Below are 56,213 nucleotides of genomic sequence, written 5' to 3'. Positions count from 1 at the left end.
TGGCCGGCCCGGATCGGCAGGTCGGCCTCGCCCTTGCGGTTCATCGGCAGCCGCTGCCGTGCCGCGTAGGCCGTCAGATGTGCGGCGAGCGACGGCACCCGGCCCACGAACTCCATCAGCACGTCCCACGGCAGCGCCAGCAGCACGCCCGCCGTGTCCGCGCGCACCGAGCTCAGCCACAGCGGGTCGTCCTGCCCGACGGCCTCGTCGCCGAGCTGGTCGCCGCCGGAGACGACCCCGACGATCTCCTCCTCGCCGTACTTGCCGGCCGTGAAGCGGGTGAACCGGCCGTGCACGACGAGGTAGGTCTCGGTGACCGGCTGCCCGGCCTCGAAGACGACCTGCCCGGCCCGCACCTCGCGCACCTGGAATCGGGAGGAGAGCTCCGCGAGGGTCCCGTTGTCGGCGTAGCCGCGCAGTACGGGCAGCTCGGTGAGGGTCTCCGGGATGGCCCGTACGTCGTCCGCGCCGTTGTGCTCGAACTGCACCCGCCCCCGGCCGACCTTGAGCTGCAGGCGCCGGTTGACGCGGTAGGTGCCGCCCTTGACGTCCACCCAGGGCAGCATCCGCAGCAGCCAGCGCGAGCTGATGGCCTGCATCTGGGGTTCGGACTTGTGGGTCGTGGCGAGCTGGCGGGCCGCCCGGGTGCTGAGGCTGGTGAGCTGCCCCTCGGCGGACGGCTGCGGGGCGGGTTCGTCGAGGGCGGAACCGGTGGCGCTGTCCGGTGTGGACACATTCCCTCCAGGAAAGGTGCGCGGAGATGAGCGGAACGTCCCCGAAGATCGGTTCGGTGATCCGCAGGGACCAGCCAAACACCGTGAGTGACGGGTGGGGTACGGCGTGAAGGGGGCGACTTTCGTGACGCAGAGGTGTAAACCGGTCGCCTGAGGCAGAGCGCGGCTCGGGTGGCCCGGCCGCTCCCTGCACGTGCTTCCGCACGCCGGGGCGCTCAGGCGTCGCCGAGGGTTGGTTCCGTGTTCGGCGCGCGAGTCGACAGCCGGGTGACTAGCGTGAGAAACCGGACAACTCATCTCATCGGGAGGGCCGTCGTCATGGCCGTACGACCAGAGGGAACCCCTTGCTGGGCCGACGCGATGTTCAGCGACCTGGAGGGCGCCAAGAACTTCTACGGCGACGTCCTCGGCTGGACCTTCGGCGAGGCGTCGTCGGAGTACGGGAACTACACACAGGCCTACGCCGACGGCAAGGCGGTCGCCGCCGTCGTCCCGCCCATGCCCGGCCAGGAGGGCCAGTCGCAGTGGTGTCTGTACTTCGCCTCCCCGGACGCCGCCGCGACCGCCGGCAAGATCCGTGCCAACGGCGGCGAGGTGCTGATGGAGCCGATGCAGGTCGGCGACTTCGGCACGATGTGCCTGGGGCGCGAGCCCAGCGGCGCGGTGTTCGGCGTGTGGCAGGCGGGCGTCCACGAGGGCTTCGAGGCGCAGGCCGTCCCCGGCGCCTACGGCTGGGCCGAGGTCTTCACCCGCGAGCCCGAGAAGACGGACCGGTTCCTCGGCGCCGTGTTCCCGTACACCGCGCAGCAGATGGAGGACGACGCGATCGACTTCCGCATGTTCAACGTCGGCGACGAGACCGTGCTGGGCCGGATGAAGATGACGGAGGAGTTCCCGCCCGAGGTGCCGTCCTACGTCAACCTGTACTTCGTCGTCGCCGACTGCGACGACGCCGTCGCCAGGGCGACCAAGCTCGGCGCCGTGCTGCGCTTCGGGCCGATGAGCAGCCCGTTCGGCCGGTTCGCGGCCCTGACCGACCCGCAGGGCGCGAACTTCTCGGTGATCGACCTCACGACGACGGAGGGCGAGGTACCCGGCACCACGCCGGTCTGAGCGGTCCGCGCACGCGGCCATGGCATGATCGTGCGCATGCGTGAACGACTGGTGGCCGCGTGCGACGGGGCTTCGAAGGGAAACCCCGGGCCGGCGGCCTGGGCGTGGGTGGTCGCCGACGGCGCCGAGGCGCCGGCCCGCTGGGAGGCGGGCCCGCTCGGCAAGGCCACCAACAACGTCGCCGAACTCACCGCCCTGGAACGCCTGTTGGCGGCGACCGACCCGGCCGTGCCGCTGGAGGTCCGGATGGACTCCCAGTACGCCATGAAGGCCGTCACCACCTGGCTGCCCGGCTGGAAGCGCAACGGCTGGAAGACGTCCGCCGGGAAGCCGGTGGCCAACCAGGAGCTGGTCGTCCGCATCGACGAGTTGCTCGACGGCCGCTCGGTCGACTTCCGCTATGTGCCCGCCCATCAGGTCGACGGCGACCCGCTCAACGACTTCGCCGACCGCGCCGCCAGCCAGGCGGCGATCGTCCAGCAGCCGGCCGGCAGCGACCAGGGCTCCCCGGAGCCGCCGGCCTCGCCGGACACCCCGAAGGCGAAGTCCGGGGCGAAGTCCGCCCGCTCTGCCGGGAGCAAGTCGCCCCGGCGCAGCGGTGGTTCGTCGGCCCGCACGATCAAGGCCAAGTTCCCCGGCCGCTGTGTGTGCGGCCGTCCGTACGCGGCCGGCGAGGACATCGCCAAGAACGCGCAGGGGTGGGGACACCCGGAGTGCCGTACGGCGGACGCCGACGCGAGCTGACCGCCGGCGCGGCGATCAGTCCACGTCGAAGGTGTAGTGGACGGTGTGATCGAGCAGGTCCGCCGGGGTGGTGTCGTTCCACGGTTTCATCGTCTCGTGGAGGTCGACGACGTCCGGCGTCCCACCGCCCGGGAGGTACGCGGAGCCGGGGTGCCGGCGCTGCCACCGGGCCCACAGCTTGTCTATGAAGGCGTGGTGCAGCCAGAACACCGGATCGTTGGGGGAGACCCCGGTCGCCATCTGCCCGCCGACCCACACATGCACCCGGTTGTGCAGATTGACCCCGCGCCAGCCCTCCAGGTGGTTGCGGAAGCCGTCCGAGGCGCTGTTCCAGGGGGCCATGTCGTACGTCGGCATCGCCAGCACCGACTCGACCTCGGCCCGCGACGGCAGCTCGCGGACGCTCGCCCCGAGCGAGCGCCGCAGGTAGGCGCGGCCGTCGACCCGGACGTCGATCGGCCAGTTTCCCGTTGCCGCGGCGAACGGCCCGTCCATCACCTGGCCGTCCCGGCTGCGTCCGCTGCCGCCGAGGAAGTCCGGCGCCCACAACGGCGAACGCGTCGAGCGGTCGGCGGACCAGTCCCAGTACGGCAGCGCCACCGACGCGTCCACCGACTGCAGCGCCCGCTCGAACTCCAGCAGGAATCTGCGGTGCCACGGCAGGAACGACGGCGAGCGGTGGCCGGTGCGTTCGCCGTCGTCGGTGTCGCCGAGGATGAACGCGTTGTGCGCGGTGACGAAGGCGTCGTACCGGCCGGTGCGCTTGAGGTCGAGGACGGCGGCGACGAACCGCCGCTTCTCGTCGGCGGTCAGGGACGCCTGGTTCTTGCGGACGGTCATGTGCGGTTGCTCCAAGTGCGGGAGTGGGAAGGTCAGTTGGCCGGGAAGGGGACGAGTCGGGCACCCTGCAACTCGTCCACCGCGGCCCGGGCGGCGGCCCGTGCGGTGGTCACCGGGTCGTAGTGACTCACCACGCTGATCCAGGTGCCGTCGGCGTTGCGCATCACATGCAGTTCGACCCCGTCGATGTGCACGGCGTAGCCGCCGCCGTGGTGATGACCGCCCCCGGCGGTGGGCCGGCCCTGTATCCGGCGTCCCTTGTAGACCTCGTCGAAGGAGGCGGGGGAGGTGGGGGAGGCGGGGGAGTCGTGCCGGTGGGGCTCTTCGGCGCGGGCGGTGGGTGCGCCGAGCAGTTGGGTTCCGGCGGCCACGGCGGCGCCGAGTGCGGTGCGACGGCTGAGTTCCGGCATGCGGGTCCTCCTGGGGTGCGTTCGGTTGACGACTCCGCATGCCTATCGACCGGGAGGAGAAGGGGAGAAATCGCCCGCGACCGGTTGGCCGTGATCCGGACAATCAATTACATGTCGTGCAATCTTGAACGAAGATGATCTTGCTGTGGGCGGGGCCCGCGTGGGGCGGAAGGGGCAATTCCTTTCCGTCCGGCCGCCGCTTCCGGTGGTCTTTTGCGTGCCGTCATGGCGTCGGTGGTGTGGCTCACGTGCGGAAAGTGGCGCGAACGGGCAGGTGGGGCGTCCGTCGACGGGTGCCCGGCCCTGCTACCCTGCGTCGTCAATCGACCACGTCTGGTAACTCCTGGGAGTGCGCGTGAAGGTCGCCTGCGTCGGCGGCGGGCCCGCCGGCCTCTACCTCTCGATCCTGCTCAAGCGACAGGATCCGTCCCACGACATCACCGTCCACGAGCGCAACCCGGAGGGCTCGACCTACGGCTGGGGCGTGACCTACTGGCGGGCGCTCCTCGACCGACTCCATGTCTGCGACCCCGAGTCGGCGCGCGCGATCGAGGAGAGCTCCGTCCGCTGGAACGAAGGCGTCGCCCACGTACGGGACCTGGCGACCCGTCGGCCCGGCGACGAGGGTCACGGCATCGGCCGTCACCGGCTGCTGGAGATCCTCGCCGCCCGCGCCCGCGCACTCGGCGTACGGCTGGAGTTCGAGAGCGAGATCACGGGGGAGGACCTGCCGGAGGCCGACCTCGTGGTGGCCGGCGACGGGGTCCACAGCGCCCTGCGCACCCACCACGCCGACGACTTCGGGGCCGAACTCGAGCCGGGCCGCAACTCCTACGTCTGGCTCGGCACCAGCAAGGTCTTCGACTCCTTCACCTTCGCCTTCGTGGAGACCGGGCACGGCTGGATCTGGTGCTACGGCTACCCCTTCAGCGCCGAGCAGAGCACCTGCGTGATCGAGTGCGCCCCCGAGACCCTCGCCGGACTCGGCCTGGACCGGGCGAGCGAGGCCGACGGCCTGGCCGACCTGGAGAAGCTCTTCGCGCACATCCTCGACGGCCACCCCCTGACCGGCCGCGCCACGGCGGCCGACGGCGGCTCCCCGTGGCTGACCTTCCGCACGCTCACCAACCGCACCTGGCACCGCGACAACCTCGTCCTCCTCGGCGACGCCGCCCACACCACCCACTACTCGATCGGCGCCGGCACCACCCTCGCCCTGGAGGACGCCATCGCCCTCGCCGAGGCCCTGCGGGGGAGCGCCGACCTCCCGGGCGCCCTCGTCCGCTACGAACGCGAACGCAAGTCCGCCCTGCTGACCCCGCAGAGCGCCGCCCGCTACAGCGCCCGGTGGTACGAGAACCTCGCCCGCTACATCCACCTCCCCCCGGAGCAGATGTTCGCCCTGCTCGGCCAGCGGCACTCGCCCCTGCTGCCCTATGTCCCGCCCCAGCTCTACTACCGGCTCGACCGGGCCGCCGGACAGTCGGAAGCCCTGCGCCGGTTCAAGCGCTGGCTGGGTCCGAAGCTGGCGCGCGGCGCACACGCAAGGGCGCTGACCTCGCGCGACTAGCCGAGCGAACCTTGGGTGAATGGCAATTCACTGCTACGGTGAATTGCCATTCACCCATTTTCATGTCGTACAGGCCGCTGGAGTGCTCCATGGTGTCGCCCGCTCCGATATCCGCCCCGACCGGCAAAGGAGCCGGTCTGCGGACCCGGCTCACCATCCCGGTCCTGGCGTACTGCGGCATCCTCATGGCGGTCATGCAGACCGTCGTCGTCCCCCTGTTGCCCGACCTGCCCCGGCTGACCGGCGCCTCCGCGGGCGCGGTCTCCTGGATGGTGACCGCCTCGCTGCTGTCCGGCGCGGTCCTCACCCCGGTCCTCGGCCGGGCCGGCGACATGTACGGCAAGCGGCGCGTGCTGCTCCTGTCGTTCGGCCTGATGGCCGCCGGCTCGGTGATCTGCGCCCTCACCTCCGACATCCGGGTGCTGATCGCGGCCCGGGCGCTGCAGGGGGCGGCGTCCTGCGTCGTCCCGCTGTCCATCAGCATCCTGCGCGACGAACTGCCCCCGGAGCGCCGGGGCTCCGCGGTGGCGCTGATGAGCTCCACCGTCGGGATCGGCGCGGCGCTGGGGCTGCCCGCGGCGGCCGTGGTGGTGCAGTACGCGAACTGGCATGTGATGTTCTGGGTGACCGCCGCCCTGGGCGCGACCGGCGTGGCGCTGATCCGATGGGCGGTTCCGGAGTCACCGGTGCGCGAGCCCGGCCGGTTCGACGTGACCGGCGCGCTCGGGCTGGCCGCAGGGCTGATCTGCCTGCTCCTCGCCGTGTCCCAGGGCGGTCAGTGGGGCTGGGCGAGCGCCCGGATCGTCGGGCTGTTCGGCGCCGCCGTGGTGGTCCTGGGCCTGTGGTGGTGGCAGCAGCTGCGCTCCGAACGGCCCCTGGTGGACCTGCGGTTGGTGTCCCGGCCCAGGGTCGGACTGTCCCATGTGGCCGCGCTCCTGACCGGCTTCGCCTTCTACGCCAACTCGCTGGTCACCGCCCAGTTGGTGCAGGCCCCCGAGGCGAGCGGGTACGGGCTCGGGCTGTCCATCGTCCAGACGGGCCTGTGTCTGCTGCCCGGCGGCGTCACCATGCTGCTGTTCTCGCCGGTCTCCGCGCGTATCTCCGAGGCGCGCGGTCCGCGGATCACCCTCGCCCTCGGCGCCGCCGTCATCGCTCTCGGGTACGCCCTGCGCGTGGTCGACAGCCGTGAACTGTGGATGATCATGGTGGGTGCGACGGTCGTGGCGACCGGCACCACGCTCGCCTACTCGGCGCTGCCCGCGCTGATCCTGCGGGCCGTCCCGGCCGGGCAGACCGCCTCGGCCAACGGCGTCAACGTCCTGATGCGCACGATCGGACAGGCCGTCTCCAGCGCCGCCGTCGCCGCCGTCCTCGTGCACCACACCAGCCTCGTCGGCGGGGCCCCGGTGCCGACGCTGCACGGTTATCTGCTGGCCTTCGGCGTCGCGGGCGGGGTGGCCCTGGCCGCGTGCGCGGTGGCGCTCACCATCCCCGGCGACGCGGACCCGGACGACGGCCCGCCGGACACGCGGCGTGGCCAGGGCCGTGCCACCCGGGCTGTGAGCGACGGGGTGATGGAGGGAGCATGAGCGGTGTGAGCACTCCACCCGACGCTGCGGCCGTGAGCAACCCCGCGGCCCCCGCCCGGCGCGACGCCGAGGCGACCAAGGCGGCGATCCTGCGCGCCGCCCGGTACCTCCTCGCCCGTCAGGCGCATGCCGACATCACCCTCAAGGCCGTCGCGGAGCGCGCCGGGGTGAGCGCGCCGCTGGTCCTGAAGTACTTCGGCAACAAGGACGCCCTGTTCGCCCGCGTGATGTCCTTCCAGGAGGACGCCGACGCCCTGCTGGACGCACCGCTGGACCAGCTGGGCCGGCACATGGTCCGGCATGTGCTGGTCAGTCAGCGTGAGCGCGGCGCCGACCCCGTCCTGCGCATCGCGTTCGCGCCCCTGCACGGCGACCACGGCGACATCCTGCGCGCCAACTTCCGCGCCCAGGTCACCGATCGCCTCGCGGACCGGCTCACCGGACCCGACACGGGTGTCCGCGCCGAGCTCGCCATGGCCGCCCTGCTCGGCCTCGGCGTGATGTTCGGCATCGCCCGCGGGCCCGAACTGCGGGCGCTGCCGGTCGAACAGATCGTCGACCGCTACGCGCCGGCGGTGCAGGCCCACCTGGACGCCCCGGACCCGGCCTAGGGGAACAACCGCTCATGCAGGGGCGCGCGGAACACCCGGTGCGGGTCCAGCCGCTCCAGCGCCTCCGCCGCCTCGTCCCACGCGCTGCCGAAGGACTCCGGCACCACCGTCCCCAGCACCTCGTCGTCGCTCCACGCGGCCTCGTCCGTGTACCCCCACCCCTTCGACCACTCCACCCGGGTCAGGCCGAGGGCGCCGTCGTACGTCGTGAGCAGGAAGGCCTCCAGCTCGCGGTAGAACGCGTCGGCGTACGGAGTCCCCGGGAGCGTCAGGACGTCCAGCCAGACGGCCGTGTCCCACTCGGGGTGGTCCGGGTCGGGCCGCAGCGCGGAGAGCGACGGCGGGCGGGCGCCGGCGAGTTCGGCCTCCGCGGGATCGTCGAGACCGGTCACCCGGATCTCCACCGAACCGTTGACGGGGAAGCGCCCGAGAGCCGCGTACGCGGTCAGCCGCTCCCGGTAGAACTCGGTGAACCCGGCCACGACACGCTGCACCCGGTCCCGGCGGGTCAGCACCGCGTAGCCGTTGGCGTGCACCCGCAGCGTGGTCGGCCTGATGTACAGCAGCGTGTTCTTCGACGGCCCCCAGACGTCCGCCGAGAGCGTCGCCACAAGTCCGAGCGCGGCCACGTCGAGCTGCGCGTTGCCGAGCACCGGCGCCAGATACCAGGCGGCGTCCGAGACGATCCGCCCGGCCAGGTCGGCCACCGGGGTCGGGACGTTGTCGGAGAAGGGATAGGGGTAGGGCGACGTCACACGCCGCGAGGTGAGCGGCCTGGTCGGCTCGACGGACCACACCTTGAACCACGGGAACTCGGTGAACGCGAACCAGATGGCCTCGACCCGCCCCTCGGCCTCCAGGAAGCTCGCCAGCGTCCGCCCTCCCGAGCCGGGCGCCGCGAACAGCTCGCTCGCCGCGATGTCCGTCCGGCTCACGCACCGCAGATTGCTGTTCGCCCCCACCCGCAGCACTGCCTCGGTCACCAGCGACCGCCCGAGATGCGTGAGCAGCGCGGCGCAGTCCGCCTCGTCGCGCCGGAACGTCCGCAGCGCATAGGCCCCGCTGTCCGCGTCCCACACCACGGCCGTCAGCGAGAGCACACGGTTGCTGAGCGAGCCGTAGGTCTGCCCGGGCAGCCGCTCCTCGTCCCGCGCCGGTACGGCGGTGCCGTGCGCGTCGACGGCGAGGGCGCCGCCCAGCGTGAGGTCGCCGGGGGCCGGCGCCGCGGTGACGCCGAGGCCGCGTCCTTCGAGGAAGGTGAGCAGGGTCTCCAGGGTGACGCCGGCCCCGGCGCGCACCGCGTCGGACGACTCCAGAGCCAGGCCGGTCAGGTGCGGGGCGGTGTCGACGAGCAGGACGGGCGCGTCCGCCGGGGTGCCCGCCGGGACGGTGAGGGGCGACCAGCCGTGCGACGCGCCCCGGGGCCGGACCGTCCAGCCGTGCCGCCAGGCCCAGTTGACGACGTCGACCACCTGCTCCGGGCTCGCGGGCGCACACGCCCACAGGCCGGTCACGGTGATCTCGCCGTCCCAGTTCCGGTACCCCGTACGGGACAGGGACACCTCCACGGGGAAGTCCGGCAGTTGCTCCGCCGCGACGGCGGGATCGGCGGCGACCAGGACCGGTACGGCGGCCAGGGCGGCGGCGGCCGTGGTGCGCAGGAAGCCGCGACGGGTCCGGGAGCGGGTCCAGGAGGGATCCCCCGGCTGATGGTTGCTCAGTGAACTATCAGTCACCCGCTCACGCTAAAGGGCGGTTGACAGGTACGGCAGGCGTGTCGAACGGTGTCACCCTTGTGAGTGAACGATTCACAGGTGGCGGCCGCGGAGCGGCCCGTTCCGCACCACGCCACGGCGGATGACAGACTGACGCCATGGACGAGCGCGAATTCGGTAGGTCTGGTCAGCACGCATCCGTCGTCGGTCTCGGCACCTGGCAGTTGGGGGCCGACTGGGGAGACGTCGACGACAAGGAGGCCCTGGCGGTCCTGGAGGCGGCGGCCGAGTCGGGAGTGACCTTCTTCGACACCGCCGACGTCTACGGCGACGGACGCAGCGAGCAGACCATCGCCGCCTTCCTCGCCGGCCGGCCCGATCTGCATGTGCTGGTCGCCACCAAGATGGGCCGCCGCCTCGACCAGATCCCCGAGAACTACGTCCTGGACAACTTCCGCGCCTGGAACGACCGCTCCCGCCGCAACCTCGGCGTCGACCGCATCGACCTGGTCCAGCTGCACTGCCCGCCCACCCCCGTCTACTCCAGCGACGAGGTGTTCGACGCGCTCGACACGCTCGTCGAGGAGGAGCGCATCGCGCGCTACGGCGTCAGCGTGGAGACCTGCGCCGAGGCCCTCACCGCGATCGCCCGGCCGGGCGTGGCGAGCGTGCAGATCATCCTCAACCCGTTCCGGCTGAAGCCCCTGCACGAGGTGCTTCCGGCGGCCCGCGCGGCGGGCGTCGGCATCATCGCCCGGGTCCCGCTCGCCTCCGGCCTGCTCTCGGGCAAGTACACCAAGGACACCGTCTTCCCGGAGAACGACCACCGCACCTACAACCGGCACGGCGAGTCCTTCGACCAGGGCGAGACCTTCTCCGGCGTCGACTACGCCACCGGCGTCGAGGCCGCCGTCGAGTTCTCGGCCCTCGCCCCTGAGGGGTACACCCCGGCCCAGCTGGCGCTGCGCTGGATCATCCAGCAGCCCGGCGTGACCACGGTGATCCCGGGCGCCCGCTCGCCCGAGCAGGCCCGGGCCAACGCGGCCGCCGCCAGGCTCCCGGAGCTCTCCGACACGACGCTGGCGGCCGTCCGCGACCTCTACGACCGGCGCGTCAAGGAGCAGGTCGAGGGACGCTGGTAGGCCGCCCGGGGCGGTGATCGCGGGACGATCGCCGCCCACGGGGTACTCGGCCCGGCGAGAGGACCGATGGTCGCTCGCACCGGGCGGAGGAGGCCACGTGACGGACACGGCGGCGGGAGCCGAAGAACACAGGGGGCGCGACGAGACCGAGGAGGAGCGAGCGGACCGGATGTGGGGGGAGCTCACCCAGGAGATCCGCATCGCCCAGACAGGCGTCCAGATCCTCTTCGGCTTCCTGCTGACGGTCGTGTTCACCCCGCGCTACGCGGACCTGCGCCACACCGACCAGGTCATCTACATCGTGACCGTCGTCCTCGGCGCCTGCGCGACCGGCGCCCTCATCGGTCCCGTCTCCCTGCACCGCCTGGTCTCCGGACGCCGGGTGAAAGCGCAGGCGGTGCGGTGGGCGTCCCGGCTGACCTTCGTCGGTCTCCTGCTGCTGCTCGCCACCATGACGTCCTCGCTGCTGCTGGTCCTGCGCGTGGCCACCGAGGACGACTACGTGCCGTGGCTGGTCGGCGGCGTGGTCATGTGGTACGGGCTGTGCTGGTTCGCGCTGCCGCTGTGGACCCGGTGGCGCCATACGACCGAGTGACGCCGGCGTCGGAGTCGGCCTCGGCGCCGGTGCGGGCGGCGGGCACTGAGGCGGGCAGCGCCGCGAGCTGTCGGTCGTGCACCCGGCTCAGCAGCAGCACCGACACCGTGGCGCCGATGAGCGCGCAGAACATGTCCCACTGGGTGTCCCACACATCGCCCTGGGTGGCCAGGAACGCGTCCGCCGCCTGACCGCCGATGACGGCCGCCGCCCACTCGAACATCTCGAACACCGCGCTGAACGCCAGACACGCGCACACGGTCAGCGGGGCCAGCCAGCGGCTGCCGCGCAGCGGTGACGTACGGCTGAGCAACTCCCGCACCAGGATCGCCGGCACGAACCCCTGCATGAGATGGCCGAACCGGTCGTACGGATTGCGCTCCAGACCGAACGCGTCCCGCGCCCAGTCGCCGAGCGGCACCCGCGCGTACGTGTAGTGGCCGCCCAGCGCCAGCACCAGCGCATGGAACGCGAGCAGACAGCACAGCAGACCCGTGAGCGGGAAGCGCCGCCAGGTCAGCACGATCACCGGCAGGCCCACCAGCGCCCACACCGTCTCCAGGAGCCAGGTGGTCGGGTCGTACGCGTGCCAGGCCGACAGGGCCAGGCCCGCGGCCACCAGCCCGGCGCACACTACGGGCAGAGAACTGCGCGGTGCGGGACGAACAGCGGACATCGGGGCGCTCCTTGAAAGATGAACGTCTTGGGAGCCCCCATCGTCGGGCCGCGCGCCGGGCGGTGGCATGAGTACGGCTACTCAGCCCCGGATGCGTTGCCGCGCGCACCGCGCAGCGCGGAGATACAGCTGCCGATCGCCTGCTGGAGCTCCTCCAACTGCTGCACCATGTCGTCCTCGTAGAACTCCTGTGCGTCGTCGAAGGTCAGCTCCTCGAACACCTTCGTCGCCCTCGACAGGCTGCTGTAGAACTTCGTCCGCCGCTCCTGGACGCGCAGCTCGGGATCGGCCTCCACCGTCTCGACGACCAGGTTCTTCATCGTGTCGTAGGCCTCGGTCGCCCACTCGCCGGCATCCTCGCCGTCGTCGAGCTCGTCGAGCAGCGACAGATGCCGTTCGGCCTCCTGGCGCACCTCGACCGGCGCGTCCACGGTCTGCCCGGCAGGCGTCTTGATCTGACCGGACTCGGCGATCTGACGCACATACCCGATCCGGTCGGCCGAGCGGCTCTCACTGGCCACGGCCTTCTTCAGATCGTCGGTGCGCACGACGTCCCGGGCCAGCTCGGTCTGGAGGTCGGGGTCCTCCTTGATGCGGTCCAGCAGGGCGGCGCGGGCCGCGCGGGCGGTCGAGGGGTCGGCGAGGATCGCGGCGCGCAGGGCGGTGGGGTTCTCCGCGACCTCCAGCGCCTTCGTCGGACGGATGCCCTCCGCCTCGGCGGCCTCCGCGATCGCGGCGCCGCGCTCGGAGGTCGCGCTGGAGCGGGAGACGTAGAAGGTCAGCCACACGTCGGCGTCCGGCAGCTCGACCTCCTGGCCGGGCGCCAGCTCCTCGAAGTGCGGGACGAGACCGTCGTCGGCGGCCCGGTCCCAGGCCTTGTAGTAGCGCATCACGCGCTCGGGGGAGCAGCCGGCCAGTGCGGCGAACTCCTTCGCCGACACCTTCGGCGTCTCGTCCGCGCTCTGCCCGCCCGGCCGGACGCTGCGCGCCACCATCAGGCCGAAGGCCCACCCGCCGGTCCGCGCGTAGACGCCGAACTCGCGCGCGTCCCGCGCCACGAGGTCGGACAGGGGCACGACGACGAAGTCCTCGCCGGACGTCTCGGGCAGGTCGATCGCCAGGGTCACGGGATGACTCTCCTTCGCGGGCTGCTGGGTAGGGGATCCGCACTGCGACAGTGCAGACCGGCAGCCTACTGGGACAGCGGGCCACCGCACGGCGGCCCGCTGTGCGCGCCGCGCCGCGCACCTGGGTCAGTCGGCCGAGCCCGGCCGGAAGGTCGCCAGGAACGTGTCCAGGGCCTCCTCGCTGGCGGCGTCGTCCCAGTCCGCGACGGGCGTGGTCCAGCGCAGGGAGAAGCTGCGGTGCCCGCCGAGGAGGAAACCGCGCCCGAACGTACGCACCTGTGTGCCGTCGGCGTCCACGAGCCACTCCATGTCGGCGGCCTTGTACCCGAGATACGTCGTCGGCGCGATCGCGCCGATCCGCTGGAAACCGGCGTCCTTCTTCAGATTGGGCTCGACGTCGTCCCGCCAGACGGCGACCGGGTCCGGTCCGGCGCTCTCGCTGTAGGTCACCGCGAGGGTGCGCGGATCGCCGGCCGCACCGAAGGTGACGCGATACGAGTTGTCGGCCCCGTTCGCGGTCTCCAGCCGCTTCCAGCCCTTGGGCAGCGCGACCGAGAAGCCCTCGGACGCCCGGTACACGCGGTAACCGGCCGGGAGGCCGCCGGCGGAGGCGGAGGGCGACGGGGAGGCGCTCGCGGGCGCGCTCGGGGACGAACCGCTCGGCGCGGTCGGCGTCGGCGTCGGGAGCGCCGTCGCGGTGCCTCTTTCGGCGGAGTCCTCAGCGGGCGCCGTGGCGGGCGCGGACGGCGTGGACTGGGCGCCGCTCGCCGACGTCTCCTCGGTGCCGGGCAGCTGGTGGGTCACGGCGAGGGCGGCGACCGCCACGGTGACGACGGCCAGCGCCGTCCCGGCCGCCATCGCCCGGCCGCTCCACTGCGGGCCGACGTACTGGGCGGCCGCGCGGACCCGCTGTAAGCGGGGCGCGGGGGCCGCGGAGTGCGGATCCTCGTCCAGCACCCGGGTGAGGGACTGGCGTACGACCGTGCGGGTCAGCCGCTCCCGGGAGTCCTTGCGCAGCAGTCCCTGCACGGTCGGGCCGAGCGAACCGGCCCGCAGCGGGGTGCGCAGCGGCAGCCGGTCCACCCCCTTCAGCGTGGTCTCGGGCCGGTCCCGATCACGGTACGGCGGCCGCCCCTCGACCATCGCGTAGAGCATCGCGCCCAGCGCCCACATGTCGGCCGCCGGACCGATCCGCTCGTCACGGGCCTGCTCGGGAGAGGCGTACGACGGCGCCGCCACGCGCGGCGCGAGCGTCGCCCCCGCCAGTCCGAACCCGGTGAGGACGAGGGGTCCCCCGGTCCGCAGGAAGACCTGGCCGGGGCTCAGCTCGCCGTGGGTGATGCCCTGATCGTGTGCGGCCTCGAGCACTTCGAGCAGCTGCAGCCCGATCGACGCGGCCTTGGCGGTGCTGAACGTGCCCTTCTGCGACAGGAGTTGGCTCAGCGGCAGGCCGTCGATCCACTCGGTGACGGTCCACAGGGAGCCCTCCTCCTGCACGGCGTCGACGACCGCGGCGATCCGGCCCGGGCACAGACCGGCCATCGTCTCCGACACGCGCAGCACCCGGTCGGCGGCCTGCCGGGCCCTTTCCTCGGCCTGCTCGACGGGCAGCCCGATCCGGGTGACCAGGCACGGCCGGGCCGCCCCGGTTTCCTCGACGTACTCGCCGTACCAGCTGACGCGGTTCGTCTCCCGGTGAACGACGTCGAGCAGCCGGTACCTCCCGGCGACCAACTCGTGCGTGGAGACTTGCGTCTTGACCATGGTCATCCCTCGCTGAACCGCTGGTACCCACCTTTCCCAGTGGTACGACCGGCGCGAGGGGGTCCGTTCAATTGGTCGGCAACTCCGTCGTGATTTCTGTCTTTCATTCAAAGAGCCGTCGGTTTGGTGCGACGGTTTCGGCGAGTGTATGTACGAGAAAAGGGAATTGCCGGGGCTTGTCGGGTCTTCGTGACCGGGGTCCGTCCTGCGGTGTAACCAGCGGTAAGAAGGTCTGTCGAGGCTCATTGAGGATCTCGAAAACGACCTTCTCGGCCCGGCCGAGCAGCGGCGGCCCATTCCTGCTCGGAGGCCCTTCCGACGGATTTCCCTATCGCGGCCGAGCCGCTTCAGCGCAGCCCGAACCGATCCGTCCAAGCCATCATGTCCGCGATCGTCGCGTTGCCCCCGCAGACCACCAGCCCCAGCCGCGCGCCGTCGCCCACCCGCGCCACGACCTCCCGGGCCGCGGGCAGCAGACAGCCGGCCGCCGGTTCGGTCCACAGCTTGGCGTGCTCGGCGAGCTCCATGGAACCGCGCACGGCCTCCCGGTCGGGAACCACCAGCACCTCGGTGACCAGAGCCGAGACATGGTCGTACGTCAGCTGCGAGACGCTGGGCGCGCTGAGGGTGGAGACGATCGACGACAGCGCCACCTGGACCGGCCCGCCCGTCGCCAACGCCTCCGACATCGCCTGCGCGCCCTCGGTCTCCACGCCCCAGATCCGCAGGTCCGGGCGGCGGGCGCGCAGGGCCGCGGCGACCCCGGCGATCAGTCCGCCGCCCCCGACGCTGACCAGCACGTCCGTCAGCTCATCGGCGTCGGCGGCCAGCTCCAGGCCGACCGTGCCCTGCCCGGAGACGACCATCGGATCGTCGAACGGGTGCACCAGCGTGAAGCCCTCGTCCCGCAACCGCTCCGCCAGCGTGAACGCGCCGTCCATGGTGTCGGTGAGCCGCAGCGAGGCGCCGGCCGCCGCCGCGATCTCCACGGCCCGGGCGGGCGCCGAACGCGGCATCACGACCGTGGCCTTCACATCCAGCGCCGCCGCCATGACCGCGAGCGCGATCCCGTGGTTCCCGCCGCTCACCGCCACGACCCCGGCGGCCCGCTCGGCCTCGCTCAACGACAACAGCTTCGCCGTCGCCCCGCGGGCCTTGAACGAACCGGTGCGCTGCAGAAGTTCCAGCTTCGCGGTCACGGGGACACCGAGCAGGGCGGTCAGGCCCGGGCTGGACACGGTCGGGGTACGGACCACGTGTCCGGCGATCCGCTCGGCGGCGGCTTCGATGTCCGTGATGCCGATCAAGGCAGTCACCCTTCTGTCCGGTTGCGTCATCAGTATCGCGGCAGGTCGGGGCGGGGGCGGGTCAGGCGCCGAAGAGCTGGGTCCAGTAGGTGCCCGACGGGCCGCCGCCCGCGAAGCCGACGCCTATGTGGGTGAAGGCGGGCTTGAGGATGTTGGCCCGGTGTCCTGGGCTGTTCATCCAGCCGTCCACCACCTCGGCGGCGGAGCGCTGGCCGCAGGCGATGTTCTCGCCGATGGTCCGCAGGGTGCTGCCCGCGGCGGCGGCCCGGTCCCATGGCTGGCTTCCCTCGGGCGAGGTGTGGGAGTAGAAGGCGCGCGCCGCCATGTCCGCGCTGTACGCCTGGGCGGCGGTGGTGAGCAGCCGGTCGACGGCGAGCGGGCGCAGCCCCGCCCGGGCCCGCTCGCGGTTGGTGAGGTCGACGACCTCGGCGGCCGTCCGGGTCAGTCCCTCCGTAGTGAGCGGACTGGCCCACACGGCGGTCCAGTAGGCGGTGCCGCCGCGGTCGGTGACCCGCGCCAGTGCGGTATGGGTGAACGCCGGTTCGAGCAGGGTGCGGCGGGCCTGGTCGGTGCGCAGGCAGTAGTCGATGAACTCGGCGGGCGTCCGGGGACCGGAGACCAGGTGCTCGCCCACGGCGAGATACCGGTATCCGGCGGCCGTGATCCGCTGGTGGAGCGAGACGCCGTCCCGGCCCTCGACGCCCAGGCGTCCGGCGGCGGCCATGGCGGCGGCGTGCCCCGCGGCGGCCGAGGCGAGCCGTGCGTCCAGCGAGACGGCCGGCGAACCGGCGGCGGCACGGGCGGGGTTGACCAGGGCGAGGATGCCGTCGGGGTCGGATGCCGCCGGAGGCGAGGCGCGACGCGAGGGCAGGATGCCGGAACGGGAGCCACGGGGGCCGCGGGAGCCATGGGAGCCACGGGAGCCGGGGTCGGGCGGCGAGGCAGGGCGTGCGTGCGGGACGGACGGTGGCCGGCCACCGGCGGCGGGGCCGGGCGCTGCCATGCTCGCCGTGTCGTCCGCCAGGACGTCCACCCCGAAGTCCCTGGCCAGGCCCGCCAGTCCGTCCGCGTACCCCTGGCCGAGCGCCCGCAGCTTCCAGCCGCCGCCCCGCCGGTAGAGCTCCGCCAGCAGCAGGACCGTCTCCTGTTGCGAGGGCGGCGGGGTGAACCGGGCCAGCGCGCGGCCCTGCGGGTCGGTGACGTGGAGCGTGGGAACGGGCAGACGGGCGAGGGGCGTGCCCGGCTCGGCGGCGCTGACGACCACCGTGACACGGGTGGCGCCGGCCCGCAGCCTGCCGGGCTCCAGCGTCAGCGTGTCGCCCTGGAGCCGGGCCCCCGGCGCCGTCGGCTGGTTGTAGAAGACGAAGTCGGCGTCGCCCCGGACGCGGCCGCTGTCGTCGGTCACGAGTGCGCAGACGTCGAAGGGGCCGGGTACCCGGACGGCCAGGGCGCCGCCCGGAAGGGGCAGGTTGCCCCCGGGGACCAACTCGCTCATCCTGCCGTCCTGGTGTCGTGGTACGGGCCCTGCCGCGGGCCTGCCGCGGGCCTGCCCGGACAACGGGCCGCACGCCCCGAGGGTTCCCGGAGCAGGGGCCCGCCCGGCCGAGGGCCGGCGGCCGGCCGGTGCGGCCGCCCCCGGACCTGACCGGACCTGACCGGATCAGTCCGACGCGCCGGGCGCCGGTTCGAGGAGCCGTTCTCGATGGGCGATCGCCACGGCCTCCGTGCGGCTCGCCGCGCCGAGCTTGGCGAGGATGTTGGAGACATGGACGCTCGCCGTCTTGCCGCTTATGAACAGCTCCTCACCGATCTGCCGGTTGCTGCGGCCGAGCACGAGCAGCCGCAGCACGTCCTGCTCCCGGGCCGTCAGCGTGACCGAGCGGTCCCCGGCGGCGGACGACGGGTTCGGCGCGAGCCGCCCGCGCCGGATGAACGCGTCCGCCCGCTCCAGCAGCGGCGCGGCGCCCAGCCGTACGGCCGTCTCCCGGGCGGCGCGGGCCGCGGCGGCCGCCTCCTCGCGCCGGTCGGCCGCCAACAGGGCCTGCGCGTACCGCAGTCGGCACCGGGCGAGCTCGTACACGTCGCCGAAGTCGAACGCGGCCACCGTCGCCTCCCAGGCCGCCGGGTCCGGTCCCGTGGTGGCCCACGCCCACTCGGCCTCGGCGCGGGCCAGCCAGGCGCGTCCCTCCGGGCCCTGCGGCACGCCGGTCTGGCCGTGCCGGGCCACCGCCCGGGCCGGTTCCAGGAGTTCGCTCGCCACTGCCGCCCAGCGACGGGCCGCCGGCTCGTCTCCGGTGAGCCGTGCCCCCGCGGCCGCGTCGGCCACCGCGGTGAGGGTGAGCGCGGTGAGCCTGACCGTGACGTCCGGACGCGATCCCGCGTCGTCTATGAGGGACTCGATCGAGGCCCGCAACTGGGCCACCGCCGCCTCGGCGTCGCCGCTCAGCGCGGCAGCGTCGGTCAGGACCCCGCCCGCGACGAGCGCCGCCATCCAGTCGAAGGGCCCCTCCAACAGGGCCCTGGCCCGCTCGACGACGTCCTTCTCGCCACGTGCGAGAGCCACGTACAGGGCGGGACCCATCGCGAACCCGGCCGACGACGGCAGCACCGCCAGATCGGTCGTCGCCGTCCGCAGGCATTCGTCCCAGCGGCCCAGCGTGTAGAGCACCAGCAGCTGGAGATAGCGCATCTCCAGCGGATACGGCGAGGACAGCAGCCCCGCGCGGCGGGCGCGCTCCAGGCCCTCGGAGAGCCAGGGCAGACACTCCGCCAGGTCCCCGGCCTCGTAGGCGCCGATGGCGAGGGTGAACAGGGCCCGCATCTCCACCGGGGCGTTGCCCGCGCGACGGGCCAGCTCACGAGCCTCCTGAAGGCGCGCCCTGGCCTCGGGGGAGCGGCGGCCCTCGCCCTCCAGGTTGGCCAGCGAGACCAGGAGGTCGGCGCGCGCGTCCGTCAGATCGAGCTGCTCGGCGACGGCCAGCGCCCGGTGGGCGACGCGCAGCGCGGTCTCGTTGTCGCCGACGTGACGCGCCGCCAGGACGTGGGTGGCGGCGGCCCACACCCAGGTCGGCGACGGCGGTTCGGCCGGGATCATCGCCAGCGCCTCGCTGCTGTAGGCGAAGGCGGCCGTCAGGCTGTCCACGTTCATGAGGGTGCCGGCGAGCGTGTACCGCACGCGTGCGGCGAGTTCGGAGTCGGTGTCCTGGCCGACGCCGGCGAGCGCGGCCCGGGTCAACGAGACCGCGCGGTGCGTCTCCCCGGCGTGCGCCGCCGCAGCCGAGGCGCGCAGCATCAGCGCGACCCGGTCGCTTCCCGCGCCCGAGGGCAGGGCGGAGGCGGGCACCGACTCCCAGAGGCCGAGGACGGCTTCCAGATGGTGCAGTTCCTCGGCGGGCGCCCCGACGCGATGCGCGTGGTCGGCGGCCTCCAGCGAGGCGGCGAGGGCCTCGCCCAGGTCATGGCTCTCGCGGTAGTGGTGGGCGCGCTCCGCGGCGGTCTCGGCGCGGTGGCCCCGGTCGGCCAGCAGCCGGGCGAACGCGCCGTGCAGCCGCGACCTCTCGCCGGGGAGCAGATCGGCGTAGACCGCCTCGCGCGCGAGGGCGTGCCGGAAGGCGTAGGCGCCGTCGTCGCCCGCGACCAGCAGCTGCCGGCCCACGGCCTCCCGCAGAGCGGACTCCAGCTCGTCCTCGGGGAGCCCCACCGCGTCCCGCAGCAGGTCGTGCTCCACGCGCCGGCCGGCGACGGCGGCGGTGCGCAGCACCTGCTGGGCCGTGTCGGGGAGTTGCTCGACGCGGATCAGCAGGAGGTCGGCCAGCCCGCTGGGCATTCCGCCGGGCTCGGCGTCGCTGGCCGCGAGCAGTTCCTCCGCGTAGAAGGCGTTGCCCTCCGCGCGTTCCACGATCCGGCGCACCGTGGCCTCGGACAGCGGACGGTCCTCCAGGGCGCGCACCAGACGGGCCACCTCGGCGTCCGCCAGCGGACGCAACTCCAGCCGGTCCACGGCCGACAGCCGCACCAGCTCGGCCAGCAGGGGGCGCAGCGGATGCCGGCGGTGCAGGTCGTCCGCGCGGTACGAGGCCAGCACCGCCAGCCGGTGACCGGAGCCGTTGCCGGCCGGCCGCTGCAGGAAGCCCCGGCTGAGGAGGAAGCGCAGCAGGTCCCGGGAGGACTGGTCGGCCCAGTGCAGGTCCTCCAGGACGAGCAGCAGCGGTGTGACCTCCGACAGGTCGGCGAGCAGCGCGGCCAGCCCCTCGAACAGCCGGAGCCGCCCGCCCACGTCCCCTCGCGACGCGTCCGTTCCCGCGCCCAGCAGCCGGTCGACCACCGGGTGCGCGGCAAGGGCGTCGGCGAACCGCTCGTCGGCGGCGAGCACGCCCAGGATCTCCGTGAACGGCAGGTAGGGCAGGCCCACGTCGCCGAGGTCCACGCAGTGCCCGGTGACGACCGTCATGCCCGCGTGCGCGGCCCGTGCCGCGATCTCGTCGAGCATGCGGGTCTTGCCCACTCCGGCGTCCCCGGCGACCAGCACCGCGCGTGCCTCACCGCCCTGGGCGCGCTCCAGCACACGGGAGAGCCGGGCGAGCTCTTCTTCCCGGCCGATGAACGGGGTGGCGAACACGGTCTGCGACACGGCTCCATCCTGGCACGTGCCACCGACAACACGGCCCACGACCAGGAACGGAGCCCTGCCGACGACTCTCCCGCCCGACGGTTCGGCGATGCGGCGGCTCTGTGGTTCAGCGGCCGGCGGTCAGCGGTTCAGCGGTGCAGCGACTGGGTCCAGTCCTGCGGCACCCGCCCCGCCGGTCCCGGCACGGGCTGGTCCGCGGGGTGGCTCACCGGAGGGGCCAGCTCGGGTCCGGACTCGTACAGCTCGTCGCCGGAGTAGTCCCAGAACCACTCCTCGCCCGGCTCGAAGCTGCGCACCAGGGGATGCCCGGTCGCCTTGTAGTGCCCGGTGGCGTGCTGCGCGGGCGAGGAGTCGCAGCAGCCGACGTGCCCGCAGGTCGCGCAGCGCCGCAGATGGAACCACCAGCCGCCCACGGCGTCGCAGTCGGCGCAGCCGGCGCCGCTGGGCGGGACGTCCGGACGGATGGCGTCTGTGTCGGTCATACGGGCTCCTCGGCGGGCTCGGGGTCCTGGTCGTTCTCGGGGTCGGGGGCGGTCAGCGGCAGCAGGACCTGGAAGCGGGTGTCGCCCGGCGCGGACTCGACGTGCAGGCTGCCGTGATGCTTGTTGACGACGATCCGCCAGGAGATGTCCAGACCGAGACCGGTGCCCTCGCCCACCGGCTTGGTGGTGAAGAACGGGTCGAAGATACGGCTGCGGATGTCCGGCGGGATGCCCGGTCCGGTGTCCCGGAACTCCACCAGCAGCCGGTCGCCCTCGCGCGCCGTCCGCACGGTCAACGTGCCCTCCCCGCCCGTGCTGCCGACGGCGAAGACGGCGTTGTCGACGAGGTTCGTCCACACCTGGTTGAGCTCGGCCGGGTAGGCCGGGATCGGCGGGAGGCTCCGGTCGTAGTCCTTGACGACCTCGATGCGCTGCCCGATCTTGCCGGACAGCATCAGCAGGGTGCTGTCGAGGAGTTCGTGCACGTCGACGACCCGGTAGGGGGCCCGGTCGAGCTGCGAGTACTGCTTGGCGGCGTCGACGAGGTGCGAGATGCGGTTGGTGGAGTCGCCGATCTCGTCCATCAACAGCTCGGTCTCGACGGTGTAGTTGAGCCAGCCGATCGCGCCGGGGAGGATGTCCTCGGGCACGGCCGCCGCGACCTGCTCCAGCCAGTCGGCGTCGAGTCCGGCCTGCACGAAGGTCGGTGCGATCCGCCACCCCTCGGGGATGTCGTGGTCGTCCAGCCAGTCGGTGAGGGCGTCCTCCCGGTCGGAGGCCTCCAGCGGGCTCAGCGTCGGCGCCTTCGCGACGAGTTCGGCCGTGCGCTCCTGGATCTCGATCAGCCGGGTCAGGTCCTCCGGATCGTAGGCGCCGGAGGCGATCACGGCGAGCTTGTGCCGCATCTTCGCCACCCGTTCCCGCAGGGTGGCCGTGGCCCGCACCGCCGCCGCGGCCGGGTTGTTCAGCTCGTGTGTGAGACCCGCCGACAACGAGCCCAGGGCCAGCAGCCGTTCCCGCTGGCCGATGGCGCGCTGGGTGTTCTTCGAGCCGAAGAACAGCCCCTCCAGCAGGTGGGACGCCATCGGGAACCACTCCCGCATGATGTTCGAGAACGACTGCGCGGGCAGTACGAAGAACCGGGTCTGCTCGGTCACCCGCATCGAGTTGTTGTAGACCTGCGGCACCTGGTCGCCCAGGTACGCCTGCATGGCCCCGGCGTAGACCCCGCGCTGGGAGGTCCGGCTGACCTCGACGTCGTCCCCGCCGACCCGGCGGTAGAGCACGACCGTGCCCTCGATCATCACGTAGAAGCAGGTCGCCGGATCGCCCTCGGTGTACACGGGACCGGGTTCGAACCGCTCCACCCGCCCCTCGCCGCACAGCCGTCCGAGCTGCTCGGGGGAGAGCTTCTCGAACAGGAACAGCGAGCTGATCTCGCCCGGGCTGCACGGCATCAGCTGCCCGCTCATGACTGCTCCAGATACCGGTGGACGAGCATCACGGCCATGGCTCCCTCTCCGACGGCGGACGCGACGCGCTTGGCCGACTCGGCACGCGCGTCCCCGGCCACGAACACGCCGGGAATGTTGGTCTCCAGGTGGTAGGGCGGCCGGTCCAGCTCCCAGCTCGCCGGCGGCCGCCCGTCCGGGGTGAGGTCGGGACCGGCGAGGATGAACCCGCGCCCGTCGCGCAGCACCGTGTCGTCCAGCCAGTCGGTCAGCGGGGCCGCGCCGATGAACACGAACATCCACTGCGCGTCGACGAGTTCGGTCTCCCCGCTCGCCAGGTCCCGCAGCGTCAGCTGCTCCAGGTGCCCCTCCCCGTGCGCGGCCTCGACGACCGTGCCGGGGCGCACCGAGATGTTGGGCGCCTCTTCGATCTGCTGGATCAGGTAGTACGACATCGACGCCGACAGGGACTCGCCGCGCACCAGCAGCGTGACGGACTTGGCGCCCTTCGCCAGGTACATCGCCGCCTGTCCGGCCGAGTTGGCGCCGCCGACGATGTACACGTCGTGCCCCTGGCAGGCGGCGGCCTCGGTGAGTGCCGAGCCGTAGAACACCCCGCAGCCGGTGAGGTCGTCGCAGCCGGGCGCGGCCAACTGCCGGTAGGACACGCCGGTCGCGAGGATCACGCTGTGCGCGGCCACCGCCGAGCCGTCCGAGAAGCGGACGACCCGCGCGGACCCGTTGACCTCGAGCCCCGTCACCTCGCGCGCGGTGAGGATCTCCGCGCCGAACTTGGCGGCCTGCCGCCGCGCCCGCTCGGTGAGCTGGGCCCCGGACACGCCGTCGGGGAAGCCCAGGTAGTTCTCGATCCGCGAGCTCTGCCCGGCCTGTCCGCCGGTCGCGGACCGCTCCACGAGCACGGTCCGCAGCCCCTCGGAGGCCCCGTACACGGCCGCGCCCAGCCCGGCCGGGCCGCCGCCGATCACCACGAGGTCGTAGAACTCGGCCGTGGGCGTCGTCGCCAGCCCCACGTGCGCGGCCAGTTCGGGCGCGTCCGGCTCGACCAGGGGGGTGCCCTCCGCGGTGATCACCAGCGGCAGCCGCTGCCCGTCGACCCCGGCGGCGGCCAGCAGCCGCTGCCCCTCGGGCTCGTCGGCGGAGTACCAGCGGTAGGGCACCTGGTTGCGGGCCAGGAACTCCCGCACGTCCGAGGAGCGCGCCGACCAGCGGTGTCCGACCACCTTCGTGGCGGGCACCGGCCGGTGGTCGCTGCAGCGCCAGGCCTCCAGCAGGTCGTCCAGGACCGGGTAGAGCTTCTCCTCCGGCGGGTCCCACGGCTTCAGCAGATAGTGGTCGAGGTCGACGACGTTGATCGCGTCGATCGCCGCGCTCGTGTCCGCGTACGCGGTCAGCAGGACGCGCCGGGCGCCTGGATACACGTCCAGGGCCTGCTCGAGGAACTCGATGCCGTTCATCTGCGGCATTCGGTAGTCGGCCAGGATGACGGCCACCAGGTCGCCGCGCAGCTTCAGCTCGCGCAGCGCCTCCAGCGCGGACTCCCCGGACTCGGCGCGCACGATCCGGTACGAGGCGCCGTAGCGGCGCCGTAGATCGCGGGCGACGGCACGGGACACCCCCGGGTCGTCGTCCACGGTCAGGATGACGGTCCGCGCGGTATCGGCGGCCTGTGCCATACGTCTCCCACCCCGAGAGCGCTCGGTATTCGACTCACGGCGCGCGGCGAACCCCCGCGCCGACTTCGCCCATCGTATGTTCGATCGCCGCGGTTCGCCCGGGACAGCCGTGGACAGCCGAAGACCGTGCACTCCTGGCACAGTGCCGGGCGCGGCCGGTCGAGGGCCGCGGCCGGTCAGGGTCGCTGCTGCCGGGCCCGCAGCACGCAGAACTCGTTCCCCTCCGGATCGGCCAGCGTCACCCAGGACTGCTCGCCCTGGCCGACGTCCGTGTGGCGCGCGCCCAGCGACAGCAGCCGGGCCACCTCGGCATCCTGGTCGTCCGGGCGGAAGTCCAGGTGGAGCCGGTTCTTGACCGACTTGCCCTCCGGGACCGGTGCGAAGAGCAGACCGGGGAGATGGTCCTGCGCCGGCCTGATCTCGTACTCGTCGGCGGCGGCGTTGATCACGACCCACCCGAGGGCCGCGGCCCACCAGCGCCCCAGCGCCACCGGATCGGCCGAGTCGACGACCACCTGCTCCCACTCCAAGGCCATATAGGCAGCGTAGTGAAGACTGGGCCCGACGGTTGTGAGTTCGACACAAGGAGGCGGCGGGATGACGGGCCCGATCACGGCAGGGGTCGACGGGACGGACGAGAGCCTCGCGGCACTCTCCTGGGCGGCCCGCGAGGCCGTCCGACGCGACCTGGAACTGCGGGTGGTGCACGCCTGGCGGTTCCAGCCGAACGCGGCGGCCGAGGTGGCGGACCGGGACGCCCAGGAGCGCTGGGTGCGCGAGGCGGCCGGGCAGTCGGTCGCGACGGTCACCGAGCGGCACCCGGGACTGACCGTCACCACCGAGGTCCAAGAGGGCGGCCCGGTCGAGACGCTGGTCGCCGCCGCGGCCGACGCGGAGCTGCTGGTGCTCGGCTCACGCGGGCACGCGGCGGTCGTCGGGTTCCTGCTCGGCTCGGTCGGCCAGCAGGTGATCGCCGAGGCCGCCCGCCCGGTCGTGCTGGTCCGGGCCGGCGACCAGCCGTCCACCGAGGTGGCCGGGCACGAGATCGTCGTCGGCCAGCAGGGCGAGCCGGAGGACAGCGCCCCCGCCCTGCGCCTCGCCTTCGAGACGGCGGCCGCCCGCGGCGCGGGCGTGCGCGCCGTGCGGGCCTGGACGCTGCCGCCGGTGTTCGCCTACAGCCCCGGCTCGATGAAGCTCCTCGACGAGGCCGGCGGCCTGGAGCCGTACGAGAAGAAGGCGCTGGCCGAGGCGCTCGAACCGTGGCGGGAGCGGTTCCCGGACGTGCCGGTGGTGGAGCACGTGGAGATGGGCAGCGCGGGACAGGTGCTGCTGTCGGTCGCCGGGCGGGCGCAGCTGATGGTGGTCGGCCGACGCGCGCGGCGTACGGCCGTGGGCGCCCGGATCGGCTCCGTGGCGCACGGCGTCCTGCACCACGCGGACTGCCCCGTCGCCGTCGTGCCCCACGACTGACGCGCACCGCGGGCACCGCACGGCCCTGCCGACCGCTCTCACTCGGGAACGGTCGGCTCCAGGGTCTCCCGCGCCTTGGGCAGGATGTTCTTGATGTACGCCTCGACCGCGGTGTCGAGCCCGATGTCGTGCTGCGCGCGCTCCGACAGGTACCAGCGGTGCTCCAGGAGCTCGTGGTAGATCTCCGCGGCGTCCATGGAACCGCGCAGCTCCAGGGGAACCGCGCGCACGGTGGGCCGGAAGACGTCCCGCACCCAGCGGTGCGCCAGCACCTCCGGACGGGCCGCGAGGGGGTCGCCCGGGGCGTAGTCGTCCTGGGTGGCCATCCAGCTCTCCAGGTCGTTCAGCAGCCGCCGGGCCTGGTTCTCCTCGGTGTCCAGGCCGGTCAGGCGCAGCAGCTGGCGCTGGTGGTGGCCGGCGTCGACGACCTTCGGCACGAAGGTGACCGAGTCGCCGTTGGAGGAGTGCTGGATCTGCATCTCGGCGACGTCGAAGCCGAGCTCGTTGAGCCGGCGGATCCGGCGCTCGATGTAGTGGTACTTGCCCGCCGGGTAGACCGAGGTGTGGGTCAGCTCGTCCCACAGCGCCCCGTAGCGGGCGCAGATCTCGGTGCCGAACTCGATCGCGTCCACCGACGGGTGCAGCGCCCCGGACGCCTCCAGGTCGAGCAGCTCGCCGCTGATGTTGACGCGCGCGAGGTCGAGGTCGTACTCGCGCTGGCCGGGGCTCAGCCGGGAGTGCAGATCGCCGGTCTCGGCGTCGACGAGATAGGCGGCGTAGGCGCCCGCGTCCCGCCGGAACAGGGTGTTGGACAGCGAGCAGTCGCCCCACGCGAACCCGGCCAGGTGCAGCCGCACCAGCAGCACGGCGAGGGCGTCCATCAGCCGGTGCATGGTCGCCGGCCGCATCGTCGTCTCGAACATCGACCGGTACGGCATCGAGCCGCCCAGGTGCCGGGTGACCAGCACCGACTCCAGCGGTTCACCGGCCCCGTCGGCGCGGCCGGTGAGCACGGCCAGCGGGTCGACGGCGGGGATGCCGAGCCGGTCCAGATCGCGCAGCAACTCGTACTCGCGCAGCGCGGGCCGTTCGGCGAGCTCCTTGACGGCGATCACCTCGTCGCCGGCCTGCGCGTAGCGCACCACGTGGCGGGAGATGCCTCGCGGCAGCGGGACGAGGACCTCCTCGGGCCACTCCTCCAGGGGGAGGTGCCAGGGCAGCTCCAGCAGGAGTGCCGGGTGCTCCGGGTTGGTGGCGCTGATCTGCAAAGCCATGGCTAGACCTTAGACGGCGCGTTCGCGGGCCTGCCGCGCCGCCTCCTTCACGGAGCCCTGGTGCACCGGGCCGTGCCCGGGCAGCAGCAGGTCGGCCGCCAGCCCCTCGATCACGTCCAGCGACGCCACCGCGCGGGCGCGCTCGTGGTGGAACATGTCCGGCAGCAGCTGCGGCCCCTGCAGCCGCGAGGTCGGGTGCCCGCTCACCAGGGCGTCCCCGGAGACGACGATCCCCGCCTCCGGGAGGTGGAAGACCGCGTGGCCGTCGGTGTGGCCGGGGGTGTGCACCGGCACGGGCCGGCCGGGCAGGTCGAGCGGGCCGACGGCGGCGGGGAACGCCTCCGGGGCGGTGACCGGGTGCTGCTCGGTGCCGCCGGACCGCAGCGCGTGCACCGTCCAGGGCAGGACACCGGGCCGCCAGACGTTCCTCAGGATCTCGGCGATGGTCACCTGTTGGAGGAACTCCCGGCGGGCGTGCGGCACTTCGGCCTCGTGCAGGTAGACCGGCGTGCCGTACGTCGAGCGCAGGTACTCGGCGGAGCCCAGGTGGTCGTTGTGCGCGTGGGTGATCAGCACGGCGGTGACCGCCTCGGGCGAACTGCCCACGGCAGCGAGGGAGTCCAGAACCAGCTGACGGTCTCCCGGGTAGCCGGTGTCGATCAGCGTGACGGCGTCCCCCTCGGTGAGGATCACCCAGTTGGTGTTGCTGCCGTGCACCAGGTAGGTGCCGTCCGCCACTTGCCGTACGTCTGCCTGCATGGGGGACAGCAAAGCAGACCATGGGGAGGATGCGGAGGGCGGGGTTCAGCCGTTGAACGTCACGACCGCGATGACCACGGCGACGAGGATGTCGAGCACGAGGCAGAACTCGGCGTACGGGCGGACCACCACCCGGTCGATCCGGTGGTGCCGGGCGTCCCAGAACGCGTGGCCGAGCAGTCCGCCGGCCACCAGGTAGGCGGCCGCGTCGCCGCCCAGGCCCAGTGCGAGGGCGGCCGCGCCGCCGAAGACGACCATCGCGGCGACCTGCAGGGGCAGGCCGCCGGGCGCGTCCAGGGAGCCGGGCCGCAAGGAGTACGCCAGCAGCGGGACGGCGAGCGCGAGCAGGACCCACGTCGGGTCGACGTCGCCGCCGCCCAGCAGCTCCGTCGCGAAGATGACGACGCAGGCCGCGAGGAACAGCGGCCACGACGTGGACGCCCTGCGCAGCGCGGCGGCGCCGAAGTAGACGAAGGCGGAGGCCGCGAGCGCGGGCGCCAGGTCGACGCCGTCCTCCATGCCGAAGACGATCAGCGCGGCTGCTCCGCTCGCCGCGAAGGTGGGCCAGTGGCGCAGGACTTCGGGCCGGGTCGCGGCCGCGGGCACGGGTTCCGGTGGGTTCGTCATGGCACCAACGTACATACCCCGCAGGGGTATGAACACGGGTATCGACGGCTCCGTTTCGGCACCCCTTCGCCGCCGTCCTTCACCGCACTCCGCGAGGGCGGAACTGGACGCTGATCCGCGGGCCGGCGGCGCGGGACGACTTGGGGATGCAGTGTTCCCAGGTCCGCTGACAGGAGCCGCCCATCACGATCAGATCGCCGTGCCCCAGCGGGCGCCGTACCGTCTCGCCGCCGCCGGCCGGGCGCAGCAGCAGATCGCGCGGGGAGCCCACGGAGAGGATCGCGATCATCGTGTCCTCCCGGGCGCCGCGGCCGATCCGGTCGCCGTGCCACGCGACGCTGTCCCGGCCGTCGCGGTAGTGGCACAGACCGGCGGTGACGAAGGGCTCGCCCAACTCCTGCGCGTAGTGCGCGGAGAGCGCCTGCCGCGCCTCCTCCAGCACCGGGTGGGGGAGTTCGTCGTCCGTGTCGTAGAACGCCAGCAGGCGCGGTACGGCGACGACGTTGTCGTACATCTTGCGGCGCTCGGCGCGCCACGGGACCTCGCTCGCCAGGTGTTCGAACAGCGTGTCCGATCCGGTGAGCCAGCCGGGCAGCACGTCGATCCAGGCTCCCGCGTCGAGGCGGCTGCGGCCGATGCCGGTCAGGGAGCCGAGGCCCGGCTTTGTCGTCTGGTCGAAGAGAGAGCCCTGGAGGTGGTGCGCGGTCATATCGTCAGCGTACCCCTTAATCGAAAATGTGTTCGGTGATCATGCGGGGCAGCCCGGGTCGCCCTGCTCTTTCGATACATCGATGTATCCGATACATTCACGCATCGAACGGAGGTGCGTCATGGCGGATGCGCGGGTCACCCGGCGCCGGGGCCGTACGCGGGCCAGGCTGCTCGACGCCGCCTTCGCGGTGTTCGCCGCCAAGGGCTTCGGCCGGGTCTCCATCGAGGAGGTCTGCGACGCCGCCGGCTACAGCCGGGGAGCCTTCTACTCCAACTTCGCCACCCTGGACGAGCTGTTCTTCGCGCTCTACCGGGAACGCGCCGACCTCATCGCCCGGCAGGTCGCCGAGGCCCTCGCCGGCGACGGGCCCGACCTGGACGTGCCGGCCTCCGTGGACCGGGTCACCGAGGTGCTGCTCCTCGACCTCGACTGGCTCCAGGTGAAGACCGACTTCCTGGTGCACGCCGCCCGTGACCCGGTCGTCGCGCAGAGCCTGCTGGAGCACCGGGCCAGACTGCGCGGTGCGATCGCCGACCGGCTGGCCCGGACCCGCGGCCACACCGCCCTGCCCGCCGTCCTCGGCGACACCGACTCCGCCGCCCACGCGGTGGTCGCCGCCTACGACGGCGTCACCACCCAACTCCTGCTGGACAAGGACGTGGACAACGCCCGCGCCTGGCTCAAGCAACTGCTCACCGCGCTGCTGACCGACGGCAGTGCCCACCCCGAATGAGAAAGGCAACGGTCGCCATGGACGCGGACGTCATCGTCGTCGGAGCGGGCCTCGCCGGCCTGGTCGCGGCGCACGAACTCACCAGCAGGGGCAGGCGGGTCGCCCTGGTCGACCAGGAGAACGCCGCCAACCTCGGCGGCCAGGCGTTCTGGTCCTTCGGCGGGCTCTTCCTCGTCGACTCCCCGGAGCAGCGCCGCCTCGGCGTCAAGGACTCCTTCGACCTCGCCTGGAGCGACTGGCAGGGCAGCGCGCAGTTCGACCGGACCGAGGACGAGGACTCCTGGGCGGTGCGCTGGGCGCGGGCCTACGTCGAGTGGGCGGCGGGGGAGAAGCGGACCTGGCTCGCCGGGCACGGGATCTCCTTCGTGCCGACCGTCGGCTGGGCCGAGCGCGGCGATCTGCGCGCCGACGGACACGGCAACTCCGTGCCCCGCTTCCACGTCGCCTGGGGCACCGGCACGGGCGTCGTCGAGCCGTTCGTCCGCTACGCCAAGCAGGCGGCCAAGGACGGGCTGCTGACCTTCTACCACCGCCATCAGGTGGACGAGCTGGTCATCGAGGACGGTGCCGCCCGCGGCGTGCGCGGCACGGTCCTCGCCCCCGACGACTCCGCGCGCGGGGTCGCCTCCAACCGCGACCGGATCGGCGACTTCGAGCTCGCCGCCCAGGCCGTGGTCGTCACCAGCGGCGGCATCGGCGCCAACCACGAGATCGTGCGCCGCTACTGGCCCGAGCGGCTCGGCACCCCGCCCGCCGAGATGGTCACCGGCGTGCCCGCCTACGTCGACGGCCGCATGCTCGACATCAGCGCCGAGGCCGGCGTCCGGCTGGTCAACCGCGACCGGATGTGGCACTACACCGAGGGCCTGCAGAACTGGGACCCGATCTGGCCCGGCCACGGCATCCGCATCCTCGCCGGCCCGTCCTCGATGTGGTTCGACGCCCTCGGCCGCCGCCTGCCCGACCCGTGCCTGCCCTCCTACGACACCCTCGGCACGCTCAAGTACCTGCGGACCACCGAGGACATCGCCGGGCACGACCACTCCTGGTTCATCCTCACGCGGAAGATCGTCGAGAAGGAGTTCCTGCTGTCGGGCTCCGAGCAGAACCCCGAGATCACCGCCAAGGACCGCAAGGCCGTGCTGCGCGAGCGGCTGCTCGGCAAGGGCGCCCCGGGGCCGGTGCAGGCGTTCCTCGACCACGGTGCGGACTTCGTCGTCGCCGACACCCTCGACAGGCTTGTCGAGAAGATGAACGGGCTGACCGACAAGGCACTGCTCGACGTGGCCGACCTGCGCCGGCAGATCGAGGCCCGTGACCTCCAGATCGCCAACCCGTACAGCAAGGACTCCCAGGTCCAGGGCATCCGCAACGCCCGCCGCTACATCGGCGACCGGCTCGGCCGCGTGGCCTCCCCGCACCGCGTCCTCGACCCCGAGGCCGGCCCGCTGATCGCGGTCAAGCTGCACATCCTGACCCGCAAGACCCTCGGCGGCATCCAGACCGACCTCGACTCGCGTGCACTGGGCGCCGACGGGCAGCCGGTCGAGGGGCTGTACGCGGCGGGCGAGGTCGCCGGCTTCGGCGGCGGCGGCGTCCACGGCTACAACGCGCTCGAAGGCACCTTCCTCGGCGGCTGCCTCTTCTCCGGGCGGGCGGCGGGTCGGGCGGCGGCTCAGCAGACGGGCTGAGGTCTCACCCCAGCAGCCGGGCCAGGACGGCCGCGTGGCTCTCCTCGGGAGCCTTCGCGGCCGTCAGCAGCGTCACTGGTCCCTTGTGGACCAACGCGCGTACACGGCCGAGGAGTTCGGCTGCTTCCGGGGCGGCCAGCTCCGCCTCGTAGCGGCGGGCGAACTCCTCGTACGACGCCTCGCCCGCGTGGTACCGCTTGCGCAGCTCGGTCGACGGGGTCATCGCCTTGGGCCACTCGTCGATCCGGGCCACGTCCTTGGCGAGCCCGCGCGGCCACAGCCGGTCGACGAGGACCCGCACGCCGTCCTCGGGCTCGGGCGGTTCGTAGACGCGGCGCACGCGGACACTCATGCCGCCGAGCCTAGGACCTGCCGGGAGCTGCCTGGCGGCGCCGCGCGGCTTGACCTGAATGAGGGGGAATCCGGTGTGCGCCTTGCCTAGTCTGAGGATCGTTTGATCATCTGCCACCCCCCCCAAGGAGTGCACGTGACTCACCCCCGCAGACGCCCCGCCCTACTGCGCCGCGAAGCCGTCGTCGCCACCGTGCCCGTCGCCGTGGCGGCCCTGCTCACGGCGGCCGGCCCCGCGACCGCGGCCGGATCGGTGGGCGCGCCAGGCGTCGGCGACCCCTACTTCCCGCTCGCCGGCAACGGCGGATACCACGTCTCCCACTACGGCCTGACGCTCGGTTACGAGCCGAGCAGCCGTCACCTCACCGGCAAGGCCGTCCTCACCGCCCGCGCCACCCAGCGGCTGACCCGCTTCGACCTTGACTTCAAGGGCCTGAAGATCACCGGCCTGACGGTCGACCACGTCAAAGCCGGGTACAAGAGGGACGGCCAGGAACTCGCCGTCACCCCCGCGCGCCCCCTGCGCAAGGGCCAGACGTTCCGCGTCACCGTCGCCTACAACGGCACCCCCGGCCCGGTCACCGACCCCGACGGCTCCCTCGACGGCTGGATCCCCACCGACGACGGGGCGTTCGTCGCCGGCGAACCTCAGGGCGCGATGACCTGGTTCCCCGCCAACAACCATCCCCTCGACAAGTCCTCCTACGACTTCACGATCACCGTCCCCGAGGACCGCACCGCCGTGGCCAACGGCGTCCTGCTCGGACAGCGCACGAAGAACGGCCGGACCACCTTCCGCTGGCGGCAGACGGAACCCATGGCCGCCTACCTCGCCACCGCGACCGTGGGGAAGTTCCAGGTCAGGCAGTACACGACCCGCGACGGCCTCAAGGTCTACGACGCCGTCGACCCGCGCGAGGCCGCCGCCGCGACGCCCGTCCTCGAGCGACTGCCGTCCGTGCTGGAGTGGGAGAGCGCGCTCTTCGGGCCCTACCCGTTCCGCGCCGCCGGCTCCATCGTCGACCGGGCCCCGAACGTCGGCTACGCCCTGGAGACCCAGACGCGGCCCGTGTACGACCGCGCCCCCGACCTGAGCACCCTGGTCCACGAGAGCGCCCACCAGTGGTTCGGCGACTCCGTCTCCCTCACCTCCTGGAAGGACATCTGGCTCAACGAGGGCTTCGCCACCTACGCCGAGTGGCTCTACGCCGAACAGCACGGCGGCGACAGCGCCCAGCAGACCTTCGACGGCCTGTACGCCACGCCCGCGGACGACGGCCTGTGGGAGTTCCCGCCCGGCGACCCCGGCAGCGGCGCGAACATCTTCGGCACCCCCGTCTACGCCCGCGGCGCCATGACCCTGCACGTTCTGCGCACCGCCGTCGGAGACCGCGCCTTCTTCCGCATCCTGCGCGCCTGGGCGACCGCACACCGCCACGGCAACGGCACCACCGCCCAGTTCGAGCGCCTCGCGGAACGGGAGTCGGGGCACGATCTCGGCGCCCTGTTCCAGACCTGGCTGTACGGTCAGGGCAAGCCCGCCGCGCCGTAGGGCCCAGCCCCTGTCCAAGTGGGCCGGTGTCCGAACCGGCCCCGGAACCTGACAAGTTCCAAACAACCGTCGGTCATCGTCGCTCCATGATCACGCACCGACCGCCCCGTGCTGCGCCGAAGGAACCGTCGCGCGCCCTCGACCCCGCGCGGCACGCGGTGGTCGTCATGGGCGACCATGCCTGTCCGGCCCGCTGAGAAGACGGAGTTGTTCGCGTGTGCGCTCATGTACTGGTCGCCGAGGACGACGCGATGCAGGCCGAACTCATCCGCCGCTCGCTGCTCGCCGAGGGCCACACCGCCACCGTCGTGCACGACGGCTCGGCCGCCCTGGACGCGGTCCGGCGGGACCGCCCGGACCTCGTCGTCCTCGACCTCATGCTGCCGGTCATCGACGGGTTCGGTGTGTGCCGGGTGCTGCGCCGGGGCGACGACGTCCCGGTGCTGATGCTGACCGCCCGCGCCGCCGAGGACGATGTGCTGCTCGGCCTGGAACTGGGCGCCGACGACTACATGACCAAGCCGTACAGCCCGCGCGAGCTGATGGCCCGGATCCGTACCGTCCTGCGCCGCAGCGGAGGGGCCGGCGGTGAACGGCGCGACGATCCCGTCGTACGGGCGGCGGGGCTCGCCGTCGATCCGGAGCGGCACGAGGTGCGGTGCGACGGCGAGCCGGTGGAGTGCACCCCGGCCGAGTTCCAGATCCTGCTGGCGATGGCCTCCGAACCCGAACGGGTCTTCTCCCGGCGGCAGTTGCTGCAGTGCACCCGGGGCTTCGACCGCGCCTCCACCGAACGGGCGGTGGACGTGCACATCATGAACCTGCGCCGGAAGATCGAGGCCGACCCGCGCAGACCCGTGCGGCTGCTGACCGTGTTCGGCGTCGGCTACAAGCTCAGCGGGGGCCGCGCGTGAAGCGGGCCCGCATACCGCTGCGCAAGCGTCTGCTGGTCCGGCTGCTGAGCGCGTCCGTCCTGATCGCCGTGTGCTCGGTGGCCGCCACCGCATGGCTGGCGGTCGCCACCACCACCAGCGCGCTGCGCGAGGAACAGGGCCAGGCCCTCGCCGACGACATGGACATCCTCGCGCAGCTCAGCGGCTACGCGGCCACCCACCCGGAGTGGACCGGCGTCCAGGCCGTCGTCCGCGAGCTGTCCGCGGGGACCGGCCGGCGCATCGCCCTGAGCGCCGCCGACGGCACACTCGTCGCCGACTCCGCGCCACGCGGCACCTCCCTCCCGCCGCATGCCGCCGCCACCGTCGACCCGCTGCACACCGACACCTACAGCGAGTCCGGCGCCCAGCTCGGCGGCATCGACCCGCGGGCGGTGGGCCCCTACCGGCTCACCGCGGTCGAACGCACGACGCTGGACAAGGTCGCCCGAGTCCGGCAGGCCTGCTTCGCCCGGTACGGCGTCGACACGACCCTCATCAGGACCCCGAGCGGCCGTTCCGTCCTCACGGACACGGACGGCGGTGTGCTCTCCGGCTATGTGCCCGAGCAGTGCGCCGACGGACGACTCAGCACCCCTACGCCCACCGAGGAGAAGGCGGTGGCCGCGCTGCAGAAGCAGGCCGGCGGCTGTCTGGTCCGGGTAGGCGTGGATCCCGACACCCCGGTGGCCTTCGACGCCAGCCCCGGCCTCACCGGCCTGCCCGGCGAGGACGCGACCCCGGCGCCCATGTACGGAGACGTGGTCGGTGGCAAAACCGCCCTGCGCGCGGCCCAGACCTGCCTGGAGGAGGCCCGCCGCGCCCAGCTCGACCCCTATGTGGCCCCGGTCGCCGAACTGTTCCTCGGGGGCGGGGACAGCGGCGGAGGGCCCCGCTGGAACCTGTCCTCGGGCAACAAGGCGAAGGTCGTCGGCGCGGCAGGCCTGGTGCTGGCCGTGACCGTCGCCGTGAGCGCCCTCGTCGCCACCCGTCTGGTGCGGCCCCTGCGCGCCCTCACCGAAGCCGCCCAGCAGCCGCCGGACCGGCACGCGCGCGTACCCGTCACGACACGCGACGAGACCGGGATCCTCGCGGAGGCGTTCAACGACCTCGCCGAGCGCCGGGAGCGACTGGAAGCCCAGCGCAAGGCCCTGGTCAGCGATGTGGCCCACGAACTGCGCAGTCCGCTCACCAATATCCGCGGCTGGCTGGAGGTCACCCGCGACGGCCTCGTCGAACCCGACGCCGAACTGCTCGGCGCCCTGCACGACGAGGCCCTGGTCCTCCAGCGCGTCATCGACGACCTGCGCGACCTCGCCGCCGCCGACGCGGGCACCCTGCTCCTGCATCGCGAACCGGTGCCCGCCGACGACCTGCTCGCCCAGGTCGCCGCAGCCCACCGGGTCGCCGCCGACACGGCCGGAGTCGCCCTGCGCACCGAGACCGACGGCGACCCCTGGCTGGACGCCGATCCGCTGCGGCTGCGGCAGGTGCTCGGCAACCTGGTCGCCAACGCCGTACGCCACACCCCGGTGGACGGCACGGTCACCCTGACCGCCCGGGGCGACGGCGAGAAGGTCGTCCTGGAGGTCGTCGACACCGGCTCGGGCATCGCCCCGGAGGATCTGCCGCACGTCTTCGAGCGGTTCTGGCGAGCGGAGAAGTCACGCAGCCGACGCACCGGCGGCAGCGGCCTCGGCCTGCCGATCGTCCGTCAGCTGACGGCCGCCCACGGCGGTACGGCGGAAGCGGCCAGCACCCCGGGCGCGGGCAGCGTCTTCACCCTGAGACTGCCCGCCGCGCCGCCGCCCGGCGACGGCTGAGGCGGGAGGCCCGCGGCGGCGCTCACTGCTCCCGCAGGCCCCACGGGGAGCCGTACTCCGTCAGCAGGTCGAGGAACGGAAGGGCCGGGAACGCCTCGGGCCCGAGGACGCCCGCCCCGGACCACGCGCCCGTGGCGAGCAGTTCGAGCGCGACCACCGGGTTGACGGCCGTCTGCCACACCACGGCCTGGCTGCCGTACTCGGCCATCGACCACTGGTTGTCGACCACGTGGTACAGGTACACCTCGCGCGGCGCACCGTCCTTGACGCCTCGCACCCAGGTGCCGGCGCACGTCTTGCCGTGCATGAGCTCGCCCAGGGTCGCCGGGTCGGGCAGACAGGCGGCCACCACGTCCCGGGGCGAGACCTCGACCGGCCCCTGCGCGCTCGGCACGGTCACCGGCGCGGTGCGGTCCAGCCCCAGCCGGTGCAGCGTCTTCAGGGTCTCGACGAACTCGTTGCCCAGGCCGTACTTGAAGGTGACCCGGCGCGCCTTCACCCAGCGCGGCACGAGCAGCACCTCCTCGTGCTCGACGTTCACGCACTCCACCGGGCCGATGCCCTCGGGGAAGTCGAACACCTCGGGCTCGCTGAAGGGCGCGGTGGTGAACCAGCCGCGGTCGGCCTCGTAGACCACCGGAGGGTTCAGGCACTCCTCGATCGTGGTCCAGATGCTGAACGAGGGCGCGAAGTCATGGCCCTCGACGGTGAGGTCGGCGCCGTCGCGGATGCCGATCTCCTCGATCTCGTCGAAGAGTTCGTCGGCCGCGTACCGGGCGAAGACGTCCGACAGGCCCGGCTCGACCCCCATGCCGACCAGGGCCAGAGCGCCGGCCTCGGCCCAGTCGTCGGCCTCGGCGAACTGCGCGTCGCCGAGCCTGACCCCGCACTCCTCGTACGGCCGCTCCGGGTGCGGCCGCGACAACGACATCGCCATGTCGACATAGCCGGCGCCGGCGGCGCGTGCCGCGTGGAACAGGGGCATCACGAACCGCGGGTCGGTGGCGTTGAGGAGGATGTCGCAGCGGTGCCGGGCGAGCAGTTCGGCGACCGCCGCCTCGTCGCTCGCGTCGACCCGCTCGGCGAGGAACCGGTCGTCGCCGTCGAGCGCGGCGACGGCCGCCGCGGCGCGGGCGGGGTCGTAGTCGGCCACCACCATCGCCTCGAAGAACGGACGTCGGGCGGCGATCCTGGTGACGGCGGTGCCCACACCGCCGGCACCCACGAGCAGAACACGCATGACGGGAACTCCTTCGATCGAAAGTGCGTGAAAAGGGTTGAAAGTGTGCCAAAAGATGGGGCGCTCTGCCACAGATGCAACGCCCTCCGCTGTCGTAAGGTCAATGGTGTTGGCATAAGAACGCGAGGGCGAGAGAGGCGAGGAGGGGCCGTGGCGAAACCGGTCGTGCCCGAGGAGAAGCGGCGTCGGCGTCGGCCCACCAAGGGCGGTGTCGTGCTGTCCGAGCGGAGAATCGTCGAGACCGCGCTGCGCCTGCTGCGCGAACACGGCAGCACCGGCCTGAGCGCCCGCCGGCTCGGCCTGGCCCTGGACTGCGACCCCAGCACCCTGTACCGGTACTTCCGGGGGATGGACGAGCTGACCCTCGCCATCGGCGACGCGCTCATCGGCGAGGCGCTGCGCGGCTGGCGGCCGACGGGGGAGTGGCGGCTGGACCTGCACGCCATCGGGCTGCGCATCCACGCCGCCTACGTCGCCCATCCGCAGGCCGCCCAGCTCACCGCGAGCCGGGTGACCGGCCGGGCCAATGAACTCGCCGCCGACGAGGCCGTTCTGGAGGTGCTGCGCACCGCCGGGTTCCCGCTGCCGGAGACCGTGCGGATCTACCACGCCTTCATCGACCAGACCCTGGCCTTCGCCGCCCTGGACGCGGCCTCCCTGGCGCTGCCCCGCGCCGCACAGCGCGCCGACGACGCGATGTGGCGTTCGACGTACGCCCGGCTGCCGGCCCAGACGCACCCGCGCATCGCGGAGGCGGCCCCGCTGCTGGCGTCCCGCATGGTGACCAGCGCCTATCCGACGGCGCTGGAGATGCTGCTGGACAGCGCGGAGCGGACGCTGACCCGGGTCGGGGCCTGAGGGGCTGGGTCAGTGTCTGAGGGTCTGGGCCGCGGTCGCCGTGACCGCCTCCGCCACGGCCGCCAGTGCGGGCGAGTCGAGCTTCCACTGCTGCCAGTACAGCGGGATGTCCAGGGGCCGGTCGGGGGCGAGCGAGACCAGCCGGCCGGAGCGCAGCAGGGCTTCCGCCTGGGCCTCGGGCACCATGCCCCAGCCGAACCCGGCGGCGACCGCCGTCACAAAGCCCTCCGAGGTCGGCACGGCGTGTCGCGCCGGGCTCGCGCCGCCCGCACCGCGCCGCAGTCGGCGGACGAACGCGTCCTGAAGATCGTCGCTGCGGTCTAAAGTCATCACGGGCGCCCGGGCCAGCGTCTCGTGGAGCGGACCGTCGGTGAGATGGCGGTCCACGAAGTCCGGGCTCGCGGCGGCCTGGTAGCGCATGGTTCCCAGGGGGCGCACGGTACAGCCGGTCACCGGGTCGGGCGACGAGGTCACCGCGGCCATCACCCGCCCCTCCCGCAGGAGTTCCGCCGTGCGTGTCTCGTCCTCGCGGTGCAGTTCGAAACAGAGCCGCGGCTCCTGCGGCACCCGGGTGAGGGCCGGCAGGAACCAGGTGGCGAGCGAGTCCGCGTTCACCGCGACCGTCACCCGCGTCGGCTCGTCCTCGCCGCTCATGCCCAGCTCGGACCGCGTGTCGCGCTCCAGCCGGGCCAGCTGGCGGGCGAACCGCACGACGATCTCGCCGGACTCCGTCGCCCGGACCGGCTTGGTGCGCAGCAGCAGGACCCGGCCCGTTCGCTGCTCCAGCGCCTTGACGCGCTGGCTGACCGCCGACGGCGTCACATGCAGCGCGGCGGCGGCCGCGTCGAAGGTGCCCTCGTCCACCACGGCGAGCAGGGTCCGCACCTGGTCCAGCGGGAGGTCGGTCATCATCCGATCATCACGAGCGCTAATGATACGTAAAAATCTTTAGCTGTACTCCCTGTGATCGCTTCCCTAGCGTGGACGGCATGTCCAACGCTCTCGCCGCCGCTGCCGCCGGATTCGGCACCGGTCTGTCGCTCATCGTCGCCATCGGCGCCCAGAACGCCTTCGTCCTGCGGCAGGGGATCCGCCGGGACGCCGTCCTCGCCGTCGTCGGGATCTGCGCCCTGTCCGACGCCCTTCTCATCGCCCTCGGGGTGGGCGGGGTGGGGGCGCTGGTGGTCGCCTGGCCGGACGCGCTGACCGTCGTCGGCTGGATCGGGGGACTGTTCCTGCTCGGCTACGGGGCACTGGCGGCCCGGCGGGTGTTCCGGCCGGTGGGCGCCCTGGCGGCGGAGGGCGAGGGGACGGGATCGCTGCGCCGGGCCGTGCTCACCTGTCTGGCGCTGACCTGGCTCAACCCGCATGTCTACCTCGACACCGTCTTCCTGCTCGGCTCCGTCGCCGCCGACCGCGGCCCGCTGCGCTGGACCTTCGGCCTCGGCGCCGCGTTCGCCAGCGTCTGCTGGTTCGCCGCGCTGGGCTTCGGGGCCCGGCTGCTCGGCCGCTTCCTGACCCGCCCCGCCGCCTGGCGTGTCCTGGACGGTCTGGTCGCCGCCACGATGATCGCCCTCGGCGTGCTGCTCGTCGCCGGGGCCTGATGTCCGCAATCTGAGATTGCATGTCCAAAAGGGAAGCGAAATCTCAGGCGGTGCTGGGATAGTGGCCCCCGGAGTCGAAAGATGTAACAAGCAACCAGGAAGCGCGTGGACACCAGCGAGAGCAGCACCGCACCCGAGTCCAAGGCCGACGCCGAGGCCGACGACGACCCGGGTCCATCGGGCGGCCCCCGGCGCGGCTGGCGCCGCTGGGCGATGGACACCCGCCCCCTGCGCCGGCCGGCCTACCGGCGGCTGTGGTCCTCGACCATCGTCACGGCCGTGGGCAGCCAGCTCACCGCCGTCGCCGTGCCCAAGCAGATCTACGACATCACCGGCTCCTCCGCCTGGGTCGGCTACGCCAGCCTCGCCGGGCTGCTGCCGATGGTGCTGTTCGCGCTGTGGGGCGGCGCGGTCGCCGACACCGTCGACCGGCGCAAACTGCTGCTGGTCACCAACAGCGGCATCGCCGTCACCTCGGTGCTGTTCTGGCTCCAGGCGGTCTCCGGCGCCGACTCGGTGCTGGTGCTCATGGTGCTGCTCGCCACCCAGCAGGCGTTCTTCGGCCTCAACGCCCCCGCCCGCACCGCTTCCATCGCCCGGCTGGTCCCCGCGGACGAACTGGCCGCCGCCAACGCCCTCGGCTCGACCGTCATGCAGACCGGCCTGGTCGCGGGCCCGCTGCTCGCCGGCGCGTTGATCCCGGTCATCGGGCTGCCCGAGCTGTACCTCCTCGACGCCGTCGCCCTGTGTGTGACGCTGTGGGCGGTGGCCCGGCTGCCCGCGCTGCCCCCGCCCGCGACCACGACCGCCCGGCGCGCCGGGGTGCGGGAGATCGTCGAGGGGTTCCGTTACATCGCCCGGCACAAGGTCCTGCTGCTGTCCTTCCTCGCCGACGTCATCGCCATGGTCTTCGGCATGCCCCGCGCCCTGTTCCCGCAGCTCGCCGCCGAGACGTACGCCCCCTACGGCGAAGGGCTCGCCCTCGGCCTGCTGTTCGCGGCGATCCCCATCGGGGCCGTGCTGGGCGGACTGTTCTCGGGCACGTTCTCCCGCGCGCGCCGGCACGGCTGGATGGTCATCGGCGCGGTCGTCGCCTGGGGCGTGTCGATCGCCGGCTTCGGACTGAGCGGCAGTCTGTGGCTCGCCGTGGTGTTCCTGGCCTGCGCCGGGATCGCCGACATGGTCTCCATGGTCTTCCGCGGGGCGATCCTGCTGTCGGCGGCCACCGACGAGATGCGCGGCCGGATGCAGGGCGTGTTCACGGTCGTCGTGGCGGGCGGCCCCCGCCTGGCCGACGTCCTGCACGGCACGGCGGGCGCGGCCTTCGGACCCCGCGCCGCCGTCACGGGCGGCGGGCTGCTGGTCGTCGCCCTGATGCTGGGCCTGGCGGCCGCGGTGCCCGCACTGCGCCGGTACCGCATCTGACACGGACGCGACACCGGGTGCCGGGTCCGTGTGCCGGGCATTGGGCATAGTGCGCCGGGCATCGGGTGCCGGGCATCGGGTGTCCGGTGCTCTACATCACCCCGCGCCCATGGGTCCCGTACTGCTCCATCAGCCTGCCCCGGGTCATCTCCAGCCGGTGGGCAAGGATCTCGGCCACGATCCGCACCAGGGACATGCCGAGCGCCGGGTCCTCCTCGCACAGCTTGAGGACCGGCTGGGCCTGGAACTCGTAGGCGCGTACCGGGCTGAACGCCTCGGCGCCGAAGTCCCAGCGGTACGGCGGGAACAGCCAGGACCAGCCCAGCATGTCGCCGGAGCCGAGGCTGGCGACGGTCACCCGCCGCAGGGACGTCACCTCCTGGACGAGCGAGACCGCGCCGGATCGGATGACCCAGAAACGGTCGGCCGTGCCGCCCGCCTCGAAGATCCGGGCGTCCTCGGCGAAGGAGACCTCGCGGGCGAGCTCCATGAGGCGCTGACGTTGGGGCGGGGGGAGGGCGGTCAGGAGTTTGGTCGCTTTGGTCATGGCGCGGAGCTCCTCGCCGGCGATCGGTGGAGGGGGGCTTTCCCCTTCCATTTCAGCCGTTGCCGACGCCCAGGGCACCTCGACGGACCGTACTTTCCGTAAGGGGGCATGGAAAAGCCCTGGCTGGACGGGGGATTCCAGCCAGGGCGGTAAAGGGTGGCGAACGGAGGAGGAGTAGCGCGTCGACCCCGCTCACCACGTATGCGTGAACCGTAAACCATTCACGGAGATTTCGTGCATACCTAAAGCGGTCGCGTGACCGGTTTCACTCCCGTCCCCCTGTTTCGGCCGGGCGTCACGATCTCGTCCAGCACTCTCAGCACGGCCTCGTAGGCGAGAGTCCGCATCTGTGCGTCGCGCGCACCGTCCGCGTCGGACTGCGCCAAGTCCGCGCTGCGACCCCGCCAGACCTGCAGTTCCTCCCGGGCGCAGGCCCTGGCCCGCTGGATGCGCCGCAGCAGTTCGTCCGAGTCCACGACATCGGTCATGTACTTCGCCTACCCACACCGGCGACTTTCGCGCACCCGGAGTTTGCTCCTTCGGGGTCCGGGCAGACGGAGGTTCGTGCTTCGGACCGGAGGCGCGCCGAGGGGAGCGGCAGGTCCGCTCCGGGGGCCGCACGAGCCCCGGACGGCAGGAGCCCTCCCGTCGGCAGTCCCTGAAACCACCCCTCAGGAGCGATTCCGCATGCCCATCGACATGTCGACAAGCCGTCCCACCGCAACCAGCACACGCACGGCATCCACCGCACCCACCTCGCCCACCGCACCGATACGACGCACCGCACCGTCACGACGCACCCACGACGACGCGCCCGACACCGTGGGCCGGTTCGTCCGGCTGGTCGCCCTGGAGGCGGGGCCGGAGCGGGACGCCGTGCGCGAGGAGATCGTCACCGCCTGGTTACCCATGGCGCACCGGATCGCCGGCCGGTTCCGCGACCGCGGCGAGGCGGTCGAGGATCTGCGGCAGGTGGCGGCTCTCGGACTCGTCAAGGCCGTCGACCGCTTCGACCCCGACCGCGGCGCCTTCGAGAGCTATGCCGTGCCCACCATCACCGGGGAGATCAAACGGCACTTCCGCGACCGCATGTGGGCGCTGCGCGTGCCTCGACGCGTGCAGGAACTGCGCAACAAGGTGCGCGTCGCCCGCCGGGAACTCATCCAGCGCCCGGGTGCCCCGGAGCCCTCGGCCGCCGACCTCGCCGCCCACACCGGGCTCACTCAGGACGAGGTGACGGCCGGTCTGGAGGCCCTGGAGAGTTTCAGCACCCTCTCGCTGGACGCCGAGGTCCCGGCCGGCGACGACGGCTACAGCCTCGCCGACACCCTCGGCGCCGCCGACTCCTCCTACGACGTCGTGGTCGACCGCGAGTCCGCCAGGGAGAGCCTGCGCCGCCTGCCGGAACGCGAGCGCGCCATCCTCTACCTGCGCTTCTTCGAGGACATGACACAGAGCAGGATCGCCGACCGGCTGGGCATCTCCCAGATGCACGTCTCCCGCCTCATCAGCCGCAGCTGCGCCCGGGTCCGCCGGGAAGCACTGCGATGACGGCGCGAGGTCTGACACCCCGCTCCCTGGGAACACGGTCCAGATGGACGAATCAGAGTTCCCGAGCGACGAGCGGCCCGTGGACATGTACCTCGACCTGCTGCGCGTCCGCATGGACAGCGAGGACTACCGGCTTCTGCTGAGGGTCGTCGCCCCCGCTCTGCGCGCTCTCGACGAACAGCCACCCGAGAGTCTGGACTTCGCCCTCGACCCGGAGGACGCCGAACACCTGCCCCAGGAGATACGCGACGAGGCCGCCCTGGTCATCGCCACCGCGGTCACCGGCCGGCTGGACAACCGGCTGGTGGAGATCGAGGTCGACGGCACCGGCCCGGTCCGGGTGGTCACCGACGCGGTCACCGCGTCCGACCCCGGCCGACTCGCCGAGATCGCCGGCATCATCATGCAGCGCCACCGGGACACCGAGGAACTGCGGGGCATCGCGGAGGCGAGCGGTATGCCCACGGACTTCTGAGGCCGACCGGGACCGCAGGAAGCGCAGGAAGCGCAGGTACCGCAGGGGCCGGGGCCGCTCTCACGTCGGCGGCGGCGCTGCCGGAGCGATCCGCACCCCGAGCGGGCGGGCGAGGCCGACCACCGCCTCGTCCAGGCGCTGCAGGTGCCGCAGCACCCGGTCGGTCACCCGGCCGTAGCGCGGGGTCCCCTCCCCGCCCGGCTTCAGCAGGGCGGCGACGCTCGGCCCGGTCAGCACGCCGACGGTGCTCCGCTCGTCCGCGACGCGCGCGGCGATGGCCCCGATGTTGTGCAGGATGCGCTGCCCGGCCCGGCGCAGCCGCGGATCCGCCGCGATCGAGGGATGCGTCGGCAGCAGCTCCGCCGTGGCCGCCAGGGAGCGGGCGTGATAGGCGCAGGTCTCCAGCAGCGCGACGACGTACCGGGCCGTGTCCCGCCGCGTCCGCAGCGGGGTGACCGGATGCGTCAGGGGCTGCGTGGCGGCCCGCAGATCGGCCAGCGCCTGATCGAGATCGCGGGCCCGGTCCAGCAGCTCGGCCGGGGGACCGCCGCTCAGCTGCTCGACGGCCTGTTCCGTCACCTCGGTCAGCCGGTCCAGCACGGTCTCCAGCAGCTCGTTGGTCCGCCGGTCCGTGTGCACCGGCAGCACCAGCGCCGCCGCGACGATCCCGCAGGCCGCCCCCAGCGCCGTCTCCTCGATCCGCAGGACCAGCACCGACAGGCTGTAGGTGTGCAGCAGCGTGTACAGCACGCCCAGCGCGGCCGTCACGAAGAACGACATCAGCGTGTAGGACAGCGGGGCCGTGTAGAACATCGCGAACACACACAGCAGCACCACCGCGAACGCCGTCCAGGTGTGGTGTCCGACCAGCCCCGCCAGCACGATGCCCGCGACCACGCCGAGCACGGTGCCCAGCAGCCGTCGGTAGCCCTTGACCAGGATCTCCCCGGTGGAGGCGGTGTTCAGGAAGACGATCCAGCAGGTCAGCACCGCCCAGTACCAGCGGTGCGAGGAGAGCAGCTCGCCGCCGACGATGGCCAGCGACGACCCGACGGCGACCTGCACCGCGGCCCGGGTCGTCCGCCGCCGCAGCCCCGTGGCGTCCTCCGCCGTGCTCTCGTCCTCCTCGGCCCCGCCGATCGCGGCGTCCTCCGCGTCCAGTTCCTCGCGGGAGCGGGCCGTCTCGGGGCTGTCGTCGGATTCGTCCTGCGGCCCGTCGAGCGCGATCCGCAGCCCCAGCACCGCGCGCGCCGTCTCGCCGACGCCGCGGAAGACGTCCTGCACGGCGGGCGAGGCCCGCGGCAGGTTCTCCTCGTCCCGGTAGCCGAGCAGCCGGTTGCGCACCTGCGACAACGCCGTGCCCGACGTCTCCTCGACGGGATGCCGTACGAGCAGCGCCAGGGCCCCCAGGTCGCGGCGCAGGGCGTCGAGGGACTCGTCCCGGACGGGGAGATGACCGCCCTCCGGCAGGGGCGCGCCCGGCAGATGCAGGGTCAGGGTGTCGGCCTGCTCGGCGCTGCGGGCCGTCAGCAGGAGCAGACCCAGCCGCTCGGCGGCGATCTCGGCGTCGGCGATCCGGCGCTGCACCAGCCGGGCCGTCGCCTCGTCCGGGGTGCCCTCCTCCAGCCGGCCGTGGATCATCATGGCCGTCTCGTGCAGCCGGGCGGTGCCCTCGCGGACCTGGGCGAGGGCCTTGTCCACGTCGTCCGGGCCGGCGTCGAGCAGGTCGAGCTGGGCGTCCAGCAGTTGCGCCAGGCGCGCCCGGAACGCCAACCGCAGCCGCTGGAGAATCCCCGCCGGGGTCTGCGGCACCAGCACGAACCGGGCCACCGCGCTGCACGCGAAGGCGACGGCGAGCACCCCCAGGTATCCCGCCAGGTCGGACGTCCCGACGCCGACGAACAGCGCCATGAAATAGACCTGGAAGGCGATCAGCCCGAGCGCCGTGCCCCGGTCGCCGAACCGGCGGCCGTACACCGCGCAGAAGATCAGGGCGACGAAGAAGACGTCACCGGCCACCACCCGGGAGCTGAGCAGCGCCGCCAGCGACACCGAGGCCAGCGCCACCGGCAGGCCCAGCGCCAGCGTGACGGCCTGCCGGTCGCGTTGCTTCTCCCGGATGGCGAACGTGGCGACCATCGACGCGATCGCCCCCGCCACCAGATGCGAGATGTCCGCGCCGAGCAGGGAGAGCACGGCCAGCGTGCAGGTGATCGCGCCGACCGTCCGCAGCCCGGCCGCCAGCCGCAGCAGCCCGGGATCGGACGCCGCGACCCGATCCCGCCACCGTGCGGCGAACGACCGCGCCGCCGCCCTCACGCCGCCGCCTTCACGCCGCCGTACTCTCGCCCACCGTCTCTCCCGCCGTCCGTCTCGCTCCGCCCGGCCCTCAGGCGGTCTCCGGGCCGTCCCCCTCGACCTGCGCCCGCACCTGCTCGGGCGTCAGATACCGGTCCGAGTGATCGAAGTCCTTCAGGTTCGCCGCCCGGCGCGCCTGGAGGCCGGTGCGGACGAAATCGTCGCCCGCGACCGCGTTCAGCGTCCAGTTCGTCAGCACCCGCGCCTTGGCCACGCCCGTGCGCAGCGCCCCCCAGTGGTAGCCGCGGGCCACGGCCTGCGCGGGCACTCCCCGCAGCGGGATGCCGAGCGGCTTGGAGACGGCGTCGGTGCCGCCGAGGTCGACGACCAGACCGAGGTCCTTGTGCACGTACGGCCGCATCGACTGCCCCCGCAGCGTCGCGATGACGTTGTCGGCGACGACCTTGCCCTGCCGCATCGCGTGCTGCGCGGTCGGCGGGCAGACCGCGCCCGCCTCGCCCTTGGCGACATCGGGTACGGCGGCGGCGTCGCCGAGCGCGAACACCCCGTCGCTGCCGGGCAGGTTCAGCTCGGCCTCGACGGCGAGCCGCCCGCGGACCGTCTCCGCCCCCAGCGTCGCGATGAGCGGGCTCGCCACGACCCCCGCCGTCCAGATGAGCGTCCGGGTCGGGACCACCCGCCCGTCGGTGAAGGTGACCTCCTCCGGGCCCGCCTTGGCGATGGACACGCCGAGCGAGATCTCGATGCCTCGCCTCCGCAGCACCTCCTGGGCGCTGAGACCGAGCTTGTCGCCGAGTTCCGGCATCAGCTTCGGGGCGATGTCGATCAGATGCCACTTGATCAGACTCTGGTCCAGCCGCGGATAGCGCTTGACCGCGTTGTGGGTGAGCAACTGCAGACAGGCGGCGGTCTCGGTGCCCGCGTAGCCGCCGCCCACGACCACGAACTGCAGCCGCGAGGCCCGCTCGGCGGGGTCGTGGCTGGCGTCGGCGAGGTCCAGCTGGCTGATGACGTGGTCGCGGATGTACGCGGCCTCCGCGAGGGTCTTCATCCCGAAGGCGTTGTCGGTCAGCCCCGGGATGTCGAAGGTGCGGGTGACGCTGCCGGGAGCCAGCACGATGTAGTCGTACGGCTCGTTGACGATCTCGTCGGTGATGCTCCGGATGACGCAGACCTTCGACTTGAGGTCCACGCCGACGGCGTCGCCCGGAATGATCCGGGTGCGGTACTTCTTGCTGCGACGCAGTGACAGAGCGATCGACTGGGGCGTCAGCACCCCTGAGGCGACCTGCGGCAGCAGCGGCAGATAGAGCTGGTAGGAGTACGGCGTCACCAGAGTGACGTCGGCCTCCGCGGCGGCGAGCCTGCGTTCCAGACGCCGAACGCACCCCACTCCCGCGAAGCCCGCACCCACCACCAGGATCCTGGGTCGTGTCACGATGTCCATCCCTTTCTGCGGCTCCAGGCGGTCTGCCCCGACGTCTGCGCGAGCCCCGCCCCCCGGGCGCTTCGCCACTCGTCGATCCCACCGCGCCCGGGCCGGTTCCGCCAGCCGGGCGAGGCATGCAGACGAACGTTTCTCCTGAGGCCACCGTCGTACCCGCCGAAAGGCCTGTATACGCCCCCGGCCGATGGCCTTGAACAGCCCATGGTGTCCGAAACGGGTGGCACGGGGCCGAATGCGGCCGCCGCGGAAGGGTATTTGAGCTGTGAGCGGGAGAAGGGAGCAGCGTGACCATCGACGGAATCTGGTCGTACGCGCCGGGCAGCGGCTCTGCCGAAGGGCAGGACCTCACCGGCTACGCCGTCGTGACGGCCGACGGCACCCTCGGGCACGTGGAACGCGAAGCCGGTCCGCACGGCATGCGGCACCTGGTCGTCGACACGGGCGTCTGGCTCTTCGGCAGGAGCGCCGTCGTCCCGGTCGGCTTCGTGACGGGCATCGACCACGCGGGCCGCAAGGTCTCCCTGGCCTGCACGGGCGACGAGGTCAAGGAAGCACCGCGGTTCCGCACCGACAGCGAGACGCGAGACCCGGCGTACCTCACGGCCGTCGGCGACCACTACCGCCGGCTGACCCCGCGCGGCACGACCTCGGCGTGAGCGGGCAGCCCGCCCGCGCCCTCACCACGGCAGGAAGACGTGGACGTCCTTCCCCTGCCCCCGGCCCGCCTCGTTCGGCACCACGCTGACCTGACTGCACAGCGTGTGCACCAGGTACCAGCCGATGCCCCCGCCCCCGCTGTCGGGACGGAACGGCCGCGGGGTCGGCAGGGCGCTGCTCGAGTCGTGGAGCGTGATGTGCACCCCGTCGAAGGTGGGGCGCAGCCGCAGGTCGAAGGGGCCCGGCGCGTACTGGACCGCGTTGGCGGCCAACTCGGTGACGATCAGCACGATGTCGTGCCAGGACTCCGGCGTGGTGGGCGGCGAGGTCCGCGCCAGTTCGCGCAGGAACTCCTCGGTGGCCAGCCGCGCACCCGTCACGTCCCGGGGATCGCCCGCGAAACGGGCCGTACTGCCCGGGGTCGCCCAGGCGGACAGTGCGTCGTCACCACGCGGCTCGGTTGCCATGTCGTCTGTGCGGCCCCGTCGCTGCCGGGACCGTCGTCCTTTCTCGTACGGCTCTTCGGTGTCGCCCCTTTCAGGGTTCCCGAGGCCTCGCAGGCTAAGCGCGGGGCCGACTCAGCGGAACACGTCGTCCGCGTCGTCCCAGCTCAGCACCTCCTCCGGAGCGCTCTGCCGGGGCAGCCGGGCCCGCGCCTGGTACATCGCCTCGATCTCCGTCGCGTAGTGCGCCACGATCGAGTCGCGACGCAGCTTCATCGAGGGCGTCAGCAGCCCGTTCGCCTGGTCGAACGGCTGCGGCAGGATGCGGAAGGCACGGATCGACTCCGAGCGGGACACCGTGCTGTTGGCGGCGGCCACCGCCCGTCCGATCTCCTCCCGCAGCGCGTTCTCCTCGCGCGCCTCGCGGCTCTGGGGGTCGCCGTGCAGGGTCAGGTTGCCGCGCCAGTGCGTGAGGAAGTCGGGGTCGAGCGTGATCAGCGCGCCCACACAGGGCCGGTTGTCGCCCACGACCACGGCCTGGTGAACGAGCGGATGCATCCGCAGCCGCTGCTCCAGCGCGGCCGGCGCCACACTCTTGCCGCTGCTGGTGATGATGACGTCCTTCTTGCGGCCGGTGATCGTGAGATAGCCGTCGGAGTCCAGGAAGCCGAGGTCGCCGGTGGCCAGCCAGCCGCCCCACATCGCGGCCCGGGTCGCGGTCTCGTCGTTGACGTAGCCCTGGAACACCGACGGGCCGCGCACCAGGATCTCCCCGTCGTCCGCCACCCGGATGTCCGTGCCCGGCAGGGCCTGGCCGACGGTGCCCGACTTCTCGCGGCCCAGCGGCTGCATGGTGATCCCGCCGCTGGTCTCGGTCAGACCGTAGCCGTCGTGCACATAGACGCCGATGCCCTCGTAGAACAGGGACAGATCGCGGTGGAGCGGGGAGCCGCCCGAGGTGGCCCGCTGGACACGGCCGCCCAGCGCGGCCCGGAGCCTGCGGTACACCGTCCGTTCGAACAGGGAGTGCTGCAGCCGCAGGTCGAGCCCGGGCCCCGAGCCGCGGCCCAGCCGCTGGCGTTCGACGGCGGCCGCGAAGTCCCGGGCGGTCTCCGCCGCCCGCTCGAACAGCGCGCCGCGGCCCGCCTCCTGGGCGGCCCGCAGAAAGTTCTTGTAGATCTTCTCGAAGACCGACGGGACCGCGTACAGATACGTCGGACGGAACGTGCGCAGCGACTGGGAGAGCGCCTCCGCGCCGAGATCGGGCTCATGGCCCATCATGATGCCGCCGCGCAGACACAGGCCCTGGATCATCAGCCCGTAGACGTGGGAGAACGGCAGGAAGGCCAGGACCCGTCCTTGTTCTCCGGAGCGCGCCGCCGTGTGCCCCCAGCCGGCCAGGAGCGTGTCGCACGGGCTGGCCAGGCTGCGGTGGCTCAGCGCGCAGCCCAGCGGCCGGCCCGAGGTGCCGGAGGTGTAGGCGATCACCGCGGTGGAGTCGGGCAGCACGATCCGGCGCAGCGAGTGGATCGTGGTGATCGGCACCAACCGGCCGCGGTGCGTGAGCTCGTCGAGCGCGCCCGCGTCCAACTGCCAGACGTGCCGCAGCGCGGGCAGCGCCGCGCACACCGATCCCACGGTCATGACGCTCTGTTCGTCCTCGACGACCACGCCCACACAGCCCGAGTCCCGCAGGATCCACTCGACCTGCTCGCGCGAGGACGTCGGATACACGGGGACGACCTCGGCGCCCACCGCCCACAGCGCGTGGCAGAGCACCGTCCACTCGTACCGGGTGCGCGCCATGATCGCGACCCGATGGCCGGGTTTGATCCCGCACGCCACGAACCCCTTGGCCAGGTCGACCACTTCGTCCCGCAGCTCGCCGGCCGTCACCTCCGCCCAGTCGGCGGAGCCGGCGGGCCGACGGGAGAGCACCGGGAGGTCGGGGGTACGGGCGGCTGTCTCGAAGACGCTGTCGACGAGCCCCGCGGTGAGCGGCGAGGTGGTGGGGGGAGCGAGGGCGAAGTCGCGCATGCGCTGCTCCTGACGTGTACGGGCTGTGACCTCGCCGACGGGAACTGTTATCGACGGTGGTCGAATCTAGCCCAGGTCGGACCGGTTGTGGCCTGGAACGAATAAGTAATCCGCGTTGGTGATCTCGCCGTGACCGGACGGCTCGCGCGAGCCCCGAACCCGGAGGCCGGGCGGGGGATCGGCGGCCGTCTCAGGCCTGAGTGTGCCGCACGCAGGCGGTGACCACCTCGCGCAGATTACCGGTGCGTTCCCACACGTCGCGCTGGATCCGGGAGCCGTTGCCGTGCCGCAACAGCCGGGCGCAGGACGCGCGGGCCCGCTCCAGGTCCCCGCTGTCCGCCAGCGCGTCCTCGACATGCTCCAGCAGGGCCCGCACGACCGTCTCGGCGCGGGTCCGCCGCATGGTCGCGGGGTGCAGCAGATCTCCGTTCAGCCCCGAGCGGGCGGCGCGCCAGCCGGCCAGCCGCAGCAGGCTCACGCTGTGGTCCAGCGGCGCCCGGCCGGCCTCCCACTCACGGGCGGCGGTCTCCACGAGCCCGCGCACCAGCGTGGCGATCAGCACGGCGGTGTCCGCGTGCAGACAGACGTCCGCCACCCGCACCTCCACCGTCGGATAGCGCGCCGACAGCCGGGCGTCGAAGTAGATCATGCCCTCGTCGAGGATGGTGCCGGTGGCCACCATGTCCGCCACCTGCCGGTGGTAGCGCTCCGCGGAACCGAACAGCTCGGTCGGCCCCGCCGACGGCCAGCGCGCCCACACCCGGCTGCGATAGCTGCTGTAGTCCGTCTCCCGGCCCTGCCAGAACGGTGAGTTGGCACTCAGTGCCGACAGCACCGACAGCCAGGGCCGGATCCGGTCGACGACCGCGACGCCCTCGTCGTCCGAGTCGACGGACACATGGACATGGCAGCCGCACACCATCTGCTCGCGCGTCGCGATGCCGTACTGCTCCGCCATCCACTGATAGCGCCGGTTCATGCTGACGGAGGGGCTCACCGGCAGCGGCGACGAGGCGAGCGCGGCGACCGCGCACCCGGCCTCCCGGGCGTGCCGCGCCGCCTCCGCGCGCATGTCCACGATCTCCGCGCCGAGCTCGCCCATGCCCGACTGCGGGTGGGTGGCGAACTCGAGCATCTGTTTGTGCAGTTCCTTCTCGAAGACGTCCTTCTCCGCCTCGCACCGCGAGGCGCGGGCGAGGACGGCGGCGGACAGGGCCTGCGGCTCCCCGGTCTCCGGGTCGACCAGGAGGAGTTCCTCCTCCACTCCGACGGTGCGCACGGGATTCGGCCTCTCTCTGGCGGGTGGTACGCACCCGACTGCCCTGTCCGATGCCTGTTCACACGGACGCCGGCACCAGCCACACCGTGGCCAGGGGCGGCAGCGTGACCCTGAGCTCCCCGTTCTCCGGCGCGAGGGGCGCCGGGTGGCCGACACCGCCGCCGCCGTACGCCTCCGCGTCGGTGTTGAGCACCTCACGCCAGGCACGGACCTCGCCGGGGACGGCGAGCCGGTAGTCGTGCCGTACGACCGGGGAGAAGTTGCTGACGGCCAGCAGCGGAGCGCCGTGGGCGTCGTGGCGCAGGAACGCGAAGACGTTGTCGTCCGCGGCGTCGCCGAGCACCCACCGGAAGCCGGCCGGGTCCGTGTCGCGCTCCCACAGGGCCGGGGTGCCCCGGTAGACGGTGTTGAGATCGCGCACCAGATCCCGCACGCCACGATGGTCGCCCGCCGACGCGTACCCGGGATCGAGCAGCCACCACTCCGGCCCGTGTGCCTCGGACCACTCCGCGCCCTGGGCGAACTCCTGGCCCATGAAAAGGAGTTGCTTGCCCGGGTGGGCCCACATGAAGCCCAGGTACGCGCGGTGGTTGGCACGCCGCTGCCACCAGTCGCCGGGCATCTTGGAGACCAGCGCCTGCTTGCCGTGCACCACCTCGTCGTGCGAGATGGGCAGGATGTAGTTCTCGCTGTAGGCGTACACCATCGAGAAGGTCATCTCGTCGTGGTGGTACTTGCGGTGCACCGGCTCCTTGCCGATGTACTGCAGCGAGTCGTGCATCCACCCCATGTTCCACTTCAGCCCGAAGCCGAGACCGCCGCTGTCGGTCGGCCGGGTCACCCCGTCCCAGGCGGTGGACTCCTCCGCGATGGTGACGACCCCGGGACTGCGGCGGTACACCGTCGCGTTCATCTCCTGCAGGAACGCCATCGCGTCCAGGTCCTCCCGGCCGCCGAACACGTTCGGCGTCCACTGCCCGGAGTCCCGCGAGTAGTCGAGATAGAGCATGGAGGCGACGGCGTCCACCCGCAGGCCGTCGACGTGGAACTCCTCGCACCAGTAAGTGGCGTTCGCCACGAGGAAGTTGCGCACCTCGACCCGCGCGAAGTCGAACTCGTAGGTCCCCCAGTCCGGATGCTCGGCCCGCCGTGAGTCCCCGGGCTCGTACAGCGGATCCCCGTCGAACCGCGCCAACGCCCAGTCGTCCTTGGGGAAGTGCGCCGGCACCCAGTCCACGATCACGCCGATCCCGGCCCGGTGCAAGGCGTCCACCAGGTACTTGAAGTCGTCCGGCGTGCCGAGCCGGGAGGTCGGCGCGAAGAAGCCGGTGACCTGATACCCCCAGGAGCCCGAGAACGGATGCTGGGCGACCGGCATGAACTCCACATGGGTGAAACCGAGATCATCGACATAGGCCGGGAGCTCCTCCGCCAACTGGCGGTAGGTCAGTCCGGGCCGCCAGGAGGGCAGATGGACCTCGTAGACGGAGAACGGCGCGACATGCACGGGAACATCGCCCCGGTGCGCCATCCACTCCTCGTCCGACCACTCGTAGTGCGAGGCGTGCACGATCGACGCGGTGTCCGGCGGCACCTCGGAGCGCCGGGCCATCGGGTCGGCCTTCAGGAAGCGGTGACCGTGACGGGAGGTGATCTCGAACTTGTACCGGGCGCCCTCGCCGATCCCGGGCAGGAACAGCTCCCACACCCCGGACGCACCGAGGGAGCGCATCGGGAAGGCCGTCCCGTCCCAGAAACAGAAGTCCCCGGCCACCCGCACCCCCTGGGCGTTCGGCGCCCACACCGTGAACCGGGTGCCGATCACCCCCTGGTGGGCCATCGGCTCGGCGCCCAGCGCCGTCCACAGCTCCTCGTGCCGCCCCTCACGGATGAGATGCAGATCGAGATCGCCCAGGGCCGGCAGAAAGCGGTAGGGATCGTCCACCTTGTGCTCGGCGCCCTCGTACGACACCAGCAGCGTGTACGCGGGCACCGAGTCGAGCGGCAGCACGACGGCGAAGAGACCGTCGCCCTCCGAGACCATCGGGGTGGGATCGCCGTGGATCAGGACGCTCACGGCGTCGGCGAAGGGCCGCAGGGTCCGGAAGGCGACCCCGCCCTCCACCGGGTGCGCGCCCAGCAGTGCGTGCGGATCGTGGTGGGCACCCGACAGCAGCCGACCGCGGTCGGCCGGATCGAGTGCGGGCGCCGTGCGGGGGCGGGGGCCGGCCGACTCGGGATCGGAGGTGTCACGCAGGGCCACAGGGGTCAGCCTCCTCGGACGGCGAGTCGTTCGATCGCCGCCATGGGTACGGGGAGCCAGTCGGGACGGTTACGGGCCTCGTACAGCACTTCGTACACGGCTCGGTCCGTCTCGTAGGCACGCAACAGGGCATGTTTCTTGCGGGGGTCCCAGCCCGCGCGGGCCGCGTAGCCCGCGCAGTACGCCTCCCGGCAGCGGCGCGCCCACTCGGGCCGCCACGGCCGGCGCTGGCGGGCCGCGTAGTCGAAGGAGCGCAGCATCCCGGCGATGTCCCGGACCGGGGAGTGGGCGCTGCGCCGCTCGGCCAGCGGACGGGACGGCTCGCCCTCGAAGTCGATGACGAACCAGTCCCGCCCGGCGCGCAGCACCTGCCCGAGGTGCAGATCGCCGTGGATGCGCTGGGCGGGCGGACCGGAATCGCACACGGAGAGCGCGCCGAAGGCGGTGGTCAGGCCCGGGACGAACGGCCGCAGCGCCGGCACATGGTGCGCGGCCGCCTCCAGCCGCTCGGTCATCGCCGCCGCCGTACGACCGTCCTCCGCGTCCGGGCCGGCCGGAAGGGCCGCGGCCAGCGCCAGATGGACGTCCGCGGTGGCCCGGCCCAGTTCCTCGGCCTCCGCCGCGAAGTCCTCCCCGCGGGCGAGCGCCCGCAGCGCCAGCGTCCAGCCGTCCGAGGCGTCGGGCAGGAACGGCTGGAGCACGCCGAGCGTCGCCTCCTGCGGATGCGTCGTCGAGAACCAGGCCACGGGCGCGGGCACCCGCCCGCACCCCTGTCCGGCCAGCGCGACCGGCACCTCCAGGTCGGGATTCATCCCGGGCTGGATACGCCGGAAGATCTTCAGGATGAACGCGTCCCCGTACACCAGCGAGGTGTTGGACTGCTCGGCCTCCAGCAGCCGCGGCGCGAGCCCCGGGGGCAGCGACACGGACGGGTCCGACTCGAAGGACAGCGGGCCGAGCGGGCCGGGGTGCCGCATCCGCTCCAGGAGCAGATGCGCCGACCGGGGGTCCTGCAACGCGTCATGGACCGTCAGGCCGGCCAGCGGCCCGTCCTCCACCCTGCCGATCAGCGCCCGCCCCAGCCGCGGCGACAGATGCTCCTGGAGACCGAGGAGCAACTGGTAGCAGTCGCCGGCCGGGGGAGTGCCCCCGGGCGTCGGGACGCCCGACTGACCCGCGTGCACGAGCAGATGCAGACAGCCCGGGTAGAGCTCGGTCATCGACAGCATGCGCAGATCGGTGAGGGGCCGGTCCTTGCCGGCGAACCAGCGCTGCCGCGGCAGCCACTCCCGCAGCAGCGCGGCGAGCGGCCCGACCGAGCGGACGCCGCTCGCGCCGCTCGGCCGCAGGGGTGCGGTCTTCGTCACGGTGACCCATCCTTTCCGCGGCGCACGCTCACAGGCGGCGACCGATCCGGGACGCGGCTCTGGTGAGCCGGAACCAGTAGAAGCCGTGGCCCGCGAGGGTGAGCAGATAGGGCAGTTCACCGATGGCGGGGAACCGGACGCCGCCGAAGAGCTCGACGGGATACCGCCCGTCGAAGCGGCGCAGGTCGAGTTCGGTGGGCTGTGCGAAGCGCGAGAAGTTGTGCACGCACAGCACCAGGTCGTCCTCGTACTCCCGCAGGAACGCGAGGACTGCCTGGTTCGAGGACTGCAGCTCGGTGTAGGTCCCGAGCCCGAAGGCGGGGTTCTGCTTGCGGATCTCGATCATGCGCCGGGTCCAGTGCAGCAGCGACGAGGGCGACGACATCGACGCCTCGACGTTGGTGACCTGGTACCCGTAGACGGGATCCATGATCGCGGGGAGGGACAGCCGGCCCGGGTCGCAGGACGAGAAGCCCGCGTTGCGGTCGGGTGTCCACTGCATCGGTGTGCGGACGGCGTCGCGGTCGCCGAGCCAGATGTTGTCGCCCATGCCGATCTCGTCGCCGTAGTAGAGGATCGGCGA

Annotated in this window: 50 protein-coding genes (1 of these 50 running past the window's edge); 19 read left to right on the top strand and 31 right to left on the bottom strand. The window is 72.5% G+C overall.

Translation table 11 applies throughout. From position 1 onward, the window contains the following. On the bottom strand, positions 1 to 734 hold the 5' portion of the coding sequence (locus ACWD4O_RS43325; RefSeq protein WP_451288547.1) for a family 2B encapsulin nanocompartment shell protein. Its footprint begins 709 nt before the window's first position; 734 of the gene's 1,443 nt are visible here — the first part of the coding sequence; its start codon is at positions 732 to 734; the stop codon falls past the left edge of the window. Positions 735 to 1,052: 318 nt separating this feature from the next. Here ACWD4O_RS43325 and ACWD4O_RS43320 point away from each other — a divergent pair, with 318 nt between their 5' ends. Further along, a complete protein-coding gene (locus ACWD4O_RS43320) occupies positions 1,053 to 1,847 on the top strand; it encodes a VOC family protein (protein ID WP_451288546.1) in 795 nt (264 codons plus the stop codon). Between the two features lie 24 nt (positions 1,848 to 1,871). Beyond that, positions 1,872 to 2,591, top strand: coding sequence for a ribonuclease H family protein (locus ACWD4O_RS43315; protein ID WP_451288545.1), 720 nt, complete (start codon positions 1,872 to 1,874; stop codon positions 2,589 to 2,591). A 15-nt stretch (positions 2,592 to 2,606) separates the two neighbouring features. Here ACWD4O_RS43315 and melC2 read toward each other — a convergent pair whose 3' ends face one another. Further along, a complete protein-coding gene (melC2, locus tag ACWD4O_RS43310) occupies positions 2,607 to 3,431 on the bottom strand; it encodes a tyrosinase MelC2 (RefSeq protein WP_451288544.1) in 825 nt (274 codons plus the stop codon). Between the two features lie 32 nt (positions 3,432 to 3,463). Beyond that, positions 3,464 to 3,841 (bottom strand): apotyrosinase chaperone MelC1, encoded by a 378-nt coding sequence (melC1, locus tag ACWD4O_RS43305; RefSeq protein WP_451288543.1) that lies wholly within the window; start codon positions 3,839 to 3,841, stop codon positions 3,464 to 3,466. Positions 3,842 to 4,196: 355 nt separating this feature from the next. Here melC1 and ACWD4O_RS43300 point away from each other — a divergent pair, with 355 nt between their 5' ends. From ACWD4O_RS43300 to ACWD4O_RS43290, 3 genes are all read left to right on the top strand, one after another. Then, positions 4,197 to 5,411: an FAD-dependent monooxygenase gene (locus ACWD4O_RS43300; RefSeq protein ID WP_451288542.1), complete on the top strand. Its 1,215-nt coding sequence runs from the start codon at positions 4,197 to 4,199 to the stop codon at positions 5,409 to 5,411. A gap of 89 nt (positions 5,412 to 5,500) precedes the next feature. After that, positions 5,501 to 7,000 carry an MFS transporter gene (locus tag ACWD4O_RS43295; RefSeq protein ID WP_451288557.1) on the top strand — a complete coding sequence of 500 codons (1,500 nt, stop codon included), beginning with the start codon at positions 5,501 to 5,503 and terminating at the stop codon, positions 6,998 to 7,000. Beyond that, complete coding sequence (locus tag ACWD4O_RS43290) at positions 6,997 to 7,611, top strand: TetR/AcrR family transcriptional regulator (protein ID WP_451288541.1); 615 nt, start codon at positions 6,997 to 6,999, stop codon at positions 7,609 to 7,611. The genes ACWD4O_RS43295 and ACWD4O_RS43290 overlap by 4 nt, the downstream gene beginning before the upstream one ends. On the opposite strand, the gene ACWD4O_RS43285 is transcribed toward ACWD4O_RS43290, so the two are convergent. Further along, the gene (locus ACWD4O_RS43285; RefSeq protein WP_451288556.1) at positions 7,608 to 9,332 is read right to left on the bottom strand and encodes a cholesterol oxidase substrate-binding domain-containing protein; all 1,725 of its coding nucleotides are present in this window, start codon (positions 9,330 to 9,332) and stop codon (positions 7,608 to 7,610) included. The genes ACWD4O_RS43290 and ACWD4O_RS43285 overlap by 4 nt on opposite strands. A gap of 152 nt (positions 9,333 to 9,484) precedes the next feature. Between ACWD4O_RS43285 and ACWD4O_RS43280 the strand changes: the two genes are divergently transcribed. Together ACWD4O_RS43280 and ACWD4O_RS43275 are read left to right on the top strand one after the other, a co-directional pair. Then, entirely contained in the window at positions 9,485 to 10,468 is a 984-nt protein-coding gene (locus ACWD4O_RS43280; protein WP_450950592.1) for an aldo/keto reductase, read from the top strand. 169 nt (positions 10,469 to 10,637) lie between these two features. Continuing rightward, entirely contained in the window at positions 10,638 to 11,063 is a 426-nt protein-coding gene (locus ACWD4O_RS43275; RefSeq protein ID WP_451288555.1) for a DUF6328 family protein, read from the top strand. On the opposite strand, the gene ACWD4O_RS43270 is transcribed toward ACWD4O_RS43275, so the two are convergent. The 10 genes from ACWD4O_RS43270 to ACWD4O_RS43225 form a co-directional block, all read right to left on the bottom strand. Continuing rightward, entirely contained in the window at positions 10,996 to 11,739 is a 744-nt protein-coding gene (locus ACWD4O_RS43270) for a DUF2238 domain-containing protein (protein WP_451288540.1), read from the bottom strand. The two genes, ACWD4O_RS43275 and ACWD4O_RS43270, sit on opposite strands and share 68 nt — an antisense overlap. A gap of 77 nt (positions 11,740 to 11,816) precedes the next feature. After that, positions 11,817 to 12,866, bottom strand: coding sequence for a hypothetical protein (locus ACWD4O_RS43265; protein ID WP_451288539.1), 1,050 nt, complete (start codon positions 12,864 to 12,866; stop codon positions 11,817 to 11,819). A 126-nt stretch (positions 12,867 to 12,992) separates the two neighbouring features. Continuing rightward, the gene (locus ACWD4O_RS43260) at positions 12,993 to 14,636 is read right to left on the bottom strand and encodes a serine/threonine protein kinase (RefSeq protein ID WP_451288538.1); all 1,644 of its coding nucleotides are present in this window, start codon (positions 14,634 to 14,636) and stop codon (positions 12,993 to 12,995) included. A 341-nt stretch (positions 14,637 to 14,977) separates the two neighbouring features. Next, entirely contained in the window at positions 14,978 to 15,937 is a 960-nt protein-coding gene (locus tag ACWD4O_RS43255; protein ID WP_451288537.1) for a threonine/serine dehydratase, read from the bottom strand. Between the two features lie 61 nt (positions 15,938 to 15,998). Next, positions 15,999 to 17,432 carry a CAP domain-containing protein gene (locus tag ACWD4O_RS43250; protein WP_451288536.1) on the bottom strand — a complete coding sequence of 478 codons (1,434 nt, stop codon included), beginning with the start codon at positions 17,430 to 17,432 and terminating at the stop codon, positions 15,999 to 16,001. 165 nt (positions 17,433 to 17,597) lie between these two features. Next, positions 17,598 to 20,567 carry an ATP-binding protein gene (locus tag ACWD4O_RS43245; protein ID WP_451288535.1) on the bottom strand — a complete coding sequence of 990 codons (2,970 nt, stop codon included), beginning with the start codon at positions 20,565 to 20,567 and terminating at the stop codon, positions 17,598 to 17,600. Between the two features lie 128 nt (positions 20,568 to 20,695). Beyond that, entirely contained in the window at positions 20,696 to 21,049 is a 354-nt protein-coding gene (locus ACWD4O_RS43240; RefSeq protein WP_451288534.1) for a UBP-type zinc finger domain-containing protein, read from the bottom strand. Further along, the gene (locus ACWD4O_RS43235; RefSeq protein ID WP_451288533.1) at positions 21,046 to 22,521 is read right to left on the bottom strand and encodes an ATP-binding protein; all 1,476 of its coding nucleotides are present in this window, start codon (positions 22,519 to 22,521) and stop codon (positions 21,046 to 21,048) included. The genes ACWD4O_RS43240 and ACWD4O_RS43235 overlap by 4 nt, the downstream gene beginning before the upstream one ends. After that, positions 22,518 to 24,194 (bottom strand): FAD-dependent oxidoreductase, encoded by a 1,677-nt coding sequence (locus ACWD4O_RS43230; RefSeq protein WP_451288532.1) that lies wholly within the window; start codon positions 24,192 to 24,194, stop codon positions 22,518 to 22,520. Before ACWD4O_RS43230 ends, ACWD4O_RS43235 begins: the two co-directional genes overlap by 4 nt. Before the next feature lie 176 nt (positions 24,195 to 24,370). Next, the gene (locus ACWD4O_RS43225) at positions 24,371 to 24,730 is read right to left on the bottom strand and encodes a VOC family protein (protein WP_451288531.1); all 360 of its coding nucleotides are present in this window, start codon (positions 24,728 to 24,730) and stop codon (positions 24,371 to 24,373) included. Between the two features lie 61 nt (positions 24,731 to 24,791). Here ACWD4O_RS43225 and ACWD4O_RS43220 point away from each other — a divergent pair, with 61 nt between their 5' ends. Continuing rightward, positions 24,792 to 25,664: a universal stress protein gene (locus ACWD4O_RS43220; protein ID WP_451288530.1), complete on the top strand. Its 873-nt coding sequence runs from the start codon at positions 24,792 to 24,794 to the stop codon at positions 25,662 to 25,664. 38 nt (positions 25,665 to 25,702) lie between these two features. On the opposite strand, the gene ACWD4O_RS43215 is transcribed toward ACWD4O_RS43220, so the two are convergent. The 4 genes from ACWD4O_RS43215 to ACWD4O_RS43200 all read right to left on the bottom strand — a co-directional run bounded on the left by ACWD4O_RS43215 (position 25,703) and on the right by ACWD4O_RS43200 (position 29,033). After that, complete coding sequence (locus ACWD4O_RS43215; RefSeq protein ID WP_451288529.1) at positions 25,703 to 26,938, bottom strand: DUF4032 domain-containing protein; 1,236 nt, start codon at positions 26,936 to 26,938, stop codon at positions 25,703 to 25,705. A gap of 9 nt (positions 26,939 to 26,947) precedes the next feature. After that, positions 26,948 to 27,697 carry an MBL fold metallo-hydrolase gene (locus ACWD4O_RS43210; RefSeq protein ID WP_451288528.1) on the bottom strand — a complete coding sequence of 250 codons (750 nt, stop codon included), beginning with the start codon at positions 27,695 to 27,697 and terminating at the stop codon, positions 26,948 to 26,950. A gap of 45 nt (positions 27,698 to 27,742) precedes the next feature. After that, positions 27,743 to 28,324 carry a hypothetical protein gene (locus ACWD4O_RS43205; protein WP_451288527.1) on the bottom strand — a complete coding sequence of 194 codons (582 nt, stop codon included), beginning with the start codon at positions 28,322 to 28,324 and terminating at the stop codon, positions 27,743 to 27,745. A gap of 79 nt (positions 28,325 to 28,403) precedes the next feature. Next, positions 28,404 to 29,033, bottom strand: a complete 630-nt coding sequence (locus ACWD4O_RS43200; RefSeq protein ID WP_451288526.1) for an alpha-ketoglutarate-dependent dioxygenase AlkB — start codon at positions 29,031 to 29,033, stop codon at positions 28,404 to 28,406. 121 nt (positions 29,034 to 29,154) lie between these two features. Between ACWD4O_RS43200 and ACWD4O_RS43195 the strand changes: the two genes are divergently transcribed. Both ACWD4O_RS43195 and ACWD4O_RS43190 read left to right on the top strand, forming a co-directional pair. Beyond that, positions 29,155 to 29,769: a TetR/AcrR family transcriptional regulator gene (locus tag ACWD4O_RS43195; protein WP_451288525.1), complete on the top strand. Its 615-nt coding sequence runs from the start codon at positions 29,155 to 29,157 to the stop codon at positions 29,767 to 29,769. A 17-nt stretch (positions 29,770 to 29,786) separates the two neighbouring features. Next, entirely contained in the window at positions 29,787 to 31,460 is a 1,674-nt protein-coding gene (locus ACWD4O_RS43190) for an FAD-binding dehydrogenase (RefSeq protein WP_451288554.1), read from the top strand. A 4-nt stretch (positions 31,461 to 31,464) separates the two neighbouring features. Here the strand turns inward: ACWD4O_RS43190 and ACWD4O_RS43185 are convergent, their stop codons facing one another. After that, positions 31,465 to 31,812 carry a DUF488 domain-containing protein gene (locus ACWD4O_RS43185; protein ID WP_451288524.1) on the bottom strand — a complete coding sequence of 116 codons (348 nt, stop codon included), beginning with the start codon at positions 31,810 to 31,812 and terminating at the stop codon, positions 31,465 to 31,467. 135 nt (positions 31,813 to 31,947) lie between these two features. On the opposite strand from ACWD4O_RS43185, the gene ACWD4O_RS43180 reads away from it, so the two are divergent. From ACWD4O_RS43180 to ACWD4O_RS43170, 3 genes are all read left to right on the top strand, one after another. Then, entirely contained in the window at positions 31,948 to 33,363 is a 1,416-nt protein-coding gene (locus ACWD4O_RS43180; protein ID WP_451288523.1) for a M1 family metallopeptidase, read from the top strand. A 215-nt stretch (positions 33,364 to 33,578) separates the two neighbouring features. Continuing rightward, positions 33,579 to 34,277, top strand: a complete 699-nt coding sequence (locus tag ACWD4O_RS43175; protein ID WP_451288522.1) for a response regulator — start codon at positions 33,579 to 33,581, stop codon at positions 34,275 to 34,277. Continuing rightward, positions 34,274 to 36,118 (top strand): sensor histidine kinase, encoded by a 1,845-nt coding sequence (locus tag ACWD4O_RS43170; protein ID WP_451288521.1) that lies wholly within the window; start codon positions 34,274 to 34,276, stop codon positions 36,116 to 36,118. The genes ACWD4O_RS43175 and ACWD4O_RS43170 overlap by 4 nt, the downstream gene beginning before the upstream one ends. 22 nt (positions 36,119 to 36,140) lie before the next feature. On the opposite strand, the gene ACWD4O_RS43165 is transcribed toward ACWD4O_RS43170, so the two are convergent. Further along, entirely contained in the window at positions 36,141 to 37,358 is a 1,218-nt protein-coding gene (locus ACWD4O_RS43165; RefSeq protein ID WP_451288520.1) for a saccharopine dehydrogenase family protein, read from the bottom strand. Between the two features lie 150 nt (positions 37,359 to 37,508). Here ACWD4O_RS43165 and ACWD4O_RS43160 point away from each other — a divergent pair, with 150 nt between their 5' ends. Then, positions 37,509 to 38,216 carry a TetR/AcrR family transcriptional regulator gene (locus ACWD4O_RS43160; protein WP_451288519.1) on the top strand — a complete coding sequence of 236 codons (708 nt, stop codon included), beginning with the start codon at positions 37,509 to 37,511 and terminating at the stop codon, positions 38,214 to 38,216. A 9-nt stretch (positions 38,217 to 38,225) separates the two neighbouring features. On the opposite strand, the gene ACWD4O_RS43155 is transcribed toward ACWD4O_RS43160, so the two are convergent. Next, the gene (locus tag ACWD4O_RS43155; RefSeq protein ID WP_451288518.1) at positions 38,226 to 39,128 is read right to left on the bottom strand and encodes a LysR family transcriptional regulator ArgP; all 903 of its coding nucleotides are present in this window, start codon (positions 39,126 to 39,128) and stop codon (positions 38,226 to 38,228) included. Positions 39,129 to 39,205: 77 nt separating this feature from the next. On the opposite strand from ACWD4O_RS43155, the gene ACWD4O_RS43150 reads away from it, so the two are divergent. Continuing rightward, complete coding sequence (locus ACWD4O_RS43150; protein WP_351909700.1) at positions 39,206 to 39,820, top strand: LysE/ArgO family amino acid transporter; 615 nt, start codon at positions 39,206 to 39,208, stop codon at positions 39,818 to 39,820. Between the two features lie 105 nt (positions 39,821 to 39,925). After that, positions 39,926 to 41,245 (top strand): MFS transporter, encoded by a 1,320-nt coding sequence (locus ACWD4O_RS43145; RefSeq protein ID WP_451288517.1) that lies wholly within the window; start codon positions 39,926 to 39,928, stop codon positions 41,243 to 41,245. Positions 41,246 to 41,336: 91 nt separating this feature from the next. On the opposite strand, the gene ACWD4O_RS43140 is transcribed toward ACWD4O_RS43145, so the two are convergent. Beyond that, complete coding sequence (locus tag ACWD4O_RS43140; protein WP_451288516.1) at positions 41,337 to 41,792, bottom strand: cyclic nucleotide-binding domain-containing protein; 456 nt, start codon at positions 41,790 to 41,792, stop codon at positions 41,337 to 41,339. A gap of 242 nt (positions 41,793 to 42,034) precedes the next feature. Then, complete coding sequence (locus ACWD4O_RS43135) at positions 42,035 to 42,280, bottom strand: hypothetical protein (RefSeq protein WP_451288515.1); 246 nt, start codon at positions 42,278 to 42,280, stop codon at positions 42,035 to 42,037. A 199-nt stretch (positions 42,281 to 42,479) separates the two neighbouring features. Between ACWD4O_RS43135 and ACWD4O_RS43130 the strand changes: the two genes are divergently transcribed. After that, positions 42,480 to 43,343, top strand: a complete 864-nt coding sequence (locus ACWD4O_RS43130) for a SigB/SigF/SigG family RNA polymerase sigma factor (RefSeq protein ID WP_451288514.1) — start codon at positions 42,480 to 42,482, stop codon at positions 43,341 to 43,343. A 43-nt stretch (positions 43,344 to 43,386) separates the two neighbouring features. Further along, positions 43,387 to 43,818 carry a hypothetical protein gene (locus ACWD4O_RS43125; protein WP_451288513.1) on the top strand — a complete coding sequence of 144 codons (432 nt, stop codon included), beginning with the start codon at positions 43,387 to 43,389 and terminating at the stop codon, positions 43,816 to 43,818. Between the two features lie 60 nt (positions 43,819 to 43,878). On the opposite strand, the gene ACWD4O_RS43120 is transcribed toward ACWD4O_RS43125, so the two are convergent. Then, on the bottom strand, positions 43,879 to 46,137 hold the full coding sequence (locus ACWD4O_RS43120) for an FUSC family protein (RefSeq protein ID WP_451288512.1): 2,259 nt from the start codon (positions 46,135 to 46,137) through the stop codon (positions 43,879 to 43,881). A gap of 70 nt (positions 46,138 to 46,207) precedes the next feature. Next, positions 46,208 to 47,584 (bottom strand): NAD(P)/FAD-dependent oxidoreductase, encoded by a 1,377-nt coding sequence (locus ACWD4O_RS43115; RefSeq protein WP_451288511.1) that lies wholly within the window; start codon positions 47,582 to 47,584, stop codon positions 46,208 to 46,210. A 284-nt stretch (positions 47,585 to 47,868) separates the two neighbouring features. Between ACWD4O_RS43115 and ACWD4O_RS43110 the strand changes: the two genes are divergently transcribed. Further along, positions 47,869 to 48,240, top strand: a complete 372-nt coding sequence (locus ACWD4O_RS43110) for a PRC-barrel domain containing protein (RefSeq protein WP_451288510.1) — start codon at positions 47,869 to 47,871, stop codon at positions 48,238 to 48,240. A gap of 21 nt (positions 48,241 to 48,261) precedes the next feature. Here the strand turns inward: ACWD4O_RS43110 and ACWD4O_RS43105 are convergent, their stop codons facing one another. From ACWD4O_RS43105 to ACWD4O_RS43080, 6 genes are all read right to left on the bottom strand, one after another. Further along, positions 48,262 to 48,708 carry an ATP-binding protein gene (locus ACWD4O_RS43105; RefSeq protein ID WP_451288509.1) on the bottom strand — a complete coding sequence of 149 codons (447 nt, stop codon included), beginning with the start codon at positions 48,706 to 48,708 and terminating at the stop codon, positions 48,262 to 48,264. Between the two features lie 111 nt (positions 48,709 to 48,819). Further along, positions 48,820 to 50,721, bottom strand: coding sequence for an AMP-dependent synthetase/ligase (locus tag ACWD4O_RS43100; protein WP_451288508.1), 1,902 nt, complete (start codon positions 50,719 to 50,721; stop codon positions 48,820 to 48,822). A 190-nt stretch (positions 50,722 to 50,911) separates the two neighbouring features. Next, positions 50,912 to 52,000 carry a glutamate--cysteine ligase 2 gene (locus tag ACWD4O_RS43095; protein ID WP_451288507.1) on the bottom strand — a complete coding sequence of 363 codons (1,089 nt, stop codon included), beginning with the start codon at positions 51,998 to 52,000 and terminating at the stop codon, positions 50,912 to 50,914. Positions 52,001 to 52,058: 58 nt separating this feature from the next. Then, positions 52,059 to 54,263, bottom strand: a complete 2,205-nt coding sequence (gene glgB / locus ACWD4O_RS43090) for a 1,4-alpha-glucan branching enzyme (RefSeq protein ID WP_451288506.1) — start codon at positions 54,261 to 54,263, stop codon at positions 52,059 to 52,061. A 5-nt stretch (positions 54,264 to 54,268) separates the two neighbouring features. Beyond that, positions 54,269 to 55,630, bottom strand: a complete 1,362-nt coding sequence (locus tag ACWD4O_RS43085; protein WP_451288505.1) for a maltokinase N-terminal cap-like domain-containing protein — start codon at positions 55,628 to 55,630, stop codon at positions 54,269 to 54,271. A gap of 28 nt (positions 55,631 to 55,658) precedes the next feature. Next, positions 55,659 to 56,213, bottom strand: a 555-nt coding sequence (locus ACWD4O_RS43080) for an alpha-glucosidase C-terminal domain-containing protein (protein ID WP_451288504.1), incomplete at its 5' end; no start/stop codon positions are given.

The sequence above is a fragment of the Streptomyces sp. NPDC002623 genome (assembly GCF_053592635.1).
Note: the sequence above shows the minus strand (reverse complement) of the source record. Positions and strands in the feature narration are given on the sequence as shown.

What these genes read in the sequence shown, in the direction of transcription:
- ACWD4O_RS43235 (WP_451288533.1), bottom strand. Translation starts at nt 22,521, where the DNA reads ATGAGCGGGCAGCTGATGCCGTGCAGCCCGGGCGAGATCAGCTCGCTG.
- ACWD4O_RS43125 (WP_451288513.1), top strand. Translation starts at nt 43,387, where the DNA reads ATGGACGAATCAGAGTTCCCGAGCGACGAGCGGCCCGTGGACATGTAC.
- ACWD4O_RS43150 (WP_351909700.1), top strand. Translation starts at nt 39,206, where the DNA reads ATGTCCAACGCTCTCGCCGCCGCTGCCGCCGGATTCGGCACCGGTCTG.
- ACWD4O_RS43230 (WP_451288532.1), bottom strand. Translation starts at nt 24,194, where the DNA reads ATGGCACAGGCCGCCGATACCGCGCGGACCGTCATCCTGACCGTGGAC.
- ACWD4O_RS43295 (WP_451288557.1), top strand. Translation starts at nt 5,501, where the DNA reads ATGGTGTCGCCCGCTCCGATATCCGCCCCGACCGGCAAAGGAGCCGGT.
- ACWD4O_RS43140 (WP_451288516.1), bottom strand. Translation starts at nt 41,792, where the DNA reads ATGACCAAAGCGACCAAACTCCTGACCGCCCTCCCCCCGCCCCAACGT.
- ACWD4O_RS43225 (WP_451288531.1), bottom strand. Translation starts at nt 24,730, where the DNA reads ATGGCCTTGGAGTGGGAGCAGGTGGTCGTCGACTCGGCCGATCCGGTG.
- ACWD4O_RS43200 (WP_451288526.1), bottom strand. Translation starts at nt 29,033, where the DNA reads ATGACCGCGCACCACCTCCAGGGCTCTCTCTTCGACCAGACGACAAAG.
- ACWD4O_RS43185 (WP_451288524.1), bottom strand. Translation starts at nt 31,812, where the DNA reads ATGAGTGTCCGCGTGCGCCGCGTCTACGAACCGCCCGAGCCCGAGGAC.
- ACWD4O_RS43270 (WP_451288540.1), bottom strand. Translation starts at nt 11,739, where the DNA reads ATGTCCGCTGTTCGTCCCGCACCGCGCAGTTCTCTGCCCGTAGTGTGC.
- ACWD4O_RS43115 (WP_451288511.1), bottom strand. Translation starts at nt 47,584, where the DNA reads ATGGACATCGTGACACGACCCAGGATCCTGGTGGTGGGTGCGGGCTTC.
- ACWD4O_RS43195 (WP_451288525.1), top strand. Translation starts at nt 29,155, where the DNA reads ATGGCGGATGCGCGGGTCACCCGGCGCCGGGGCCGTACGCGGGCCAGG.
- ACWD4O_RS43275 (WP_451288555.1), top strand. Translation starts at nt 10,638, where the DNA reads ATGTGGGGGGAGCTCACCCAGGAGATCCGCATCGCCCAGACAGGCGTC.
- ACWD4O_RS43215 (WP_451288529.1), bottom strand. Translation starts at nt 26,938, where the DNA reads ATGGCTTTGCAGATCAGCGCCACCAACCCGGAGCACCCGGCACTCCTG.
- ACWD4O_RS43260 (WP_451288538.1), bottom strand. Translation starts at nt 14,636, where the DNA reads ATGACCATGGTCAAGACGCAAGTCTCCACGCACGAGTTGGTCGCCGGG.
- ACWD4O_RS43240 (WP_451288534.1), bottom strand. Translation starts at nt 21,049, where the DNA reads ATGACCGACACAGACGCCATCCGTCCGGACGTCCCGCCCAGCGGCGCC.
- ACWD4O_RS43210 (WP_451288528.1), bottom strand. Translation starts at nt 27,697, where the DNA reads ATGCAGGCAGACGTACGGCAAGTGGCGGACGGCACCTACCTGGTGCAC.
- ACWD4O_RS43105 (WP_451288509.1), bottom strand. Translation starts at nt 48,708, where the DNA reads ATGGCAACCGAGCCGCGTGGTGACGACGCACTGTCCGCCTGGGCGACC.
- ACWD4O_RS43130 (WP_451288514.1), top strand. Translation starts at nt 42,480, where the DNA reads ATGCCCATCGACATGTCGACAAGCCGTCCCACCGCAACCAGCACACGC.
- ACWD4O_RS43165 (WP_451288520.1), bottom strand. Translation starts at nt 37,358, where the DNA reads ATGCGTGTTCTGCTCGTGGGTGCCGGCGGTGTGGGCACCGCCGTCACC.
- ACWD4O_RS43135 (WP_451288515.1), bottom strand. Translation starts at nt 42,280, where the DNA reads ATGACCGATGTCGTGGACTCGGACGAACTGCTGCGGCGCATCCAGCGG.
- ACWD4O_RS43100 (WP_451288508.1), bottom strand. Translation starts at nt 50,721, where the DNA reads ATGCGCGACTTCGCCCTCGCTCCCCCCACCACCTCGCCGCTCACCGCG.
- ACWD4O_RS43220 (WP_451288530.1), top strand. Translation starts at nt 24,792, where the DNA reads ATGACGGGCCCGATCACGGCAGGGGTCGACGGGACGGACGAGAGCCTC.
- ACWD4O_RS43190 (WP_451288554.1), top strand. Translation starts at nt 29,787, where the DNA reads ATGGACGCGGACGTCATCGTCGTCGGAGCGGGCCTCGCCGGCCTGGTC.
- ACWD4O_RS43320 (WP_451288546.1), top strand. Translation starts at nt 1,053, where the DNA reads ATGGCCGTACGACCAGAGGGAACCCCTTGCTGGGCCGACGCGATGTTC.
- ACWD4O_RS43290 (WP_451288541.1), top strand. Translation starts at nt 6,997, where the DNA reads ATGAGCGGTGTGAGCACTCCACCCGACGCTGCGGCCGTGAGCAACCCC.
- ACWD4O_RS43315 (WP_451288545.1), top strand. Translation starts at nt 1,872, where the DNA reads ATGATCGTGCGCATGCGTGAACGACTGGTGGCCGCGTGCGACGGGGCT.
- ACWD4O_RS43205 (WP_451288527.1), bottom strand. Translation starts at nt 28,324, where the DNA reads ATGACGAACCCACCGGAACCCGTGCCCGCGGCCGCGACCCGGCCCGAA.
- ACWD4O_RS43155 (WP_451288518.1), bottom strand. Translation starts at nt 39,128, where the DNA reads ATGATGACCGACCTCCCGCTGGACCAGGTGCGGACCCTGCTCGCCGTG.
- melC2 (WP_451288544.1), bottom strand. Translation starts at nt 3,431, where the DNA reads ATGACCGTCCGCAAGAACCAGGCGTCCCTGACCGCCGACGAGAAGCGG.
- melC1 (WP_451288543.1), bottom strand. Translation starts at nt 3,841, where the DNA reads ATGCCGGAACTCAGCCGTCGCACCGCACTCGGCGCCGCCGTGGCCGCC.
- ACWD4O_RS43250 (WP_451288536.1), bottom strand. Translation starts at nt 17,432, where the DNA reads ATGAGCGAGTTGGTCCCCGGGGGCAACCTGCCCCTTCCGGGCGGCGCC.
- ACWD4O_RS43280 (WP_450950592.1), top strand. Translation starts at nt 9,485, where the DNA reads ATGGACGAGCGCGAATTCGGTAGGTCTGGTCAGCACGCATCCGTCGTC.